The sequence below is a fragment of the Pseudomonas sichuanensis genome (assembly GCF_003231305.1).
In the GTDB taxonomy this organism is placed as follows: domain Bacteria; phylum Pseudomonadota; class Gammaproteobacteria; order Pseudomonadales; family Pseudomonadaceae; genus Aquipseudomonas; species Aquipseudomonas sichuanensis.
In genome coordinates, this window is sequence record NZ_QKVM01000017.1 from 1 (window position 1) to 54,255 (window position 54,255).

Annotated in this window: 58 protein-coding genes (1 of these 58 only partly in view); 27 read left to right on the plus strand and 31 right to left on the minus strand. The window is 65.5% G+C overall.

What is annotated here, in order from left to right:
- Positions 1 to 15 precede the first annotated feature (15 nt).
- From DM373_RS11050 to DM373_RS28940, 6 genes are all read right to left on the minus strand, one after another.
- Entirely contained in the window at positions 16 to 261 is a 246-nt protein-coding gene (locus DM373_RS11050; RefSeq protein WP_110993605.1) for a DUF2934 domain-containing protein, read from the minus strand.
- Positions 262 to 278: 17 nt separating this feature from the next.
- Positions 279 to 3,053, minus strand: coding sequence for a malto-oligosyltrehalose synthase (locus DM373_RS11055; RefSeq protein WP_110993606.1), 2,775 nt, complete (start codon positions 3,051 to 3,053; stop codon positions 279 to 281).
- Positions 3,050 to 5,119, minus strand: a complete 2,070-nt coding sequence (gene malQ, locus DM373_RS11060) for a 4-alpha-glucanotransferase (protein ID WP_110993607.1) — start codon at positions 5,117 to 5,119, stop codon at positions 3,050 to 3,052. Before malQ ends, DM373_RS11055 begins: the two co-directional genes overlap by 4 nt.
- Positions 5,116 to 6,858: a malto-oligosyltrehalose trehalohydrolase gene (gene treZ / locus DM373_RS11065; RefSeq protein ID WP_110993608.1), complete on the minus strand. Its 1,743-nt coding sequence runs from the start codon at positions 6,856 to 6,858 to the stop codon at positions 5,116 to 5,118. The genes malQ and treZ overlap by 4 nt, the downstream gene beginning before the upstream one ends.
- 14 nt (positions 6,859 to 6,872) lie before the next feature.
- Complete coding sequence (glgA, locus tag DM373_RS11070) at positions 6,873 to 8,432, minus strand: glycogen synthase GlgA (RefSeq protein WP_110993609.1); 1,560 nt, start codon at positions 8,430 to 8,432, stop codon at positions 6,873 to 6,875.
- A gap of 479 nt (positions 8,433 to 8,911) precedes the next feature.
- On the minus strand, positions 8,912 to 9,079 hold the full coding sequence (locus tag DM373_RS28940; protein WP_167409825.1) for a DUF6026 family protein: 168 nt from the start codon (positions 9,077 to 9,079) through the stop codon (positions 8,912 to 8,914).
- 201 nt (positions 9,080 to 9,280) lie between these two features.
- On the opposite strand from DM373_RS28940, the gene gnd reads away from it, so the two are divergent.
- The 5 genes from gnd (at position 9,281) to DM373_RS11095 (ending at position 14,932) form a co-directional block, all read left to right on the plus strand.
- Positions 9,281 to 10,264 carry a phosphogluconate dehydrogenase (NAD(+)-dependent, decarboxylating) gene (gene gnd / locus DM373_RS11075; protein WP_110993610.1) on the plus strand — a complete coding sequence of 328 codons (984 nt, stop codon included), beginning with the start codon at positions 9,281 to 9,283 and terminating at the stop codon, positions 10,262 to 10,264.
- A complete protein-coding gene (gene zwf, locus DM373_RS11080; protein ID WP_110993611.1) occupies positions 10,261 to 11,769 on the plus strand; it encodes a glucose-6-phosphate dehydrogenase in 1,509 nt (502 codons plus the stop codon). Before gnd ends, zwf begins: the two co-directional genes overlap by 4 nt.
- Before the next feature lie 231 nt (positions 11,770 to 12,000).
- Positions 12,001 to 13,812 (plus strand): glycoside hydrolase family 15 protein, encoded by a 1,812-nt coding sequence (locus DM373_RS11085; protein WP_110993612.1) that lies wholly within the window; start codon positions 12,001 to 12,003, stop codon positions 13,810 to 13,812.
- A 470-nt stretch (positions 13,813 to 14,282) separates the two neighbouring features.
- Positions 14,283 to 14,480, plus strand: a complete 198-nt coding sequence (locus DM373_RS11090; protein ID WP_110993703.1) for a DUF1737 domain-containing protein — start codon at positions 14,283 to 14,285, stop codon at positions 14,478 to 14,480.
- The gene (locus DM373_RS11095) at positions 14,477 to 14,932 is read left to right on the plus strand and encodes a GNAT family N-acetyltransferase (RefSeq protein WP_110993613.1); all 456 of its coding nucleotides are present in this window, start codon (positions 14,477 to 14,479) and stop codon (positions 14,930 to 14,932) included. Before DM373_RS11090 ends, DM373_RS11095 begins: the two co-directional genes overlap by 4 nt.
- 80 nt (positions 14,933 to 15,012) lie before the next feature.
- On the opposite strand, the gene DM373_RS11100 is transcribed toward DM373_RS11095, so the two are convergent.
- Entirely contained in the window at positions 15,013 to 15,858 is an 846-nt protein-coding gene (locus DM373_RS11100; protein WP_244215058.1) for an EamA family transporter, read from the minus strand.
- 107 nt (positions 15,859 to 15,965) lie between these two features.
- Between DM373_RS11100 and DM373_RS11105 the strand changes: the two genes are divergently transcribed.
- The 12 genes from DM373_RS11105 (at position 15,966) to DM373_RS11160 (ending at position 22,627) form a co-directional block, all read left to right on the plus strand.
- On the plus strand, positions 15,966 to 16,442 hold the full coding sequence (locus DM373_RS11105) for an Lrp/AsnC family transcriptional regulator (protein ID WP_244215059.1): 477 nt from the start codon (positions 15,966 to 15,968) through the stop codon (positions 16,440 to 16,442).
- Between the two features lie 217 nt (positions 16,443 to 16,659).
- The gene (locus DM373_RS11110; protein ID WP_110993615.1) at positions 16,660 to 16,947 is read left to right on the plus strand and encodes a HigA family addiction module antitoxin; all 288 of its coding nucleotides are present in this window, start codon (positions 16,660 to 16,662) and stop codon (positions 16,945 to 16,947) included.
- Between the two features lie 144 nt (positions 16,948 to 17,091).
- Positions 17,092 to 18,162 carry a helix-turn-helix domain-containing protein gene (locus DM373_RS11115; protein WP_244215060.1) on the plus strand — a complete coding sequence of 357 codons (1,071 nt, stop codon included), beginning with the start codon at positions 17,092 to 17,094 and terminating at the stop codon, positions 18,160 to 18,162.
- A gap of 214 nt (positions 18,163 to 18,376) precedes the next feature.
- Positions 18,377 to 18,853: a DUF2589 domain-containing protein gene (locus tag DM373_RS11120; protein WP_110993616.1), complete on the plus strand. Its 477-nt coding sequence runs from the start codon at positions 18,377 to 18,379 to the stop codon at positions 18,851 to 18,853.
- A gap of 20 nt (positions 18,854 to 18,873) precedes the next feature.
- Positions 18,874 to 19,488: a DUF2589 domain-containing protein gene (locus DM373_RS11125; RefSeq protein ID WP_110993617.1), complete on the plus strand. Its 615-nt coding sequence runs from the start codon at positions 18,874 to 18,876 to the stop codon at positions 19,486 to 19,488.
- A gap of 83 nt (positions 19,489 to 19,571) precedes the next feature.
- The gene (locus DM373_RS11130; RefSeq protein ID WP_110993618.1) at positions 19,572 to 19,844 is read left to right on the plus strand and encodes a hypothetical protein; all 273 of its coding nucleotides are present in this window, start codon (positions 19,572 to 19,574) and stop codon (positions 19,842 to 19,844) included.
- A complete protein-coding gene (locus tag DM373_RS11135; protein WP_110993619.1) occupies positions 19,844 to 20,149 on the plus strand; it encodes a hypothetical protein in 306 nt (101 codons plus the stop codon). The genes DM373_RS11130 and DM373_RS11135 overlap by 1 nt, the downstream gene beginning before the upstream one ends.
- Positions 20,133 to 20,381 carry a hypothetical protein gene (locus DM373_RS11140; RefSeq protein ID WP_157966836.1) on the plus strand — a complete coding sequence of 83 codons (249 nt, stop codon included), beginning with the start codon at positions 20,133 to 20,135 and terminating at the stop codon, positions 20,379 to 20,381. Before DM373_RS11135 ends, DM373_RS11140 begins: the two co-directional genes overlap by 17 nt.
- An 18-nt stretch (positions 20,382 to 20,399) precedes the next feature.
- Complete coding sequence (locus DM373_RS11145; RefSeq protein ID WP_110993621.1) at positions 20,400 to 20,789, plus strand: hypothetical protein; 390 nt, start codon at positions 20,400 to 20,402, stop codon at positions 20,787 to 20,789.
- An 85-nt stretch (positions 20,790 to 20,874) separates the two neighbouring features.
- Positions 20,875 to 21,657, plus strand: coding sequence for a glycoside hydrolase family 19 protein (locus tag DM373_RS11150; protein ID WP_110993622.1), 783 nt, complete (start codon positions 20,875 to 20,877; stop codon positions 21,655 to 21,657).
- 83 nt (positions 21,658 to 21,740) lie between these two features.
- On the plus strand, positions 21,741 to 22,283 hold the full coding sequence (locus tag DM373_RS11155) for an EndoU domain-containing protein (protein WP_110993623.1): 543 nt from the start codon (positions 21,741 to 21,743) through the stop codon (positions 22,281 to 22,283).
- A 65-nt stretch (positions 22,284 to 22,348) separates the two neighbouring features.
- The gene (locus tag DM373_RS11160; RefSeq protein ID WP_110993624.1) at positions 22,349 to 22,627 is read left to right on the plus strand and encodes a hypothetical protein; all 279 of its coding nucleotides are present in this window, start codon (positions 22,349 to 22,351) and stop codon (positions 22,625 to 22,627) included.
- A 15-nt stretch (positions 22,628 to 22,642) separates the two neighbouring features.
- Here the strand turns inward: DM373_RS11160 and DM373_RS11165 are convergent, their stop codons facing one another.
- From DM373_RS11165 to DM373_RS11210, 10 genes are all read right to left on the minus strand, one after another.
- A complete protein-coding gene (locus DM373_RS11165; protein ID WP_244215061.1) occupies positions 22,643 to 23,188 on the minus strand; it encodes a hypothetical protein in 546 nt (181 codons plus the stop codon).
- A 102-nt stretch (positions 23,189 to 23,290) separates the two neighbouring features.
- Positions 23,291 to 23,596, minus strand: coding sequence for an NIPSNAP family protein (locus DM373_RS11170; protein WP_110993625.1), 306 nt, complete (start codon positions 23,594 to 23,596; stop codon positions 23,291 to 23,293).
- A 69-nt stretch (positions 23,597 to 23,665) separates the two neighbouring features.
- A complete protein-coding gene (locus DM373_RS11175) occupies positions 23,666 to 24,220 on the minus strand; it encodes a lipocalin family protein (RefSeq protein WP_110993626.1) in 555 nt (184 codons plus the stop codon).
- A 70-nt stretch (positions 24,221 to 24,290) separates the two neighbouring features.
- Positions 24,291 to 24,869: a hypothetical protein gene (locus DM373_RS11180; protein WP_110993627.1), complete on the minus strand. Its 579-nt coding sequence runs from the start codon at positions 24,867 to 24,869 to the stop codon at positions 24,291 to 24,293.
- A gap of 101 nt (positions 24,870 to 24,970) precedes the next feature.
- Entirely contained in the window at positions 24,971 to 25,987 is a 1,017-nt protein-coding gene (locus DM373_RS11185; protein ID WP_110993628.1) for an XdhC family protein, read from the minus strand.
- 80 nt (positions 25,988 to 26,067) lie between these two features.
- Entirely contained in the window at positions 26,068 to 27,408 is a 1,341-nt protein-coding gene (locus tag DM373_RS11190) for a c-type cytochrome (protein WP_110993629.1), read from the minus strand.
- 17 nt (positions 27,409 to 27,425) lie between these two features.
- Positions 27,426 to 29,672, minus strand: a complete 2,247-nt coding sequence (locus tag DM373_RS11195; RefSeq protein ID WP_110993630.1) for a xanthine dehydrogenase family protein molybdopterin-binding subunit — start codon at positions 29,670 to 29,672, stop codon at positions 27,426 to 27,428.
- A complete protein-coding gene (locus DM373_RS11200; RefSeq protein WP_110993707.1) occupies positions 29,672 to 30,127 on the minus strand; it encodes a (2Fe-2S)-binding protein in 456 nt (151 codons plus the stop codon). The genes DM373_RS11195 and DM373_RS11200 overlap by 1 nt, the downstream gene beginning before the upstream one ends.
- Before the next feature lie 318 nt (positions 30,128 to 30,445).
- Positions 30,446 to 32,410 carry a hybrid sensor histidine kinase/response regulator gene (locus DM373_RS11205; protein WP_110993631.1) on the minus strand — a complete coding sequence of 655 codons (1,965 nt, stop codon included), beginning with the start codon at positions 32,408 to 32,410 and terminating at the stop codon, positions 30,446 to 30,448.
- A gap of 203 nt (positions 32,411 to 32,613) precedes the next feature.
- Positions 32,614 to 33,075, minus strand: a complete 462-nt coding sequence (locus tag DM373_RS11210; RefSeq protein WP_110993632.1) for a GNAT family N-acetyltransferase — start codon at positions 33,073 to 33,075, stop codon at positions 32,614 to 32,616.
- A 114-nt stretch (positions 33,076 to 33,189) separates the two neighbouring features.
- Here DM373_RS11210 and DM373_RS11215 point away from each other — a divergent pair, with 114 nt between their 5' ends.
- Positions 33,190 to 33,684: an NUDIX hydrolase gene (locus tag DM373_RS11215; protein WP_110993633.1), complete on the plus strand. Its 495-nt coding sequence runs from the start codon at positions 33,190 to 33,192 to the stop codon at positions 33,682 to 33,684.
- On the opposite strand, the gene glsB is transcribed toward DM373_RS11215, so the two are convergent.
- Complete coding sequence (gene glsB / locus DM373_RS11220; protein WP_110993634.1) at positions 33,653 to 34,573, minus strand: glutaminase B; 921 nt, start codon at positions 34,571 to 34,573, stop codon at positions 33,653 to 33,655. The genes DM373_RS11215 and glsB overlap by 32 nt on opposite strands.
- A gap of 225 nt (positions 34,574 to 34,798) precedes the next feature.
- Here glsB and DM373_RS11225 point away from each other — a divergent pair, with 225 nt between their 5' ends.
- Together DM373_RS11225 and DM373_RS11230 are read left to right on the plus strand one after the other, a co-directional pair.
- Positions 34,799 to 36,028: a DUF1835 domain-containing protein gene (locus DM373_RS11225; protein ID WP_110993635.1), complete on the plus strand. Its 1,230-nt coding sequence runs from the start codon at positions 34,799 to 34,801 to the stop codon at positions 36,026 to 36,028.
- A gap of 221 nt (positions 36,029 to 36,249) precedes the next feature.
- A complete protein-coding gene (locus DM373_RS11230; RefSeq protein ID WP_110993636.1) occupies positions 36,250 to 37,749 on the plus strand; it encodes a sensor domain-containing diguanylate cyclase in 1,500 nt (499 codons plus the stop codon).
- Between the two features lie 24 nt (positions 37,750 to 37,773).
- Here the strand turns inward: DM373_RS11230 and DM373_RS11235 are convergent, their stop codons facing one another.
- On the minus strand, positions 37,774 to 38,862 hold the full coding sequence (locus DM373_RS11235) for a polyamine ABC transporter substrate-binding protein (RefSeq protein ID WP_110993637.1): 1,089 nt from the start codon (positions 38,860 to 38,862) through the stop codon (positions 37,774 to 37,776).
- 43 nt (positions 38,863 to 38,905) lie between these two features.
- Positions 38,906 to 40,204 carry an NAD(P)/FAD-dependent oxidoreductase gene (locus DM373_RS11240; protein ID WP_110993708.1) on the minus strand — a complete coding sequence of 433 codons (1,299 nt, stop codon included), beginning with the start codon at positions 40,202 to 40,204 and terminating at the stop codon, positions 38,906 to 38,908.
- Between the two features lie 133 nt (positions 40,205 to 40,337).
- On the opposite strand from DM373_RS11240, the gene DM373_RS11245 reads away from it, so the two are divergent.
- Positions 40,338 to 41,249, plus strand: coding sequence for a LysR substrate-binding domain-containing protein (locus DM373_RS11245; RefSeq protein ID WP_110993638.1), 912 nt, complete (start codon positions 40,338 to 40,340; stop codon positions 41,247 to 41,249).
- A 69-nt stretch (positions 41,250 to 41,318) separates the two neighbouring features.
- Entirely contained in the window at positions 41,319 to 41,960 is a 642-nt protein-coding gene (locus DM373_RS11250) for a LysE family translocator (RefSeq protein ID WP_110993639.1), read from the plus strand.
- Between the two features lie 15 nt (positions 41,961 to 41,975).
- On the opposite strand, the gene DM373_RS11255 is transcribed toward DM373_RS11250, so the two are convergent.
- From DM373_RS11255 to DM373_RS11270, 4 genes are read right to left on the minus strand one after another with little or no spacing between them, the layout of a single operon-like run.
- On the minus strand, positions 41,976 to 42,905 hold the full coding sequence (locus tag DM373_RS11255; RefSeq protein ID WP_110993640.1) for a LysR family transcriptional regulator: 930 nt from the start codon (positions 42,903 to 42,905) through the stop codon (positions 41,976 to 41,978).
- A 17-nt stretch (positions 42,906 to 42,922) separates the two neighbouring features.
- Positions 42,923 to 43,432: a flavin reductase family protein gene (locus DM373_RS11260; protein ID WP_110993641.1), complete on the minus strand. Its 510-nt coding sequence runs from the start codon at positions 43,430 to 43,432 to the stop codon at positions 42,923 to 42,925.
- 25 nt (positions 43,433 to 43,457) lie between these two features.
- The gene (locus DM373_RS11265) at positions 43,458 to 44,489 is read right to left on the minus strand and encodes a methionine synthase (protein WP_110993642.1); all 1,032 of its coding nucleotides are present in this window, start codon (positions 44,487 to 44,489) and stop codon (positions 43,458 to 43,460) included.
- A 26-nt stretch (positions 44,490 to 44,515) separates the two neighbouring features.
- On the minus strand, positions 44,516 to 45,502 hold the full coding sequence (locus tag DM373_RS11270; RefSeq protein WP_425272576.1) for a DUF1852 domain-containing protein: 987 nt from the start codon (positions 45,500 to 45,502) through the stop codon (positions 44,516 to 44,518).
- A 283-nt stretch (positions 45,503 to 45,785) separates the two neighbouring features.
- Between DM373_RS11270 and DM373_RS11275 the strand changes: the two genes are divergently transcribed.
- On the plus strand, positions 45,786 to 46,715 hold the full coding sequence (locus tag DM373_RS11275) for a malate dehydrogenase (RefSeq protein WP_110993643.1): 930 nt from the start codon (positions 45,786 to 45,788) through the stop codon (positions 46,713 to 46,715).
- Positions 46,716 to 46,793: 78 nt separating this feature from the next.
- Here the strand turns inward: DM373_RS11275 and DM373_RS11280 are convergent, their stop codons facing one another.
- Both DM373_RS11280 and DM373_RS11285 read right to left on the minus strand, forming a co-directional pair.
- A complete protein-coding gene (locus DM373_RS11280; protein ID WP_110993644.1) occupies positions 46,794 to 47,501 on the minus strand; it encodes a tellurite resistance TerB family protein in 708 nt (235 codons plus the stop codon).
- A 186-nt stretch (positions 47,502 to 47,687) separates the two neighbouring features.
- On the minus strand, positions 47,688 to 47,867 hold the full coding sequence (locus DM373_RS11285; RefSeq protein WP_110993645.1) for a hypothetical protein: 180 nt from the start codon (positions 47,865 to 47,867) through the stop codon (positions 47,688 to 47,690).
- Positions 47,868 to 48,032: 165 nt separating this feature from the next.
- Here DM373_RS11285 and DM373_RS11290 point away from each other — a divergent pair, with 165 nt between their 5' ends.
- Positions 48,033 to 48,191, plus strand: coding sequence for a DUF2986 domain-containing protein (locus tag DM373_RS11290; protein ID WP_110993710.1), 159 nt, complete (start codon positions 48,033 to 48,035; stop codon positions 48,189 to 48,191).
- Positions 48,192 to 48,242: 51 nt separating this feature from the next.
- On the opposite strand, the gene DM373_RS11295 is transcribed toward DM373_RS11290, so the two are convergent.
- The 5 genes from DM373_RS11295 to DM373_RS11315 all read right to left on the minus strand — a co-directional run bounded on the left by DM373_RS11295 (position 48,243) and on the right by DM373_RS11315 (position 51,703).
- On the minus strand, positions 48,243 to 48,734 hold the full coding sequence (locus DM373_RS11295) for a GNAT family N-acetyltransferase (RefSeq protein WP_110993646.1): 492 nt from the start codon (positions 48,732 to 48,734) through the stop codon (positions 48,243 to 48,245).
- Positions 48,735 to 48,822: 88 nt separating this feature from the next.
- Complete coding sequence (locus DM373_RS11300; RefSeq protein WP_110993647.1) at positions 48,823 to 49,302, minus strand: surface-adhesin E family protein; 480 nt, start codon at positions 49,300 to 49,302, stop codon at positions 48,823 to 48,825.
- Positions 49,299 to 49,946: a hypothetical protein gene (locus DM373_RS11305; protein ID WP_110993648.1), complete on the minus strand. Its 648-nt coding sequence runs from the start codon at positions 49,944 to 49,946 to the stop codon at positions 49,299 to 49,301. The genes DM373_RS11300 and DM373_RS11305 overlap by 4 nt, the downstream gene beginning before the upstream one ends.
- Before the next feature lie 72 nt (positions 49,947 to 50,018).
- Positions 50,019 to 51,041 (minus strand): LLM class oxidoreductase, encoded by a 1,023-nt coding sequence (locus tag DM373_RS11310; protein ID WP_110993649.1) that lies wholly within the window; start codon positions 51,039 to 51,041, stop codon positions 50,019 to 50,021.
- Between the two features lie 26 nt (positions 51,042 to 51,067).
- Positions 51,068 to 51,703 (minus strand): glutathione S-transferase family protein, encoded by a 636-nt coding sequence (locus tag DM373_RS11315; protein ID WP_110993650.1) that lies wholly within the window; start codon positions 51,701 to 51,703, stop codon positions 51,068 to 51,070.
- 125 nt (positions 51,704 to 51,828) lie between these two features.
- Between DM373_RS11315 and gcvA the strand changes: the two genes are divergently transcribed.
- The 3 genes in view from gcvA to DM373_RS11330 are tightly spaced (at most 20 nt apart) and all read left to right on the plus strand, a layout consistent with a single transcriptional unit that may run on beyond the window.
- On the plus strand, positions 51,829 to 52,794 hold the full coding sequence (gene gcvA / locus DM373_RS11320) for a transcriptional regulator GcvA (RefSeq protein WP_110993651.1): 966 nt from the start codon (positions 51,829 to 51,831) through the stop codon (positions 52,792 to 52,794).
- 20 nt (positions 52,795 to 52,814) lie between these two features.
- Entirely contained in the window at positions 52,815 to 53,351 is a 537-nt protein-coding gene (locus tag DM373_RS11325; protein WP_167409826.1) for a sigma-70 family RNA polymerase sigma factor, read from the plus strand.
- Positions 53,351 to 54,255, plus strand: partial view of a FecR domain-containing protein gene (locus DM373_RS11330; RefSeq protein WP_110993653.1) — the 5' portion only. 40 nt of this gene lie beyond the right edge of the window; the window shows 905 of its 945 coding nt (coding positions 1-905); it begins with the start codon at positions 53,351 to 53,353; the stop codon falls past the right edge of the window. The genes DM373_RS11325 and DM373_RS11330 overlap by 1 nt, the downstream gene beginning before the upstream one ends.

The following is a 54,255-nucleotide window of genomic DNA, read 5'->3' on the forward strand; positions in this document are numbered from 1 at the left end:
CGGCTTACCTGGGGATCAGCCCGCCGCCGGCTTTTTCACTGTCTTTGGCTTCTTCGCCGCCACAGGCTTTTCAGCAGCCACCGCCGCCTTCGGCTTGGCCGCCGCCTTCTTGCGCGGCGCGGCCTTGGGCGCTAACGCTTCAGCCTCGGCCAGCTTGCGGGCCATCTCCCAGTGGCGGATTTCCTGGCCCGTCGGCTTGCCCTCCGATTCCCAGATTTGATAGGCGAATTCGCGAACACGTTTCTCTTCGACACTCATCACGACGCTCCTGAATGCAGTTAGGCATGATCAATCAACACATTGACCGGAAACTGGGCCAGTACGGTGCTCAATTTCAGCTCCTTTGAAGGGCTGACAGCACCGCCACCGAAAAGTCCCGAGCAGTTGGCAGGCGACAAGGCAAACGGCAGGATCAGCCGCGTATCGTCCCAGTTCTGTGCCGGGATCAATGGGGTTGTGGCGTTAACCAGCAAGCTGCCGGCAAGCCGTGGTGCGACAACGATGGCGCGCTGCTCCTCGCCCAGTCGGGCGAAGGCCAGCACCTTGTCGGCGTGGCGCCCCTGCACGTCGAGCGGCAGGTAGGCGCCACGCCGGAACAGTTCGGGGTGGCTCATGCGACAGTCCAGCAGCCGGGCGATCAGTGCCTGCTTGATGCGCCCGTCCTGCCAGTGGTCGAGCAGTTCAGCCAGGGGCGTGCTGGCGTCCAGGCTGGCACGCCTTGCAGCGTAGTCCACCGGGCGCCGATTGTCCGGGTCGACCAGGCTAAAGTCCCAGTACTCGTTGCCCTGGTACAGGTCGGGCACGCCCGGCGTGGTCATGCGCAGCAGGCATTGCACCAGGCTGTTCAGCGCGCCGGGGCAGGCGATCTGCCGCGCGGCCTCATGCAGCGAGTGGCGCAGCTGCTGGTTCTGCGCGTCCAGCAGCAGGCCGTTCACATAGGCGGCGCAGGCCTGTTCATACGCCTCGTTCGGCGCCGCCCAGCTGCTGCGCAGCTTGGCCTCGCGCAGGGCTTTTTGTTGCCAGTGGACTATGCGCTCGGCGTAGTGGCGCAGTGCATTGGCGTCATGCAGGTCGAGCGCCAGTGGCCAGTTGCCGAGCAGGGTCTGCCACAGCAGCAGCTCATCGCCTGGGCCGGGCGCGGCGCCATCCTCCAACGCCTCGCGCAGCGGCGCCGCCAGTTCGCGCCAGTGCTCCACCCGGCTGGCCAGCCAGGGCCCGCGCTCGCTGAGCACCGCCAGACGCGCCCGGCAATCCTCGCCACGCTTGTGATCGTGGGTGGCGGTGGTCAGCAGGTTGTCGGGGAAGTCGCGCAGGCGGCGCTGCGCTTGCGTGTGAAACCATTCAGGGTCGGCGCTGAAACGCTCGGCCTCGAAGCCCACATCGTTGCGCGACAACAGCCGGGCGCTGCGGTAGAACGCGGTGTCTTCCACGGCTTTGGCGGCGGTTGGCGCGGTCAGTTGCTGGAAACGCACGCAGGCGTGGCGCAGGTGCTTGCGTGGTCGGCCCGGGGGCAGGCGTCGCCAGGGCTGGCCGCCGAGCCATTGCGCCAGGTGCTCGAGCAGCGGCCAGTCGGCCTCGCTCAGTGACTGGCGGGCGTCGGCGAGCGCTTGCTGGAAGAACCCCTCATCCTCGGCCGGGCGGCCACAGGCGTTGATGTAGGTGCGGTACACCGGGTAGTGCTCGGCCAGCGCCTGCAGCGCGCGGCGGATGGCACCGAGGGTGAGGTCACGGGTCATCAGGTCGTCGCGGGCCACCTGCAGCAAGGCCAGGGCCACCGACTCGCAGTCGCCGGCCAGGCTGGCGTTGAGCACCAGATGGCGAGCCTGGCGCACTTCCTCAGGGAACGCCGGCCGTTCGCTGACGGTGCTCCACAGCTCGGTCAGCGGTGCCTCGCCCGTCGGATCGTGTTGCAGCAGCGAGACCTGGTTCATGAACTCGTAGCCGGTGGTGCCGTCGGTGCGCCAGTCGCGGTGCAGGTGTTCATCGGCGCCGAGGATTTTCTCGACGTAGATCGGGAAATGCTCCACGCCCGCCAGCAGCGGCCGCTGCGCCAGCAACCCGTCGACCCGCCGGCGCAGGTTGCGGCAGTAGCGGCGCGGGTCGGCCAGGCCGTCGATATGGTCGATGCGCAGGCCATCCACCAGGCCGCGCTCGATCAGCTCGAACAGCTTGGCGTGGGTGGCCTCGAACACCACCGCACGCTCCACCCGCAGGCCGCCCAGCTCGTTGATGTCGAAGAAGCGCCGCCAGTTGATGTCGTCGGCGGCGGTGCGCCAGCTGGCCAGGCGGTATGTCTGGCGCTCCAGCAACAGGTGCAGGCGCTTGAAGCCGGCTTCGGTGCGGCTGTCGAAGGCGGCCAGGGCGCCTTCGAGGCTGGCCCCGGCGTCGACCACCAGGGCCAGGTCGCGGTGCAGCGCCGCGGCGTCGGCCAACGGTTCGGCGGCCTCGTGCAGGGCGCTGAAGTGTTGGGCCAGGGCCTGCAGCCGTGGGTCTTCGGCATGGCCGAGGATGCGCCCGTAGTCCAGCGGGCAGATCGGGAAACGATGCTCGTGATGGGCGACCTCGAACCGGCCGTGCTCGGCGTCGAAGGTCAGGGGCATGTCACCGTTGAGCAACGCCACGCCATAGTCGCTGCCGAGGAACGGCAACAGCAGTTGCCCGGCCAGCAGCGGGTCGCTGGAGTGCCACTGGATATCGAAGAACTCTGCATAGGGGCTGCGCCGGCCCCAGGCCAGCAGGCTCTGCCACCAGGGGTTGTCGGCGCCGCCCACGGCCATGTGGTTGGACACGGTGTCGAGGATCAGGCCCATGCCGTGCTGGCGCAAGGCAGCCACCAGGCGCTCCAGCGCGGCCTCGCCGCCCAGCTCGGGGTTGACCCGGGTCGGGTCGACCACGTCGTAGCCGTGGCGCGAGCCTGCACGGGCAGTCAGGATCGGCGAGGCATACACATGGCTGATGCCGAGCTGGGCGAAGTAGGGCACCAACGGCGTCGCGTCATCCAGGGTGAAGTCGCTGTGCAGCTGCAGGCGCAGGGTGGCGGTCAGCGGCTTCATCGATCACGCTCCCAGGCTTGTTCGCGGGCCTGGGCCAGCAGCTCCAGGCGCCGCGCCGCGTCCTCGTCGTCGAGCAGCTCGAGGGCCGCGGCCTTGAAGCGGCGCCGCCAGTTGGGGTGGCCAGCAGTGGTGCCGGGCAGGTTGGGTTGTTCGTCGCAGCCCAGCAGGTCCTCCAGCGGTACCAGCACCAAGGGGGCGCGGGTGTGGCCGACGTAACGGATCGCCGCGTCGATCAACGCCGTGTCGTCCGCTAGCGGGCCGTAGTTGTGCTCCAGGGTGCGGCGCAGGCCGTCGCGCTCCAGCGCCCGGCTAGCGCGCCAGTGCTCTTCGGTGGCGGCGTCGATCAGTTGCAGGCGGTTGTTCCAGTCGATGTCACGGGCTTGCAGCCAGCCGGCCAGTGGCGCCAGGTCATGGGTGCCGGTGGTGGCCAGGGCGTTGTCCGGCCAGTCGAGGATCGGCTTGAAGCGGCCGGGCGAGTCCTGCTCGAAGGGCAGCACGCGCATGCCCAGCACGGCCTTGGCCGCCAGGCGCTCGCGCAGGCCTTCGGGCACGGTGCCGAGGTCCTCGCCGAGGATGATCGCCTGGTGCCGTGCCGATTCCAGGGCCAGCAGGCGCAGCAGGTCGTCGAGCGGGTAGTTGAGGTAGGCGCCCTCGCGGGCCGTGGCGCCACGGGGGATCAGCCACAGCCGGCGCAGGCCCATCACATGGTCGATGCGCAGGCCGCCGGCATGGGCCAGGTTGGCCCGCAGCATCTCGATGAAGGCGCGGTAGCCGTTGCGCTTGAGGCCTTCAGGGGAGAAGGCGCAGATGCCCCAGTCCTGCCCCGCGCGGTTGAGGATATCGGGCGGTGCGCCGACCTTGAGGTCGGCCAGCAGTTCGTCCTGGCGGCTCCAGGCCTGGCTGCCGGCGCCGTCGGCGCCCACTGCCAGGTCGGCGATCAGGCCGATCGCCATGCCATTGCTGCACGCCGCGTCCTGGGCGCGTTGCAGGCTGCGTTCGCTGAGCCACTGGCAGAACGCGTGGAATTCGACACGGGCCGGGTAGGCGACAGCGAAGGCTTCGACTTCCGGGTGATAGGGGTCGTGCCAGGCCTTTGGCCAGTGGCGCCAGTCGGCCCCCAGGCCCTGGTCCACCGCCTCGCTTTGCAGCACTTCGAAGCGGCAATGGTGCTCGAGCCGTTCGCCGCCGGCCTCGCGGAAACTGGCGAAGTCTGCGCGCAGCGGGTGGTCGCCCTGGCTGAAATCCTGGTACAGCGCTTCCAGCAACCGCTGTTGGGCCTTGGCGGCGCGTGGCCAGTCCACCAGCGGCTGTTGCTGCAGGTCTTCGAGTGTCTGCGCAAGCCCGCAGGCCTCGATGGCCATGCGCACGGCGCGTTCGCCCAGCAGGGCTGCGGGGCTGGCGTACAGCGCGTTGAGCAACAGTCGGCTGGACGGTGAATAGGGGCTGAAGTGCTGTTGGTCGAAGGCCGACAGCGCATGCATCGGGCTGATCGCCAGGGCATCGGCGCCGCGTTCGGCGGCACTGCGCGCCAGCTGTTCCAGCGCCAGGCAGTCGCCATAGCCGCCATCGCCGGGGCGGCGCAGGCTGTACAACTGCACTGCCAGGCCCCAGCAGCGCGGTGGCGGTTCGCCGATGGCATCTTCGAGCGCGTGGCAGCGCGACGGCGCCACGGCGAGGGTGAAGGTGCGGCCGTCGATGGCCAACTGGTGATAGCCGGTCGGCAGCCCACCCGGCAGGCGTGCCTGGGCATCCAGCACCAGCGTGCGCTGGCTGGCGTCCTCCAGGGTGCAGTGCGCCTGGCTGCCGGCGCTGAACCAGCGTTGCAGGGCCAGGGGCTGGTCGATATCGACGGTCAGCAGCGGGGGCAGGTGTTCGCTGTCTTCGGCCTGCTCGACCAGGCGCAGGCTGCTGGCGATGGCCTGGTCGTCGTCAGCGGGGTGGCCAAGGGCTTGCAGCACATGGCGCAGCACTTCGTCGCTGACCTGCTGCGGGCGGTTGTTGGCGTCGATCCAGTCGCGGGCCAGGCCGACGCGGGCGGCCAGGCGGTGCAGGGGCTGTTCGCTCATGGCGTCTCCGGTGCGGGGGGCAGCAGGCTGACCACGCAGCTGTGCGCGGCGAGTGTCGAGTCGGGGTGGGCGGTGTCGCTGCTGTCGTACAGGCGCAGCGCCTGGGCCGGCAGTTGCGCGGCCTGGGGCTGGGCGTCGAGGTTGAGGTCGATGCGCAGTTGCTGGCCGTTGCCCAGGCGCCAGCGTGCGGTGAGTGCCTTGTCGCCCAGCACCTCGGTGCCCAGTGCACGGGTGCCGGGCAGGTGCGGGATGAGGTGGCGTTTGCGCAGGTCGAGCAACTGCTGATAGAGGCCGTGCCAGCCGGCCAGCACGTTCTTTTGTTGCGGCCTGGAGCTTTCGAAGGTGGTTTCGGCGTTGGGGTCGGGGATCTGTTCGCGTCTGGCGGGGTCGGCAAAGGCGTCGAAGTGGGCGAACTCGCCACGCCGGCCCTCGCGCACGGCATCGGCCAGCGTGTCGTGGAAGTCGGTGAAGAACAGGAACGGCTCGCGGCTGCCGTCGTCGTCGCCCATGAACAGCAGCGGGATCATCGGCGCCAGCAGCAACAGCCCGGTGGCCGCGCGCAAGGCCTGCGGCGGGCAGAGGCGGGCAAGGCGCTCGCCCAGGGCGCGGTTGCCGACCTGGTCGTGGTTCTGCAGGAACAGCACGAACGCTGTCGGCGGCAGATGTGCCGATGGCTCACCGCGTGGGGTGCCGTGGCGGTTGGTCTGGCCCTGGAACACGAAGCCCTCGGCCAGGCAGCGTGCCAGCTGGTGGATCGGCCGCTGCTGGTAGTCGGCGTAGTAGCCTTCGGTTTCGCCCGTCAGCAGCACGTGTAAGGCGTTGTGGCCGTCGTCGTTCCACTGGGCGTCGAAGCCCTGCTGCAACAGCGCGGCCTGGTTGTGCTCGTTTTCCAGCACCAGCCAGATCTGCCGGCCCGGCGCGACCGCTGCGCGCACGCGCTGGGCCAGTTCGACGAGGAAGTCCGGTTGGTCGATGGCGTGCACCGCATCCAGGCGCAGGCCGTCGCAGCGGTAGTCGCACAGCCACATCAGCGCGTTCTGGATGAAGTACTCGCGCACCGCTGGCCTGCGAAAGTCGATGGCCGCGCCCCAGGGCGTCTGCCGGTCCTGGCGAAAGAACGGGCTGGCGTACTGGTGCAGGTAGTTGCCGTCCGGGCCGAAGTGGTTGTAGACCACGTCCACCAGCACCATCAGGCGGTGGCCGTGGGCTTGGTCGATCAGTGCGCACAGCTCCTGCGGCGTGCCGTAGCTGTGCTGTGGGGCGAACGGCAGCACGCCGTCATAACCCCAGTTACGCTCACCGGGGAACTGGCCCAGCGGCATCAGCTCGATGGCGCTGATGCCCAGCGCGGCCAGGCGTGGTAGCGCCTCGGCCACGCCGCGGTAACCGCCGAGCAGGCCCACGTGCAGCTCCTGGATCACCGCCTCGTGCCACGGGCGGCCCTGCCAGGGGTGCTGCCACCGGAACCCGGCAAGGTCCACCAGCTCACTCGGCCCCTGCACGCCCTCGGGCTGATAGCGCGAAGCCGGGTCGGCCACCTTGAGCTGCCGGTCGATAAGCAACTGATACCGCTCGCCTGCCTGGCACGGGGCAATGCCGACGTACCAACCGTCATCAACGGGCGACAGCTCAACGGCGGGCTGCCGCTCGACTTCCACGCTCACGCTGCGCGCATCCGGCGCCCAGAGGGCAAAGTGCGCCGACGTGGCGTCCACTACTTGCGCGCCATGCCTTTGCATCGTCCGCTCTCCGCTCAGTAGTGGGCGATCTGGGTCTGCTTGACCAGGTCCTCATACAGCCGCGCGTAGGGTTCCACCGCCTGGCACCAGTTGAAGGGCTGGGTCATCGACAGGCAGCGCATGGCGTTGAGCAGGTGCTTCTTGCCGTACACATAGAAGGCGCGGCTCAGCGCTTCGCGGTAGCTTTCCAAGGTCGAGTCGTTGAACAGGAACCCGGTGACGCCGTTCTCGATGGTGTCGGCCAGCCCGCCGGTATTGCGCGCCACCGGCAGCGAGCCGAAGCGTTGCGCGTACATCTGGCTCAGCCCGCACGGCTCATAGCGCGATGGCATCAGCAGAAAATCGCTGCCGGCGAACATCCGCCGGGCATCGGTTTCGTTGAAGCCGATGCGCACGCCGATGCGGCCCGGGTGACGCAGTGCCAGCTCGCGCATGGCCTGTTCTTCCTCGGGCTCGCCACGGCCGATGATGGCGATCTGGCCGCCTTGTTCGACGATGTAGTCGGCCACGCCCAGGGTCAGGTCCAGGCCTTTCTGGTAGACCAGCCGCGAGACCACGGCGAACAGCGGCCCCTTGGACGCGTCCAGGCCGAACAATTCGCGCACCTGCTGGGTGTTGCGCGCCTTGCCGTCCCAGTCGTTGAGGCTGAAGTTGTGCACCAGGTGCCCGTCGGTGGCCGAATCCCAGCTCTCGTCGATGCCGTTGGGGATACCGCCGAGCAAGCCTTGCTGGGCCTTGCTGGCGAGGAAACCGTCCAGGCCGCAGCCGAACTCGGGGGTGGTGATTTCCCGGGCGTAGGTGGCGCTCACCGTGGTGATGTGGCTGGAGTAGGCCAGGCCCGCCTTGAGGAACGACAGCTTGCCGTAGAACTCCATGCCTTCCTGTTGCATGGCGTGGTCGGGGATCGCCAGCTCCGGGCTGCAGGCGCGGCTGTACACGCCCTGGTAGGCCAGGTTGTGGATGGTGAACAGGGTCGGGGTGCTCAGCCCGCGCCAGTGCATGTAGGCCGGGGCCAGGCCGGCCGGCCAGTCGTGGGCGTGCACCAGGTCGGGGCGCCAGTGGGCCATGCCTTCACCGGCGGCAATTTCTGCGGCGGCCAGGCCCAGGCGGGCGAAGCGGATATGGTTGTCCGGCCAGTCGCGGCCGTTGTTGGCGCCGTAGGGGGTGCCTTCGCGCTGGTACAACTCGGGGCAGATCAGCACATAGATCACCAGGCCGTCGGCCAGGTCCATGCGGCCGATCTTGCACGGTGGCAGTGCCGCATGGCCGCCCAGTTCACCGACGATATGGATGGGGTTGTCGCTCTCCATCACCTGGGGGTAGCCGGGGATCAGCACCCGCACATCGTGCAGGTGGGCCAACGCCCGTGGCAGGGCGGCGGACACGTCGCCCAGGCCGCCGGTCTTGACCAGGTCGGCGATTTCCGAGGTGACGAACAGGACCTTGCGCTTGTTGGGGTTGTGCTGGCGCTGGGCGCCGGGTGCCTTGACTGTCGGGGCGAGGCTGGGTGGCAGCGGCTCGCGGCTATCCGATTTGAATGCATCTACGTGAGGTTCGACAGCGGCACTGATCATACTTCTCTCCGTCCCTTGTTTTTGCGGGTGCGGGCACCCGTTGCGTTATTTCGTGCTGGTTCTCTCTGATCGGTGGTGCATCTTCGTAGTGCGGTCCTTGCCCGATATCGGTGCGCGCAGGCACGGCACGCTCGGCAATCCGGCCGAAAAGCGTGTAGACGGGTGGGGGTGGGTGGGCCTGGCGTGAGGAAGTCCCTTTGCGTTGGCCTACTTAGCTCCTGACCTGCCCGCATTTCGGAAAGTTCGACTTTTTTACGTCACTTTTTCCGAGCAAAACGCGGGCCGAATCTGGAGTGTAGGGGACGAAACGACATTCTTGTGACTTGCTGGTCATTTTTCTGATGACCGTTCGTCCCCGCAAACGTTGGCGGGTGTTACAAAATTTGTACAGGTAGGAAGGTGCTTGGTCGGCGGGTAGGGCGGGAGGTGAAAACGGGCAGGGCGGGGAGCCGCTCGGCTCCCTGCGCAGGGGCGGTGACTCAGAGACTGGCAGGCTTGCCTTGCAGGCGGGCCTGTTCCAGCAGTTGGTTCAAGTGCGCCACTTGCTGGCGCAGCTGGTCACGTTCGTCCTTCAGTTGGCGCAGTTCATCACGGCGTACGGACACGTAGAGGGTCTGGGTGGGAGTGGCAGGCATCAGGGTACCCATGAGCACACCTCGCAGGGCTGGCTGGTGACAAATCAAAGCGTAGTCGCTTCACGCGGCGCGCATTCTGAATTCTTTCCCTGGCCATGGGAACTTTTTTGTTTATCGTGGTCTCGCCGTTCGTCGGTGAACCCTCTGCGGGTACGCTGGACTAATCTGAAATCCTTAACGGCTGTAATCCATTTCTAACGGGAGCGTCACCACATGCAACTGGGAATCGTCGGGCTGGGCCGCATGGGCGGCAATATCGCAAGGCGCCTGATGCGCGCCGGCCACCGCACCGTGGTGCATGACCGCAACCGTGAAGCGATCACCGGGCTTGAAGGCGAGGGCGCGCAAGGGGCTCACGACCTTGGTGCGCTGGTGCAGAAGCTCAAGGCGCCGCGCGCGGTGTGGGTCATGCTGCCGGCGGGCGAGCCCACCGAGCAGACCATCGCCCAGCTGGCCGAACTGCTGGAGCCGGGCGATGCGATCATCGACGGCGGCAACACTTTCTATAAGGACGACATGCGCCGTGCGGCCGAGCTGGCCAAGCGTGGCCTGCATTACCTGGACGTTGGCACCTCCGGTGGCGTGTGGGGCCTGGACCGCGGCTACTGCATGATGATCGGTGGCGAGAAGGAGGTGTTCGAGCGCCTGGAACCGCTGTTCAAGGCCCTGGCCCCCGGCGTCGGCGACATCCCCCGCACGCACGGGCGCAGCGGTGAGCACGAGCGCGCCGAGCATGGCTACATCCACGCCGGCCCACCCGGCGCCGGCCACTACGTGAAGATGGTGCACAACGGCATCGAGTACGGCTTGATGCAGGCCTACGCCGAAGGCTTCGACCTGCTGCGCAGCAAGGGCGGCGACGAACTGCCCGAAGACCAGCGCTTCGACCTCAACCTGACCGAGATCGCTGAGGTGTGGCGTCGTGGCAGCGTGGTCACCTCCTGGCTGCTGGACCTGACCGCCGACGCCCTGGTTGCCGACCCACAGTTGTCCGCGTTCAGCGGTTCGGTGTCTGACAGTGGCGAAGGGCGCTGGACCATCGACGCCGCCGTGGAGCAGGCAGTGCCGGTGCCGGTGCTGTCCAGCGCGCTGTTCGCCCGTTTTCGCTCGCGCCAGCAGCAGGGCACCTACGGTGACAAGATCCTCTCGGCCATGCGCCTGGGCTTCGGTGGCCACGTCGAGAAGAAAGGCGAATGACCAAACCAAACATTCCTGCCGCTCCACCCTGCACCCTGTTCCTGTTCGGCGCCAACGGCGACCTGGTCAAGCGCCTGCTGATGCCGGCGCTGTACAACCTGAGCCGTGATGGCTTGCTGGACCGCAACCTGCGCATCGTCGGGGTCGATCACAATGCGGCCACCGCCGAAGCGTTCGCCGAGCGCCTGCATGCCTTCATGCTGGAGCGTGACCAGGGCCGCGAAGGCAGCGAGCGCTGCCTGGACGACAAGCTCTGGGCGCGCCTGGCCAAGCGCCTGGACTACCAGACCGGCGACTTCCTTGACCCGGCGACTTACCAGGCCCTGGCCAAACGCATCGACAAGACCAGCCACGGCAATGCCATCTTCTACCTGGCCACCTCGCCACGCTTCTTCCCGGAAGTGGCCCAGCGCCTGGGTGATGCCGGCTTGCTCGACGAGTCCGCCGGGGGCTTCCGGCGGGTGGTGGTGGAGAAACCCTTCGGCACCGACCTGGCCAGCGCCGAAGCGCTGAACGCCCGCCTGCTGAAGGTGATGAACGAGCGGCAGATCTACCGCATCGACCATTACCTGGGCAAGGAGACGGTGCAGAATATCCTGGTCAGCCGTTTTTCCAACGGCCTGTTCGAGTCGTTCTGGAACAACCATTACATCGATCACGTGCAGATCACTGCGGCCGAGACCGTCGGCGTCGAGACCCGCGGCGCCTTCTATGACAGTACCGGCGCCCTGCGCGACATGGTGCCCAACCACCTGTTCCAACTGTTGGCGATGGTTGCCATGGAGCCGCCGGCCGCCTTTGGCGCCGATGCGGTGCGTGGCGAGAAGGCCAAGGTGATCGGCGCCATCCGCCCGTGGACGACGAAGATGGCACTGAAAAATTCGGTGCGTGGCCAGTACACCAGCGGCAAACAGGGGCGCAAGCCGCTGGCCGGTTACCGCGACGAGCCCAATGTTGGCAAAGACAGCCAGACCGAAACCTACGTCGCCCTTAAAGTGATGATCGACAACTGGCGCTGGGCCGGCGTGCCGTTCTACCTGCGCACCGGCAAGCGCATGAGTGTGCGCGACACCGAGATCGCCATCTGCTTCAAGCCCGCGCCTTATGCGCAGTTCCGCGAAAGCGAGCTGGAGCGGCCCAAGCCCAACTACCTGAAGATCCAGATCCAGCCCAACGAGGGCATGTGGTTCGACCTGCAGGCCAAGCGGCCCGGGCCGGAGCTGGTCATGGAAAACGTCGAGCTGGGGTTTGCCTACAAGGACTTCTTCCAGATGACCCCGGCGACCGGTTACGAGACCTTGATCTACGACTGCCTGACGGGTGACCAGACCCTGTTCCAGCGCGCCGACAACATCGAGAACGGCTGGCGCGCGGTGCAGCCGTTTCTCGATGCCTGGGCCAGCGAGGCGGGTGAGGTGCATGGGTATGCGGCCGGGGAGGATGGCCCGGAGGCTGGCAACGAGCTGCTGACCCGCGACAAGCGCGAGTGGCATAACTTGGGTTGATGGTTGCCTGCACCGGCCTCATCGCGGGGCAAGTCGCATCGGCGCACCGCCGCTCCCACGACAGTGGGCTGCCCCCAAGAAGTTGGACACCAATCCAAGCCTTGGGAGTAGTCCACTGTCGTGGGAGCGGCGGTGCGCCGATGCGACTTGCCCCGCGATGAGGCCGAATCAGGCGGAACGACCAGCGCCCCCAGGCATCCAACCTCAGGCCCACCCGCCAAAGGAGCCCGGATGCCTGCCCTCATCGAAGACTACGCCCTCATCGGCAACTGCCGCAGCGCCGCCCTGGTCAGCCGCGACGGCGCCATCGACTGGCTGTGCCTGCCACGCTTCGACGCCCCGGCCGTGTTCGCGGCATTACTGGGCAACGAAGAAAACGGACGCTGGCGCATCGCCCCCAGTGACCCGGTGGAACACTGCACACGCCGCTACCTCGACGACACCCTGGTGCTGGAAACCCACTGGACTACCGCCAGCGGCCGGGCCCGGGTGCTCGACTGCATGCCCCTGGGGGACAGCAACGCCATCGTGCGCATCGTCGAGGGCCTGGCGGGCGCTACCGCGTTCGAGATGGACCTGGTGCTGCGCTTCGACTACGGCCGCAGCGTGCCCTGGGTGGAGAAGATCGACCCGCTGACCCTCAGCGCGGTGGCCGGCCCCGACCGGCTGATACTGCGCAGCAGTGTCGAAGCCCATGGCCAGGACCATCACAGCGTTGCGCGTTTTCGCGTGGGCGCTGGCGAGCGTCAGGTATTCAGCCTTTGCCACCAGCCCTCGCACCTGCCCGTGCAGCCCGGCTGCGATGTCGATCATGACCTGGCACAGACCATCGCCCAATGGCAGGCCTTCGCCGCCCGCTGCCCGGACGTCGGCCCCTACACCCATCTGGTGCGCCGCTCGCTGCTGACGCTCAAGGCCATGACCTACGCGCCCACCGGTGGCATGGTCGCCGCCGTCACCACTTCGCTGCCCGAGCGCGTGGGTGGCGAACGCAATTGGGACTACCGCTACTGCTGGCTGCGTGACGCCACCATGACCTTGCTGGCCCTGATGAACCTCGGCTACTTCGACGAAGCCCAGGCCTGGCGCGAATGGTTGCTGCGTTCGGTGGCCGGCAACCCCGAGCAGATGCAGATCATGTACGGCCTGGCGGGGGAGCGTGACCTGCCCGAGTTCAGCTTGCCCTGGCTGGCGGGCTACGAGCACTCCCGGCCGGTGCGCGTCGGCAATGCCGCCTCCGAACAGTTGCAGCTCGATATCTATGGCGAACTCGCCGACGCCATGACCCAGGCCATCAAGGGCGGCCTGCCGCGTCATCCGCGCAGCTCCGCCATCGCCCGGCTGATCTTGCCCTACGTGGAAAGCATCTGGCGCGAGCCTGACGAAGGTCTGTGGGAGGTGCGCGGCGGCCGCCAGCATTTCGTGCACTCCAAGGTCATGGCCTGGGTCGCGTTCGACCGCGCCGCCAGCCTGGCCGAGACCACCGAGGAAGACCGCGAGCGAGGTAGGCACTACCGGCGCGTTGCCGAGCAGATCCGTGCTGAAGTCTGCACGCGTGGCCTGGACCCTTCCGGGCAGCACTTCGTGCAGGCCTATGGCTCGACCGAGCTGGACGCCAGCCTGCTGCAGATTGCCCTGACCGGTTTTTTGCCGGCGGATGATCCGCGCTTTCTGCGCACCCTTGAGCAGGTCGAACGGCGCCTGCTGCGCAACGGCCTGCTGCTGCGCTACGACAGCGACAGCTGCAGCGATGGCCTGACGCCGGGGGAGGGCACGTTCCTGGTGTGTTCGTTCTGGCTGGCGGATGTGTATGTGCTGCTTGGGCGCCAGCAGGATGCGCAAACGCTGTATGAGCGGCTGACCGGGTTGTGCAATGACGTTGGGCTGCTGGCCGAGCAGTACGACCCGGTGGGCAAGCGGATGCTGGGGAATTTTCCGCAGGCGTTCAGCCATATCGGGGTCATCAATACGGCGTTGAATCTGCATCGGGCGCGGTGTCCGGTGCGGGATAGGGCGCAAGGGGCTGGTTGGGATAGAGGGTGAGGGCTGCCAGGGGCATGGCGACAGAGTGGGTGAAGGCCACCAGGTGCCTGCCGATGTTTTTGCGGCGCTTATGAGATCGAGCGCCGCCCGCGCGGCGCTTCGCGGGTAAATCGCAGCGGCGAACCGCCGCTCCCACAGTTTGTTTCGGGCCAATTATTTCTGTGAAAGTACCGGCGCCTGCCTTGGTGCATGCCTTGAGTCCGGTGGGGCGGTGGCAACGCCCACACTGAAACCGCGTCGTACCAACAAGGCAGACTAGGTGATGACATAGGAGAGACTGGCCCGAAACAAACTGTGGGAGCGGGTTTACCCGCGAAGCGCCGCGCGGGCGGCGCTCGATCTCATAGGCGCTGAAGATCTATCGCCAGGCACCTGTTGGCCCAGACTCAATCCGAAGACGAGCACCAGATCGCTATGACATGATGGCCAGCCCCGCGCACATCTACACCCGCATCGAAAAGGACTGCTCAATGACTTCATCGCCCCCCGACGGCCTGCCGGTCTACCGCCTGATCACCGGCAAGGACGACGCCAGCTTCTGCCAGCGCATTTCGCAGCTGCTTGCCTTGGGCTACAAGCTGCATGGTTCGCCCAGCGTCACCTTCGATGCCAACCTGGGCCACGTGATTGCCGCCCAGGCGGTGCTCTGGCCGACGGTGGAAGAATGAACGCAATCACCCTGCGACTGGCCGTCGTCGAGGATGCCGACGCCATCGCGGCGCTGGTCAGCGAAGCCTACAGCCCTTACATCGCCAGGATCGGTCGCAAACCGGCACCGATGCTCGACGATTACCAACAGGTCGTGCGCGAGGATGATGTGTTGGTTGCCACGCTGACCTCGCGCATCGTCGGGCTACTGGTCATGCGCCGGGAGGGGCGCGAGATGCTGTTGGTGAACGTCGCTGTGTCGCCCGCATGCAAAGGGCAGGGCGTCGGGCGGATGCTGATGGACTTCTGCGAGGCACATGCCCGCGCCGCAGGGTGTGAGGCCATCCGGCTCTATACCCATGAGCGGATGACCGAAAACATCGCGATTTATGCCCGGTTGGGCTATCACGAGACGCATCGGGCTGCGCAGGACGGGTTTGAGCGGGTCTTCATGCGTAAGTCACTGCTCTAACCACGGCCTGCGTTTCACTTGTGGGAGCCGGCTTGCCGGCGATGAGGCCAGCACAGGAAGGTCACTGCAAAGCGCCCCCGCTACCTTGGCCTCCCCACCAAAGCGGCCCCCGCACAAGCCGCCGCAATCGCCGCGATCCCCACACATTGCAGCAGGCTCAACGTCTCTCCCAGCACCAGCCAGCCGGCAATCGCCCCGGCGGCCGGCGAGGCGCTGAGCAGCACGCCGAACACACTCGGCGGCAGGTGGCGCATGGCGAACATGTCCAGCAGGAAGGGCAGGGTGCTGGACAGCAAGGCCACCGCCAGCCCCACGGCCAGCACCGTGGGCTGCAGCAGCTGGCTGCCGGCCTGCAGCGTGCCCAGCGGCACCCCGAGCAACGCCGCCACCAGCATGCCGCTGGCCACCGCCTGGCGGCCATGCACCGCCACCCGTGTGCCCAAGGTCACGTACAGGCCCCAGGCCAGCGCAGCGGCCAGGGCAAAGGCCACGCCGCGCAGGTCCAGCCCATCTGCACCGGCCCCCCAGGGCAACAGCACCAGGCCGAACGCCGACAGGGCGATCCACAGCAGATCAATGCGCCGCCGCGAGCTCAACAATGCGACGCCCAGTGGGCCGATCACTTCGATCGACACCGCGATACCCACCGGGATGTACAGGAACGCCCGGTAGATCAGCAGGTTCATCAAACCCATCATCAGGCCGTAGCCGACCAGGTCGCGCAGGTTGGCCTGGCGCCAGATGCGCCACGGGCGCAGCACTACCAGTAGAATCAGCGCCGAGAGGCCCAGGCGCAGCGCAGCCACGCCTTCCGGCCCCACCAGCGGGAAGATGGCCTTGCCGACGGCGGCGCCCGATTGCACTGACACCAGCCCCAGCAGGGCGGCAAGGATGGGGGTGAATGCCCCCGGGTTGGCTTGGCGCACAACGACCTCCACGCAGATTCGTGGCAGGATTCTACTGCGCCGGCCCTGAAGCATTGGCTGTATAACGCGCCGCAGGATGAGTGAATTGCTTTTTTCGGACCCTGAACATGAATGATTTGCCCAAGCGCCCGCTCGACAGCTTCGACCAGGCGATCCTGCGCATGCTGCAACAGGACAACAAGACCTCGCAGCGGGTGATCGCCGAGGCCATCGGCCTGTCGACCCCCGCCGTGCAGCGGCGCATCACCCAGCTCGAAGCCAGCGGGGTGATTCTTGCCAATACTGCCGTCATCGCTCCGGAGGCGTTGGGCCAGGAGCTCACCGCCATCGTCGAGTCGCGCCTGTGCGACGACCGCTCGCTGGTGATGGACCGCGCCAAGCGCTATTTCGCTGGAGTGCCGCAGGTGCAGCAGTGCTACTTCGTCAGCGGCGGGGTGTCGTTCATCATCGTCATGCTGGCGCGCAACGTCGCGCATTTCGAAAAACTGGTCAGGCAACACTTTGCCGACAACGACGATATCCAGACCTACCGCACGCTGATCGTGCTGGACAAGGTGAAAGTGGGGTTGGGGGTGACAGTGTAGGGCTGCTTCTGAGGTGTGCCTGTGGCGCCTGCCCTGTGGGAGCCGGCTTGCCGGCGATGAGTCCAGTGCAAGCAACACAAGCCAGTTGCCCCCACCTGTTGATGAAGGATGATCAGCGTTTTCGAAAAGTGTGACGCATTGCGTCACAAACCTTGTTTTGCGATCTTTACCTCATGGAGTCACAGTGCGCTTCAAGCAAATAACAGGAACGCTCTCCATGGCCATGCACAACCCGCCTCACCCCGGTGAAACCCTGCGCGAGGACGTGTTACCCGCGCTGGGCCTGACGGTGAGGGCCTTCGCTGCGCACCTGGGTTTTTCCCGCGAAGCGCTGTCCCGTGTACTGCATGGCCGGGCGGCCGTCTCTCCCGACCTTGCCGTGCGCCTGGAGATGGCCGGCATCAGCACCGCGCGGCTGTGGCTGACCATCCAGGTCGACTACGACATCTGGCAGGCGCGGCAGCGCCAGCAACCCGTGATCACGCGGCTTCATCAGGCTGCCTGAAAACGCGAAGCCCGGGACGAACGTCTCGGGCTTTCTTCCTACACGATGTAACGAATTGACTGGCTGTCTTGGTGGTCTTTAGCAGCATGTCTTTTCAGAAGTGAACCACTTTTCCGACTCACCTATGGAAGATGAGTCGGCACTATGGAAAGCACCACCTCACAAGAAACACCCCGTAACGACGCCCTGCGCGACACGCGCCTACCTACTGTCCACACCACAACCCACGGCCTGCCGCCGGACCAGCGCTTTGCCAGCTGGCGCCTGACCGCCGATGTGCTGTTCAACACCAGCGCAGCAGGCGAGGGCGCTTTCGACGCGTCGCTGCGGATCTTTCACTTCAATCGCTTTCTGCTGTGCAGCGGCCATCTGGACGGCGCCCGCTATCGGCGCGACCACCTGCGTCTGGGTTGCTGCGACCTCGACCATTACCTGTTGCACATGCCGCTGCAGCGAGGGCTGGTGGCGGGCAACGGGCTGCGGGTATGGCCGGGCGATGTGGCAGTGCTCGACCTGACGCAGCCGGCGGACTTCCGTACCGCGTCGGGTGAGGGCATGAGCCTGTTGGTACCGCGTACGGCGCTGTTGGCGTACGAGGCAAACCAGTTGCATGGCCTGGTCCTGCGCCGAGGCAGCGCGAGCGGCCGCTTGCTGGCTGGAGTACTCAAGGCGTTGGCCGTGGCGGCGCCGGGCCTTGGCCAGGATGAAGGCGTGCGCCTGAGCCTGCCGATACTGGCGGTGGTGGCTGCGTGCCTGGCCAAGGAGGCCAGCCGCCAACCTGCCGCTGCGCAGCCCGGGCCGACCAGCTTGGGCCGCCGGGCACGTCTGTACATCGAGCACAACCTGCACCGCGACGACCTCAGCCCCGCCGTGCTGGCCAAGGCCTTGGCCACTTCGCGCAGCCAGCTTTACCGGGCGTTCGAGCGTTTCGGAGGGGTGCGCCATTACCTGCTGCAACGCCGCTTGCGGCGATGCCTGCTGGCCTTCGGCGAGGCGGGCAATGGCGGCATGCGCATTGGCGACGTGGCCTACGCCAACGGTTTTGCCGATGAGGCGTACTTCAGCCGGGTGTTCCGCAAGGCGTTCGGCCTGTCCCCGAGTTCGGCACGCACGGCGCTGCAGCGCGGCGAGCTGCCAACCCATGCCCGGCTTATGGCGCTGCTTGGTGAAGAACCCGCGCTTGCGCAGTGGATCAACGAGCTGACCTGCCATTGAGGCAATGCGGTGCTGCCTATTTTGGGACGCACAGCCAGGTTTTCGGGACGTACGCCTCAGGACACCCTGCGGGCCCGCTCGTAACCTGAACTCACCCGGTAACCCAACCCTTCCTCCACCCGGTGCCGTCCCTGGTGCGTGAAAGCCCCGGTGTGCAGGCTCAGCGAAGTCGCCAGGACGGCAGCGGCACCCAACGTGACAAGGAGCGTCTGACGTGGCGAACCAATCCCTTCACCATCTCATCCAGAGCATTGCCGGCGCGGTCGCCGAGGCGCAGGACAAGATCCAGCGTTTCCAGGTGTCCACCGTGCGCCAGTACTTCGACGCAGACAATCGGCCGATCAGTATCGATGTGCGCCTGCCCTCGCATTCGCCCGAGGCGAAGGACGGCGAAGAGCGTGTGGTGCGCGTGCCGCTGCTGTCCCTCGTGGGGGCGCGGCTGATGTCGGTGAAAGACATGGAGATCTCGTTCGAAGTTGGCCTGAACGCCGACGACCCAAGCGTCGCTGCCGCCTCGGGCGATGACGGCTCTGGCTGGCCGAGCGAATCCCACACGCCTCTGAACGTCGATCTGGGCGTTCGCCGCAATGGTGAAGGCGGGCCGCTGGCGCGCGTCACCCTCAAAGTCGAAACCCAGCCCCCTTCGGAGGGGATGGCTCGGCTGTTGCAAAACCTCGATAAATTGATCTGATCCAGGAAGGAGAAACACACATGGCTAACTTCTCGATGGGTGACCAGTTCCGCGGCCTGCCCATGGGCGACCTGATTGGCGGCCCGCTGACCGCCGCCTGCGACGCACAGGTACGCCTGGCCAATGCCACCGCCGACTTCATCAAGGTGATCGGCTTCCTGCCACCGCCACCCGACCCTAACAACACCGACCCCAATGCAGTGGGCGACGTACGCACGGTCAGCTTCCGTTTCGACCGCCCCTCCACCAGCAAGCCCGACGACGGCACCATCCCGATGGAGCGGGTAGAGCTTGAAGTACCGCTGCTGGCGGTGGTCAAGGTGCCGAACCTGTCGATCAACAAGGTGGATATCACCTTCGACATGGAAGTGAAGAACTCCGAGCAGTCACGCGAGGCCACCGACGCGCAAGCGGCGATGTCGGCCGAGGCCAGTGTCGGCTGGGGGCCATTCAGCGCCAAGGTGAACATCTCCGGCTCGGTGTCTTCGCACAAGGAGAACACCCGCTCCACTGACCAGTCGGCCAAGTACCACGTCGAGGTCCACGCGGCCGACGACGGCATGCCCGAAGGCCTGGCGCGGGTACTCGACATGATTGCCCAGTCGGTTGCGCCAAAAGCCATCACCCAGCAGTAAGGGGCGGCACACCGCCAACCGCCTGATTGCTTGAGCGTTGCCAGCGGTTGGCCGTCAGTCTTTTCCGGAAAGGGAGCTCCGTGATGTTCGATCTAACGGACGTGGGATATGTGAAACGCATCGTCGTCGGCAGCACCGATCCGGAAAAGCTGACGTCGCACGAGGTGATCCAGGCGCAGACCGCGCTGCTCAATCGTTGCCTGAGCGAGCCGCCCAAAGGGCGCATCGTCGGCATCGAGAAAACCTTCAACCTGCTCAACATCGGTGAGCACCAGGTGGTGCTGCAATCGCTGATCTACCACGTGGGCTTCAGCCGCCGGCCGTTCTGGCTGGCCGATGACCAGGAGGCCTCGTGATGAAACAGTTGCAAGACTTCATTCAGACCCTCGCCGAGTCCATGCGCTGCGCGCAGCGGGCCACCGGCCTGCGTTGGCCGGGTGTGCAGATCGTCTCGATGCAGGTGCAGCTTGCGGCCACCGTCGAAGCCGGCGATGCGCAGGACATGCTGGCACTGCGTATCGGCGCTGAACCACAGCAACCGCAGGCACTGCACGCCCTGAGCATCGAGGTGCCGGGTAACGAGAACGAGGCGATCGTCGTGCAACTCGACGGCCAGTTGGTCGGACGCTACGGGAGCCACGGCGATGCCCAAACGAACTGACCGCTCGATGCGGCTGCTGCTCTCCCGGCAGGAGACCCAGACCCTGCGTTCAATCCTGCGCGACAAACCCGGCCAGACGGCGCCGAAGTCGGTGCCCAGATGGCTGCTCTGCGCCTTGGGTGCGGTGCTGCTGACGGGGCTGGTGTCGCTGGGCCTGATAGAGCCTGAACTGGCGCTTGCCATCGCCAAGAAGGCGGGGCTGGTGCTGGGTTCTGAAGCAGGCAATCACTGATAAACAAGGAGCGTGATCATGAAACATCTGGCTGCAACACTGGCTGGCGCGGTTGCGCTGGCCACCCTGGCCTCGGCCTGGGCCGACGACCAGTACCAGGGTACTTTCAAGGACAACGGCCGGCCGGTGCCGGTATTGCTGAACATTGATGCCACCGCCGGGCTTGGCGACATCGCCGGCAAGGTTCGCTTCAACGGCGAATGGAAGTGTGGCTTTGACCTTGAGTTCAACGGTGTCGACGGGCCGCTCAGCACCTATAGCCTCGAAGGCAGCGGCCCCGGCCGGTGCGTCTCGCTGACGCTCGGCTATCTGCAGGCCCAGCGCGGCACCGACGGCCTGCAGGTCCAGCTGTATACCCAGGCCAACAAGCTGGCCTACACCCTCACGCTGGCGCCACCCGCCAAGTAACCCCACCAACCCTTTGATTCGCTGACAAGGCAGGGCCCTCCCGCGGCCTCACGGGGAGCGGCTTGCCTGCGAAAAGGAGCAGACCATGTGCATCACCCATAGCGTCGGCCCCGGTGGCAACAACGCCAGCGCCGATGTCCGCAGCCTGCAGCTGCTGCTCAACCTCAACAGCGGGCAACGCGGCTTCAGTTGCAAACTCGGTACCGATGGCCAGTGGGGCGCGGCTTCGCGCAGTGCCCTGGCAAGCTTCCAGCAGGCCATTGGCATCCCGCCCGGGCAACCGGTCAAGCCCGATGATGCAACCTTGGCAGCCCTGCGCACTGGCCTGCCGGCCGGGCTGGTCGCGCCCAAGCTGTGGGCGGTGATGATCAACGCCAGCGGTGCGCGCATCGACGCCTTCACGCAACCGATGCTCGACGTGTTCGCCCGTTACGCCATCGACACGCCGCTGCGAATCGTCCACTTCCTCGCGCAGATCGCCCATGAAAGTGGCTGCCTGCGTTACACCGAAGAACTCGCCTCGGGCAGTGCCTACGACGGGCGCAAGGACCTGGGCAACCTGCAGCCCGGCGACGGCCCGCGCTTCAAGGGGCGCGGCTTGATCCAGCTGACCGGTCGCGCCAACTACCGCCAGTACGGCCAGTACTGCAAGCGTGATTTCGAAGCCAAGGACGACCCCGCCCTGGTGAGTACCGACCCGGCCCTGGCGGTGGATGTCGCCGGTTGGTTCTGGATGACCCGCAAGCTCAACGATTGGGCCGACCAGGACAACTTGCGCGAGATCACCCGTCGCATCAACGGCGGCTTCAACGGCGTCGACGATCGCGCCGCCTACCTGGCCCGGGCCAAGTGGCTGCTGCTCGGCTGAACCTTCAGTTCACCCCTTTGCGCCGCCTGTGGCGCAGCCCGAGGACGACAACGTCCTGCAACCGCAAGAAAAGGAGCTTCATCATGAAAAAGACTTTCGTGTTCCCACGCGCGCGCGCCACGCTGGCTGGCCTGGCGGTCATCGGCAGCCTGGCCTTCGCGCAAACCTCGGTGGCCTGCCCGCAGGGCAATTCGGCGGGCAATCCTGCGGTCGACCAGCAGCATGTATTCTGCGGCGAGGTCAGCGGTGGCGCCGCCAAAGGCCTGCATAGCCGCCCCGGCGGCGTGATGCCCAACAGCGCCGCGACCACCCCGGCCACCACCGTCACCGTCTCGCCGACAATGCCCGCCGGGATCTACGCGCTGAACAACTTCACCATCACCCAGGCTGGGCAGACGCGCACCAAGACCATTTCCACGATGTTCCCGGACGCCTGCACCCAGGCCAATGTGGTTGCCGCTATCCAGAACGCCTATAACAACCGCACTTCGTTGAACGGCACCCGCTTCACCGGCCCGTCGGGGGCGACCTGCGGCGCGGGTACGCCTACGGTGTCATTCGACATAGTCGGCTACCTGGAAACCGTCGGTGGCAACGTGGTCAGGACGGCCTATCCTGCGTATTGAAATCAAGGCCAGGGAAAAGGGCCGTGGCGGCCCTTTTTCCGTTTCGAAGACAGAAGGAACTCGCCATGTCCCCAAGTACGCCCCCTGCGACCCATGCCGGCCTGCAACAGTTTCTCGACGAAGAAGTCACTGCCGCGGCCCTTGCGCACTTGCTAGAGAAGGCCCTGGCCGCTCGCAGCAACCGGCTGGTAGAGGCCTACAGCGGCAATGCCTATCAGGTTGCGTTCGAAGATGATGACGTGGTGATCGGCCACCACTATGTCAAAGACTGGCCTGCCGTGCGGGTGCCGCTGGGTACGTTCATCGAGGCACTGCGGGCATGGAAGGAGCAGCCCGGCGCCTGACTGGGCTACCCCCGTTCACACATCGCTGTCACTGACCACGCAGTGCGCGATCCCTTTGACACCACTGGCGTGGGCGCTCACATGGCGCACCTTGAACCCAGGGTTCTGCACCGTGGCCTTGGGCGTCCAGCCATCGCCGTTGTCGACCTGGTAGCTGATCGAACCATCGGCATGCCAGGCCAGGCGCAGGCCGTACTGGTCGTTGCGATTGGGTGCGTTGAGGAAGTGATCGCTGATGACGGCAGTGGCGTTGACGAAGGTGCGCAGGTGGAACGTGCGCTGATCGCTGCCGTTGCTCTGCGGTGAGCTGGACAGGAACAGGGTGTAGTCTTCGCGCTCGTCCTGGGCGGCGGCGAGGATCACCGAGGGTACCCATTTGTCGCCGGTGTGGTTTTGCTCGATGCTCACCTGGCAGGTCAGTTGACCGCGGTCGCCCACGTATTCACGCAGGAAGTTCTCGTAGTGACCGTATGGCACATCGAACGGCAAGCGTTGGCCCGGCGTGCAGCCAAGCAACAGCCCCAGGCCAGCCATACCCACTGTTCTTGCGAGATTCTTCACGTTGCGTTCCTTGCTGTGCGAGAGGCATTTGCCGGGAGCGCAAGGCTAGCGAGGCAGGCTGTTCGGCGCAACCGCGACAGACGCGAACCTGGTTGCCAAGGCTCAGCCGTGCACGGGCCGCAGGAAGCTGCGTTCGTAGCTCTGGATGAAACGCTGCTCGGTGGCCAGGGCGAAGGCGGCGATGCACTCGGGGTCGGTTTCCGACGCCGTGCGGTACTGCTCGTAGGCGGCCAGGCTGGGGAAGCTGAACAGGGCGTAGGCGACGTTGTTGGCGCCTTCGCTGGGCAGGAAGTAGCCGTGGTGAGTGCCGCCCATGCGATTGACCAGGCCGATCCACAGCTTGCCGTATGCCTCGAAGGCAGGGATCTGATACGGGTCGATGATGTACTTGAGGTGGCAGGTGATCATTGCACGCAATCCTTTGGGTGAGCCGGGGAGGCTCACCTTACAGGGGGCGGCGGCGGGCGTCGATGGGTGTTACGGCGTGTCCGCCTGGCGCCAGATCAGTTTCTCGGTGGGGTAGCCCTGCTCGCGCGCCCGTTGCAGCAACTGCTCGCGGGTCTGGCTGCTGACCGTCGGGCTGCGCGACAACAGCCACAGGTATTCGCGGTTGGGGTGGCCGACCAACGCCACGCGGTAGTCCGGGTCGTGGTACAGCACCCAGTACTCGCCCTTGGTCAGGTCGGGCGCCAGGCGGCTGAACCAGTTGTCGAAGCGCACCCACAGCTTGTCGGTGCGGCCGGGCACTTGCGCCTGGGCGGTACCGTGGGCGCTGTTCCACTGGCCGTCCCGTTCCTTGCAGCAGTTGTCGACGTCGATCCGGCCATCCGCGCGCAATCCATAGTGCGCTTCGGACTGCACGCAATTGCGCTGGAAGAACATCGGCAGCCGCGCCAGCTCGTACCAGGTGCCCTGGTAGCGTTGCAGGTCGACTTGCTGGGTGGTGGGGGGCGGCAGCTGCTGCGCCGAGCTGGAGCAACCGGCCACTGCGAGGGTCAGGCAGGACAGCAGCAAGGCCATACGCATCGTCATGGGTACCTCCTGGCAAGCTGAAGGGTCACCTGATGTTCGATGCGCAGGCCGGGCAAAAGGTTTTATCGGGTCAGCGCGAGGTCTCTATGCGCAGCACTTCGGTGTAGATGGCGTCCACCGTCTGGTCGACCTTGAGGTTCTTCATGCGTTTTTGCAGCTCGGGGTCTTCGACCTTGACCACCTGCAGCTTGCCTTCCGGCGGCAGCAGGCTGACTTCGTGGGTCTTGAGGTCGATCTTCTTGATCTGCGAAGTGACCTTCACCTGACGGAAGGCTTCGCCACCGGGGTTGGGGTTGTCCTTGGTGGCGCGGATGGTGCCAGCCTCTTCCGAGGCTTTCGGTGCGCCGCCGACGTTGGTGTTCAGCACGTAGGCCACCGCGCGGGTCACATAGATGTCGACCTTGTCGCCGACCTTGAGGTTGGGCAGGGCCTTGGCTTTTTCCGTGAGCTGGAAGGTCACGTCCTTGTCATGCGGGCCCTTGACGGTGACCTGGCGGTTGGCCTGGTCGATGGCGGTAACCTGCGTGCTGACATGGCTTTCCAGGGCTTCGCTGGCAATGGGCAGTTCGGCGGCGTGGGCGGTGAAGCTGGCGGCGGACACTAACGAGGCGAGCGCAATGGCGCGGGCGAGTGAGCGGGTTGGATTCATTGGCCTGTCTTCCTTGTGATCGATACCGGTGAGTGGCATGCGAGGTTCAAGCATAGTCACAGGTTGGCCAATTTGCGGGGCGACCTGCTGTCGCTGTGGCCTCAGGCCTGCGTGGGAGCAGTGGTTCGCCGCTGCGACTTGCCCTGCGATACCGTTGGGACCGGCACCGCATTCTTCGCCGCCAGCACCTCGGCCATCACGCTGACCGCGATTTCCGCCGGGGTCTTGCTGCCGATGTGGACGCCGATCGGCCCGTGCAGGCGCTCAAGCGATTGCTCGGTCTCGCCAAAATGCTCGATCAGCCGTTCGCGACGCAGCTGGCTGTTGCGCCGCGAGCCGATGGCGCCGACGTAGAACGCCGGGCTGTGCAGGGCTTCGAGCAGGGCCAGGTCGTCGAGCCTGGGGTCGTGGCTGACGGCGATGACGCAGCTGCGCAGGTCGGCCCGGAAGGCGCGCACCGCGTCGTCCGGCATGCCCGCGAGGTGTTCGACGCCGGCCACCGCCCAGCTGGCCAGGTATTCCGGGCGCGGGTCGCACACCGCCACGCGGAAGCCGTTGAACAGGGCCATGGTCGCCAGGTATTCGGCCAGCGCGCCGGCGCCGATCAGCAGCATGCGGTAGCCGGGGCCGAGGGTATTGCGCATGTGCTGGCCGTCGAAGCTGAACTGTGCCGGGGTGGCAGTGGCCTGGAGGGTAACGCTGCCGTCTTGCAGGGCAAGGTCGCGGCGTACCAGTTGGCCGCTGTCGAGCTGATCGAGCAAGCGCTGCAACAGCTGGGGCTCGGGGTTGAATTCGAGGATCAGTTCCAGCGTGCCGCCGCACGGCAGGCCGAAGCGGTGCGCCTCGTCGGCGCTGATGCCATAGCGAAGCACCTCGGGGGCGCCGATGGGCAGCCCGGGGCCACCATGGGCGCTGGTATAGCGCAGGATCAGGTCGTCTTCGATGCAGCCGCCAGAGACGCTGCCAACCACCCGGCCATCACCGCGCAAGGCCATCATCGAGCCCACCGGGCGCGGCGACGAGCCCCAGGTACGGGCGACAGTGGCGAGCAGTACGCGGTGACTGGCCTTGAGCCAGTCGTGGGCGGTGCGCAGGACCAGCAGGTCGATGCTTTCCATGGTGTACGTGGCCTCGGTAACTCATGACAGGCTTTGCTTTCTGTCCTTCGCGGGGCAAGTCGCAGCGGCGCGAGGGGGTATCAGCGCATATGCAAAATGATCGGGCTGCTGCTGGCCGGGTCGGTATGGCCACGCAACTTGCCGACCGCCTTGGCGTCCACGGCGCCGCCCTGGTTGCCCCAGGTCGCGCGGGCAAAACTCAACACCTCGGCAATCTCCCGGTCATTGAGCTGCTCACGAAACGCCGGCATGCGGTAGGCGTCCGGCACCCCGGCGGCGACGATGCGCTGCGAGCCGTTGAGGGTGATGTTGATCGCCGAGGCGTTTTCGCTGGCCAGCATCGAGGTGGCGCCCGCCAGCGGCGGCATCCACTCGGCCTGGCCCTGGCCATCCAGGCCATGGCAGCTGGCGCAGCGGGTCACGTAGGTATGGGCGCCGGGCGCCTCCAGGCGGCTGGCGGCGGACACGGCCTGGTACTGCCAGGGCGCGCCGTCGCGCTGCGAGTCGCCCGGCAACGATTTCAGGTAGCGGGCGATGGCGGCCAGGTCAGCGTCGGCCATGTACTGCGTGGAGTTGTTGAATGCCTCGGTCATCGAGCCGTACACCACGGCATGCTGGTTGCGCCCGGTCTTGAGGAACTGCACGATCTGCGCCTCGCTCCAGCGGCCCAGCCCGGTGTTGGGGTCCTGGCGCAGGCTGGGTGCGTACCAGCCGTCGAGCAGGGCGCCGGCGAGGAAGGGTGCACCGGCCTCATCCAGCGCCTTCTCGTTGAACGCCAGGCCCCGGGGGGTGTGACAACTGCCGCAGTGGCCGGGGCCCTGGACGATATAGGCGCCACGGTTCCACAGCGCATCCTGCCCAGGTTTCTGTGCATAGGGCGTGTTCGGCGCGAACAGGCCGTTCCATAGGGCGATCGGCCAACGCAGGTTCAGCGGCCAGGGGATGCTGCTGGCGATGTTGGCCTGGTTGGCCGGCTGCACGCCCTGCATGAAGAAGGCATACAGCGCGCGCACGTCGTCGTCACTGAGCTTGGCGTAGGACGGGTAGGGCATGGCCGGGTACAGCCGGCGCCCGCCGGGGGCGACGCCGTGGCGCACGGCGCGGTCGAAGTCGGCCAGGCTGTAGCCGCCGATGCCGTGCTCGCGATCGGGGGTGATGTTGGTGGCATGGATCGCCCCCAAGGGCGTTGCCATCTCCAGCCCACCGGCGAACGGCGCCTGGCCGGGCAGGCTGTGGCAGGCCACGCAATCGCTGAGCCGGGCGACGTACTCGCCTCGGCTGACCAGCGCCGCGTCCACGGGCGTGTCGGCGGTGAAGGGCGAGGCAGGCTCGCGGGTGACGTACCAGGCCAGCAGGCCTGCCGCGACCAGGCACGGCAGGGCCAGCCAGCCCGCAGTTGTTGCGAAGCGACGGTTGTTCATGGGGCGTTCCTGTCGGCTCAGCTGAAGCTGTAGCGGCTAAGGGGCAGGCTGCGGATGCGCTGGCCGGTCAAGCGCGCCACCGCGTTGGCCACCGCAGGCGCCACCGCTGGCAGCGGCGGTTCGCCTATGCCGCCCATCTTTGCGCCGCTCTCGACGATGCGCACATGCACCCGGGCCATGCGCGAAGGCGGCAGGATCGGGTACAGGTCGTAGTTGCGCGCCCTCGGCATGCCGTCGAGCCACACCGCTTCCTCCACCAGCGCCTGCGACAGCCCCAGGGCCACCGCGCCATTGACCTGGGCCTCGATGATCGCCGGGTTGACGATGCTGCCCGGGTCGATGGCCTGCCAGATGTCGTGCACCTTCACCTGGCCGCCTTCGATCGACACCTCGGCGATCACCGCCGCCTCCGAGCCGAACGGCGAAGCCATGGCCACGCCCCGGGCGCGCTTGCTGCCGTCTTCGGCGGTGAACGGCCCGCGCTTCCAGCCGCCGGACAGTTCGCCCACCGCCTGCAGCAGTTGGGTCAGGCGCGGGTTGTCGCGCAGCAGGTGCAGGCGCAGCTCGAACGGGTCGTGGCCGCCCTTGTCGGCCAGTTCGTCGAGGAAGGCCTCATAGAAGAAATCGTTCAACGAATTGCCCACCGAGCGCCAGTAACCGAGCATGGCCGGGCCTTTCACATACACCTGCGCAATGCGCTTGTTGGCGATGGCGTAGGCCTTGCCCGACAACCCTTCGAGGGCGGTGGGGTCGAGTTTTTCGCCCTGCTGGCCGGCCAGGGCTTCGGTAGGGCCTTCGGTGGCGCTGACGGCCTCGATGGCCACCGGGAAGCCTTCGGCGTCCAGCCCGGCGCGGAACTTGACCGCCGCCACCGGGCGCAGCACGTCGCGCAGGAATTCCTCCTCACGGGTCCAGATCAGCTTCACCGGGCGCCCGACCGCCTTGGCCAGGGCAATGGCCTGGGGGTAGGGGTTGGCCGAGTCGTAGAGGAAGTGCCGGCCGAAGAAACCGCCCAGCAACGGCGAATGCAGGGTGATCTGTGCAGCGTCGAGGCCGGTACGTTTGGCGATATCGTCGCGGAACATGTCCGGCGCCTGGTTGGGCAGCCACACCTCCAGGGTGCCGTCGGGGTTGAACCGCGCGGTGGCGGACGGTGGCTCGAGCTGGGCGTGGTTGAGGTACTGGTTGTGGTAACTGGCCTCGACCGTGCTCTTGGCGCTGGCCAGGGCGGCGGCCACATCGCCTTCGTGTTCGTCGTCGCGGGGCGTGCCGGGCTGGCTGGCCAGGTGTTCAAGCCAGGCGGCGCTGGAAAAGTCCGCTGGCATCGGCCGCACCTTGCTGTCGGCGCCAGGCGCCTTCCAGTCCACCTGCAAGGCTTCGACCGCCCGTTTGGCGTGCCACCAGCGTTCGGCGACCACTGCCACCGCACCGGGCAACTGATGCACCGAGTGCACGCCCTTCATGGCCTTGACCTGGTCTTCGTTGCGCAGGCTGCCCACCGTCATCCCCAGGCGCGGCGCATGTTGCACGGCGGCGTGGAGCATGCCGTCGAGCTTGACGTCGATGCTGTAGACGGCCTTGCCGGTGGACTTGTCGTAGGCATCCAGGCGCCGCACCGGCTTGCCGATCCAGCGGAACTGGCTGGGGTCGCGCAGGGTGATGCCGGCCGGGTCCGGCACCGGCAGGTCCATGGCGCGGCTGGCCAGTTCGCCGTAGCCCAGCGAGCGGCCAGACGCGGCATGCATCACTTTGCCCGGCTCGGTGCCGAGTTCGCTCACCGGCACGCCCCACTGCTCGGCGGCGGCTTGCAGCAGCATGGCCCGGGCCAGCGCACCGAGGCGGCGCATGGTCGGGTAGCTCATGCGCACCGACATGCTACCACCGGTAATGCGCATGCCGTTTTCCATCACCACGTAGGCTTCGCCGGGCGGGGCGCTGTCGACCACGAAGCTGGCGGGGTCGGCGTCCAGCTCTTCACCGACAATCTGTGCCATGGCCGTGAAGGTGCCCTGGCCGCCTTCCATGAACGGGCTGAGCAGGCGGACGGTGCCGTCCGGGCGAATTTCCAGGAACGCCGGCACCTGGGTGCCGCGCTCGGCAGTCGCTGCCGCAGCCTGCACCCGCGGCGCGCCCAGCGGCAGGCCGAAGCCGAGCACCAGGGCGCCCACGGCGGTGCCGGCGAGGAAGCGTCGGCGCGACAGGTTGACGGTTTCGCCCACGGGCAGCTTGAGCAAGTCCTCTGGGGTGTCGATGCGCGTGCTCATCAGGCGTTCTCCCCTTGGGCCAGCGCATGCACGGCAGCATGAATGGCGTTGTAGGTGCCGCAGCGGCACAGGTTGACCATCGCTGCGTCGATCTGCGCATCGCTGGGTTTGGCGGTGTGCTTGAGCAGCGCGGTGGCTGCCATCACCTGGCCGGACTGGCAATAGCCGCACTGCGCCACCTGATGCTCGACCCAGGCCGCGACCACCCGCTTGCCGATGGCGTCGGCCTCGATCGCCTCGATGGTGGTCACTTCGCGGCCCACCACCCCGGCCACCGGCGTCACGCAGGCGCGCACCACGTTGCCGTCCACCAGCACCGAACAGGCGCCGCACTGGGCCAGGCCACAGCCGTACTTGGTGCCGGTCAGGCCAAGATCGTCACGGATCACCCACAGCAAGGGGGTGTCGGCTTCGGCGTCAACCTGGTAGGTCTTCTGGTTGATTCGTAGTTCCATGATGGTGGGCTCCATGGCTCATCGTGCTGATCATCGGTTGATGTCGGATCGTTATGGGCAGGGTGGCGCAGCGAGGCGCCGCCTCTGTTGGCAACAGTTGTCGAACCTGAGCGAACTTTAGTCCTGGGGTGCCGGGTTTCCCATCCATGGGCCTGCAAGTTCAGAGGATCAGGCAAGCATTCCAGCGGATTGCGCTAGTGCGCCAGGGCAATGGCGCGTGGCGGGCCTCATCGCCGGCAAGCCGGCTCCCACAGAGACTGGCGTGAACCCTGTGGGAGCCGGCTTGCCGGCGATGAGGCCGGTGCAGGCAGCAGCCGTTCAGGACGGCTTGATCGCGGCCTCGAACGCACGCAACAACTGCTCGGCCGAATACGGCTTGTTCAACAGCTCCACGCCAGGCTGCGCATCGTCGGCCAGCACCTGGCTGTAGCCGCTGGTCAGCACCAGCGGGATGTCGGGCCAGCGGCGCTTGATGGTGCGGGCCAGTTCGATGCCGCTGACCCCGGGCATGACCACGTCCGACAGCACCAGGTCGATGCGCGGCTGGCCGGCTTCCAGCAGCGCCAGGGCGCTGACGCTATCGTTGGCCAGGCAGGTGGCATAACCCATGTCGGCCAGCAGGCTGGCGGTGAATTCACGTACCTGCAGGTTGTCCTCGACCACCAGGATGCGGCCCTTGGGCTTGGCCAAGGTGGCCTCGGGCGCCGCTGCCTGGCCGGGGGCGGGGGCGGCCACCGCCGGCAACGACACGGTGAAGGTCGTGCCCTGGCCGGGGCTGCTCTGCACGCTGATCGCACCACCGGATTGATGGACGAAACCGTACACCTGGGACAGCCCCAGTCCGGTGCCCTTGCCGACTTCCTTGGTGGTGTAGAACGGGTCGAAGATCCGCTCCAGGTCGGCGGCGGCGATGCCATGGCCGTCGTCGGTCACGGCGATGGTGACCTGGGCGTCGGTGGTTTCGATGGTGAGGGTGATGGTGCCTTGCCCCTGCATGGCATCGCGGGCATTGACCACCAGATTGACCAGGGCGGTTTCGAACTGGTTGAGGTCCGCCTCGATGTAGCAGGGCTGCGCGGGGCCCCGCACCAGCACCTGCATGTGCGCGCCGACGATGCTGCGCAGCATTTCGGCGATCTGTTCGACCTGATGCAGCACCGGGAACACTTCCGGGCGCAATGCCTGGCGACGGGCGAAGGCCAGCAGTTGGCTGGTGAGCTTGGCGGCGCGGTCGGTGGTGTCGAGGATGGCGTCCAGGTAACGCTGCTGCTGCTCCGTGGGCAGCGGCTTGCGGCGCATCAGCTCAGCGGCGTTGCGGATCACCGTCAGCAGGTTGTTGAAATCATGGGCCACTCCGCCGGTGAGCAGGCCGATGGCTTCGAGCTTCTGCATCTGGCGCATCTGCGCTTCGGCCGCCTGCAGGTCGCGAGAGCCGGTTTGCACCTGTACTTCCAGTGCTTCGTTGAAGGTGCGCAGTTGCTGCTCGGCGTCATGGCGGTCGTGCACGTCCACCGCAGCGCCATACCAGCGCAGCAGGGCGCCGCTCTCTGGGTCGCGGTAGGGTTGGGCGCGCACCATGAACCAGCGGTAGCTGCCATCGTGGTGGCGCAGGCGGTGTTCGCTCTCGAACACCTGGCCGCTGGCGCGGGCCTGGGCAAAACCCTGCTCGACGGTGGTGATGTCGTCGGGGTGCACGCAGGTTTCGGCATACCAGTGGAAGGCCTCTTGCTGGCCGGTTTCGCCGAAATAGTCGTGCCAGCGCTGGTTGAAGAATTCGAAGCGCCCGTTCTGGTCGGTCACCCAGACCAACTGCGGCACGGTGTCGGCGATGGTCTTGAACGCGGCCTCGCTCTCGCGCAGGCGGGCCATCATTTCGTGCTGCTGGGTCACGTCCACCGCAGCGCCGAACCATTCGCTGATCTCGCCGTGGTCGTCGAAGACCGGCACGGCCCGCGACAGGGTCCAGCCGAAGCGGCCGTCTGGCAACCATACGCGGTGTTCCAGTTCGAAGATGGCCCGCTCGGCTATCGCCTTGGCGATGGCCGCGAGCACTTTGGGCCGGTCTTGCGGGGGTATGTAGGTTTCGATCCACTGCGGGTCGGGTTGTGTGGCGTCTTGCAGAAACCCCTCGCCGCTGAGCTGATACATGGCTTGCCAGTCAGGGCTCATGCGATAGATCGCGGTGCTGCTCGCGGTCGCCAGCAAGCGCAAGCGCAGCTCGCTGTCCAGCAGCGCGCTGCCCAATGTGGGGACTGCCGGGGGTTCTGGTCGGCTGTTGGGCATCTGTAGTGGTCCTGAAGTCGAGTGCGTCTGGCGGGTTCCTCAGGTGCGCGCGCCCGGTGATCGAATGTTCAGATTAGCTGCTGCGCCCCGGCCTTGCCGCGATCAGCGCAACACCTACACCTGCAAAAAAGTGTCTGCGACATCCGATCCCCTGATGTGGCAAAAAATTCCCTGTGGGATCACGCGGGCCAGCGCCTGGGTGTTTAACCCAGCACGCGTGACATCAACCCGTGTTCCTCGCCCCAGGCCTCGAAGCGCTCCAGCAGGCGCCAACCGCGCCTCTGGTAATACGCCTGCTGATCGTGGGTATGCAGGTAAAGGGTCGAAATGCCGGTTTTGCGCGCCTGTTCGCAGATGCCGTCGATCAGCCGCTCGGCCAGGCCCTGGCCACGCGCCTGCGGGGTGACGAACACGCAGGCCAGCCAAGGGCCGAGTTCGGGGCGCTCGGGCAGGTCGTCTGTGGCCAGCGCGGCGCTGCCCAGCAACTGGTCGCCGTCGAGGGCGATCAGGCAGCGCCACTGGCCATTGTGCTGGCCTTCGGAGAATGCCTTTTGCCAGTCGGGCAGCGGCAGGTCGGGGAATTCGTAGTGGAACTGCTGGTGCAGCCATAGCGCCAGGGTGTCGCTGTGCTGCATGTGGTTTTCGAGCCAATCCAGGCGGAGCATGGGCATTCCTTTGAGGTGAGGCCACCGGGGCGGGTGCGCTCGCGTATGATGGCGCACTTTTTGGCCTGGGTGCCAATATCAGGCCTGTTACCCCACGTGAGTAAGGATACGTATATGCGCGAGCGCAAATCGGCACGGCTGCTGGTCATCAACCCGCAGCGACGGGTGTTGTTGTTCAGGTTCGTGCACACCCAGGGCGCCTTGGCCGGTGACGACTACTGGGCTACACCGGGCGGCGGGCTGGAGGCGGGCGAGAGCTTCGAGGCAGCGGCCATTCGCGAGTTGCGTGAAGAGACCGGCATCGTCATCGAGGCGGTGGCCGAGTCCATCGCCGAGCGTCGCTTCCCGCTGGTGCTGCCCAGCGGCGAAGAAGTGCTGTCGGTGGAGCGCTATTTCATCGTGCAGGTGGCGCCACGCGCGCTGTCCAACGCCGAGTGGACGGCAAACGAATGCGCGGTGATTGCTGACCATCGCTGGTGGTCGGCCGATGAGCTGCGGGCGACCACCGACACCGTATGGCCGCAATGGCTGGTTGGCAAACTGGAGGAAGAGGGCGTGTTTGCCCCGGCGCCGGGCCTTATGACAGCGCCGAAAACACCGACCCGGTAATCCGCTCGCTCAACAGCTCCAGTGCCCGCAGCCCCGCCAGCGAATTGCCCGCGGCATTGAGCGCCGGTGACCACACGCAGATGCTGTAGCGCCCCGGCACCACCGCGACGATGCCGCCGCCCACGCCGCTCTTGCCGGGCAAACCCACCCGGTAGGCAAAGTTGCCGGCCTCGTCATACAGCCCGCTGGTGGCCATGATCGCGTTCACCTGCTGCGCCTGGCGTGCGCTCAGCACCTGCTCGGCGCTGTTGGGGCAGTAGCCGTTGTTGGCCAGGAAGGCGAAACCACGCGCCACGTCGACGCAGCTCATCGACAGCGCGCAGTGGTGGAAGTAACTGCGCAGCACCGCGTCGACATCGTTGTGGAAGTTGCCGAAGGCCTGCATCAGGTAGGCCATGGCCGCGTTGCGCGCGCGGTGCTGGTATTCCGACTCGGCCACCACGCTGTCGCTGACGATCTTCGGGTTGGCGGCCAGGCGGCGGACGAAGTCGCGCATCGACAGGGTCGGGGTGGCGTAGCGTGACTGGTTGATGTCGCAGATCACCAGGGCGCCGGCGTTGATGAACGGGTTGCGCGGGCGGCCCTTTTCCACCTCCAGCTGCACCAGCGAGTTGAACGCCTGCCCCGACGGCTCGTAACCCAGCCGCGACCAGATGCCTTCGCCGCTGTGGTTGATCGCCTGGACCAGGCTGAACACCTTGGAGATGCTCTGGATCGAGAACGGCGTTTGTGCGTCGCCCGCGCAGTGCAACTGGCCGTCGAGGCCCTGCACGGCGATGCCCAGCTGGCGCGGTTCGACCTGGGCGAGGGCGGGGATGTATTGCGCAACCTGGCCTTGTTCGAGCAGGGGGCGGACGTGGTCGAGGATCTCTTGCAGAAGTGCTTGCATCGGGGGACCTGGGGCGAAAGGGCAGCGCTTGCGGGAAGTCCTGATAGACGCAGGCCAGAGGCGTCGGAGCACATCGATTGCATCAAGCGCTGCCAGCCGCTAGAGTCTCGCCCCAGGCGTTCGCTGCGCCCGCGGTCCGCGCGAAGGGGTTGCCCAGGCACTGCACGCTTTCTTTACATTCCAGCTCCCGGCTTGTCGGCGGACCGAGCCCCACAAGGAGTTGGCATGCCCGCCATTCATGCATCCCGCCATCACGGCCTGCTCGACCTGCCCGCCTTGCGCAAGCGCGCCAAGCGCCTGCTGAAAACCCTGGACGACGAAACCTGCGCCCAACTGCGCGCCCTTGGCTTGCCCGGGCCCGAGTACCGGCTGGCCGACACCCAGTGGCTGGTCGCCCGCGAAGCCGGTTTCTCCAGCTGGCCAAAGCTCAAGGCCCATGCCGATGCAGTCGATTTCGCCGCCCGCCACCCTGGTTTTGCCGCCGATGGCGAAGCGCAGGTGCAGCATTGGCGCTGCGGCAACGATATCGAGCACAGCCTGCGCATCGCCGGGTTTACCGGTGCCTTCCACATGTTCGACGACCCCATGGTCATGGGGCCGGTGCCGGCGTTGCCGGAGGCGGCGTACTGGCAGGTACGTACCGAGTATGTACTGCAGGCGTTCAAGCTCCCGGCGCAGGGCATCGAACAGCGCCAGGCCAGGCAGCGCGCAGCCTTGGCGCAGTTGAACAGCGACAGCGAAATGGTCCTCTGGTGCGAAGCGGACGCCTACGACCAGTTGTTCCTGATTCGCGTACTGGCCAGCCTGCCGTGCCTGCCGCGCCGCCTGGAACTGATCGAAACCCGCCAGGTTCCCGGCGTGCAGCGCTTTATCGGCATCGGCCAACTGGCCCCTGATGTACTGGCCTGGCTGTGGCCGCAACGCCGCGCCCTCGGCGAGCAAGCCTTGGCCCTGGCGCGGCAGGCCTGGGCTGCCTACACCGCAGCGGACCCACGCGCCTGGGCGCAGCTTGCCAGCCGCCCGCATGCGGCCCTGCCGCTGCTGCAGGGTGCGCTGGCGCGCCAGTTGCAGGAACTGCCCGGCGCCGAGGACGGCCTGAGCCTGACCGAGCGATTGACCCTGCGCATCCTCGCGCGGCTGGGCGAGCAGCCGGCGGCGCGGGTGTTCGCCGAACTGATGGCGAATGAGGAGCCACTGCCATACCTGGGCGACATGATGTTCGGCGTGCTGCTGCGCCCGTTGATCGATAGCCCACGGCCGTTGTTGCTCGAAGGCGAGGGCGACAGCTGGCAACAAAGGCCGTTACGTCTGACAGCCTTGGGTGAGCAAGTGCTGGGCCGGCAGGCCAACTGGCTCGACCAACAGCCGGCCGAGCGCTGGGTGGGCGGGGTGCGGATCGTTGCCGGCCAGGCGCCCTGGGTGGTGAGTGAGGCGGGGCAGGTGTGGCAGCGATGAACACCTGAGTTCGCAGCGCTGCGCGTCGTCGCTTTGCAAGCGTCGACGCCGCGGCAAAATGCGTCGCGGGCAGCAAACGTTTTCCCCTTGCATCGGTTGTGGTTACTGCGCCGCCACGCGACTCCTTGTATCCTTGCCCGTGGCCAGGAATGCGCCTTGTGCCGTTGCCTGCAGGTAATGGCAGCCAGCTTGAGAATCCGGAATCTCCATCAGGTACTGACGTGAAGCGTGACATCCACCTCGTTGTGCTCTTGCTACTGGTTATCGGTTGTTCGCTGGCATCGCTGACCCTTTGGAAAATCATGGCTTCCCGGGAGCGTGCGCTGGAGGAGGTGAACGTCCACGGGCTGAACCTGACCCAGGCCCTCTCGACCTATTCCGAAGGCATCGTGCGCCAGAGCTCGTTGCTGCTGCTTGGCCTGGTCGAGCGCCTGGAGACCGAAGGCAGCGGCCCGGCGCAGATCGAGCGGCTCAGAACCCTGGTGAGCCGTCAGCAGCCGCTGATGCCGCAGCTCAGCGGCGTCACCATCTACGACAACCAAGGCCGCTGGCTGATGTCGTCCAACCGGCCGATACCGTCGGGTGCCAACAGCAGTGACCGGGCCTATTTCATCCATCACCGCGACGATCCTTCGCGCGAGCCTTTCATCGGCCTGCCGATCCGCAGCCGCTCCAACCAGGAGTGGGTGATCACCATCAGCCGCCGTTTCAATGACGCCGATGGCGCGTTTGCCGGGGTGGTGGCCGTGACGCTGGGGGTGCAGAACTTCCTGAGCCTGTTCGGCCAGATCGATGTCGGGCAGGAAGGCGCGATCGGCCTGTCCTATACCGACGGCTCGATGCTGGTGCGCTATCCCTTCCGTGAGCAGGACATGGGGCGCAACTTCGCCAAGTCGCCGATCTATGCCAAGTACCTAGTGGAGCAATCCGTGGGGACTGCGTCGTTCACCTCAAGCCTCGATGGCGTCGAGCGGTTGTATGCCTTTCGCAAGAACGACCGGCTGGGGCTGGTGACCACGGTCGCGGTGGGCAAGCACGAAGTGCTGGCGGCATGGAAGCTCGAAGCGTTGGTGTCAATGCTGGTGGTGGCCGGCCTGCTGGGCCTGACGGGCGTCATCGGCTGGATGCTGATCCGCGATATCCGCCGCAGGACTGCCGTGGAGGGTGAGTTGCGGGTCACCCAGCAACAGTTGCTGGACTCCAACCAGCAGCTCGAACGCCTGGCGATGAACGATGCCCTGACGGGCCTGGCCAACCGCCGCTGTTTCGATGAAACCCTGGCGCTGGAAGTGCAGCGCGCCCAGCGCGAGGGCACCAGCCTTGCGTTGCTGATGATCGATATTGATTACTTCAAACTGTACAACGACACCTACGGGCATGTTGCCGGCGACGCCTGCCTGCGCGAAGTCAGTCACGTGCTGCAGGCCTGTGTCCGGCGCGCCGGTGACCTGGTGGCGCGCTATGGCGGTGAGGAAATCGGCGTCATCCTGCCCAACACCGAGCGCGATGGGGCAGAGGCGGTGGCACGGCATGTGCTCGAGCGGCTGAGCCAGCGAAACATCGAGCATCGCACCAGCCCCTTTGGGCAGGTTACCGTGAGCATCGGCATTGCCTCGGTGCCGGGGGCGCAACTGCACAGCGGCCAGGCCTTGCTCGATGCGGCCGACCAGGCGCTGTATGGCGCCAAGGGCACGGGCCGCAATCGTGCGGCCTGTGCCTGATTCGCCGACCTTGGCAGGCATCCCTCACTTGCCGCTGACCATCCGTGTCCACAGCCGTGTGCTCAAGCGCATGCCCGCCGGTGACAGGGTCTGGATCGGGAACAGCGTATCGAGCACCGCCTGCGGTGGGTACACCGCCGGGTTGTCGCGCAGCGCCGGGTCCACGTAGGGCAGCGAGGCCGCGTTGCCGTTGGGGTACTTCACCGCGTTGCTGATATGCGCCATCACCTGCGGGTCGAGCAGGTAGTTCAGGTAGGCGTATGCCGCATCCAGGTGCGGTGCCGCCTTGGGGATCACCACCATGTCGACGGCGACCGTCGAGCCTTCGCGCGGGATGCTGTAGCCCAGGTGCACGCCATTGTTGGCCTGCTGCGCGCTGCTCATGGCCTGCAGCACATCGCCGCTGAAACCGATGGCCACGCAGATATTGCCGTTGGCCAGGTCGCTGACGTACTTGGACTGGTGGAAATAGCTGATCGACGGGCGGATCGCCAGCAGCGCCGCCTCGGCCTTCTTGAAGTCTTCAGGGCTTTGGCTGTGCGGGTCCAGGCCCAGCACCTTGAGGGTGATCGGCAGGATCTGCGTGGGGTTGTCGAGGAAGGCCACGCCGCAGGCGCTGAGCTTCTTGATGTTGTCCGGGTTGAACAGCAGTTGCCAGGAGTCGGTGACGTCGGTGCTGCCGAAGATCGCCTTGATCTTGTCCACGTTGTAGCCGATGCCGGTGGTCACCCACATGTACGGGATCGCGTGACGATTGCCGGGGTCGCTGGCCTCGAGCAGCTTCATCAGCTTGGGGTCGAGGTTGTTCCAGTTGGGCAGCTTGCTGCGGTCCAGCTCCTGAATGGCGCCGGCCTTGATCAGCCGTGGCAGGAAATGGTTGGACGGGCTGACCAGGTCGTAGCCGCTGCCGCCGGTCATCAGCTTGGCTTCGGTGGTTTCGTTGCTGTCGATCAGGTCGTAGGTTGTCTGGATGCCGGTGCGCTGGGTGAACACCGCCAGGGTGTCGTCGGCGATGTAGCTGCTCCAGTTGGCGATATTGACCGACTCGGCTGCCTGGGCGGCGAGGCTCAGCAGCGCGGTGGAAGCGATGGCCATGCAGGTGGGTCTGATCATCTTGCCCTCTCTTGTTGTGATTGTGCGCAAGCGCTTGGGTCTATCAACGTTCCAGGCGAGCCCGACGCACTTCCCAGGCCATGCGCAGGGAAGCACCGATGTCGAACAGTGGCCGGGGTGGCAGGTAGCCGGGGCGGGCCTGGGCCAGTACATCGGTCAGCAGCGGCGAGGTTTCGCCCGTGGCCATCTCGACCAGCAGCCGGCCCCACAGGGTGCCGCGGGCGACCCCCGAGCCGTTGCAGCCGGCGACCGCGTACAGGCCTTCAGCGACCCTGGCGAAGCAGGGTTCGCCGGAGCGGGTGCCGCTCAGATGGCCGGTCCAGGTGTATTCGAGGTCTTCGGCGTGCAGCCCTGGGAAGCGCTTTTGCAGGCCGTTCAGGTGTTCGCGCCGGCGAGCCTGCAACTGTGCCGGGCCGAGGTCGCGGCAGCGGTATTCGACGGTGTTGCGGATCAGCAGGCGCCGGCCCGGCAGCAGACGCAGGGTGGCGCCGCCCGGCAGGCTCGACAGCACCCCCCAGGTACGTTCGCCGAACTGCTGTTGCCAGTGTTCCTCGGTCAGGGGCCGGGTGATGCTGGCGCTCAGTTCCAGGGGGAAGGTGCCGCTGTGGTGCACCCCCACGCGGGGCAGGAAGGCGCCGACACAAGCCAGTACGCGGGTGGCGCTGACCTGGCCGGCCTCGGTGCGGGCCTGCCAGCCGTGCTCGCCCCGGCGCAGGCTGAGCACCGCGCTGTTTTCGTACACCTGCACGGCCTCGGGCAACTGGTCTGCCAGCCCCCGCACATACTTGGCCGGTTGCAGCAGGGCGTTGCCGCCGGCGCAGTGGATGGCGCGGGTGTAGAAGCTGCTACCCAAGCGCTGGCACAGGGCGTCGCCTTCCACGTAGCGGGCGCTGGCACCGACCGCTTCGAGGGTCTTTAGCATGGCGTCGACCTGTTGCAGGTGCGCCGGTTGGCTTACCGCGAAGTGGTAGCCGGCGTCATCGTATTCGCAGGCAATGCCCAGTTCACTGATGCGCTGGCGCACCTCCTGGCCTGCCGCCACACCGATGCGCGAGGCGACGGCGAAATCGGCGAAGCCGGGCTTGCCCAGCAGCTCGCCGTACCCAGGCTTTTCATGGCTGACGGCGAACCCCGAGTTGCGCGCCGAAGCGCCTTGGGCAACCCGCTGTCGGTCGAGCAGCACGACGCGCTGCCCGGGGAATCGGGCGGCCAGGGTATGGGCTGCCGCAAGGCCGGTGATGCCGCCACCGATGATCAGCCAGTCGGCGGTGCGGTTGCCGTTCAGGCGTGGATGCGCGTCGGCTTCGCCGGCCAGCGCGATCCATCCACAGCGGTTGTCGATTGCCATCAGCTCCTCCACAATCAATGCGCACGGTTTATCGGTGTTATGCCTGGGTGCGCCTGTTGGGCCTAATCTACGAGGGCTGTGGGTATGTTTCTAACGCTAATATTTCATTCAGCCATTCTCAAAACGCATGGATAAAATTTTTCGCGCGCCGTCGCTGCAAGCGCTCCAGGCGCTGATCCAGGTGGCGGATTGCAGCAGTTTTACCGAGGCCGCCCGGCAGCTGCACCTGACCCAGAGCGCGATCAGCCGGCAGATCCAGCAGCTGGAGGAGCACTACGGCGTGGCGCTGTTCGACCGCACCAGCCGCAAGGTGGCGCTCACCGACCAGGGGCGCGACGTGTATGCGGTGGCGAGCGAGTCGATGGCCGCGCTGCGCGCCCTGGCGCAACGCCTGTCGCCACCGCCGATGGACCGACCTTTTCGCATTCGCATCTTCGTCTCGCTGGCCGTGCGCTGGCTGCTGCCGCGGTTGAGCAGTTTCTATGCGCTCAACCCGGCGCTGAGCTTGTCCATCGAGACCGTCAGCGGCGAGGTGGTGGACACCAGCGGCGACTGCGATGCCTATGTGCTGTACCTGCGCGAGGGGCTGGACGAGCGTCCGTTGACGCTGTTGTTCGACGAGTACCTGCTGCCGGTCTGCGCACCTGTGCTCGGTGACGGCCAGCCACCGCCGGGTTCCCTGCAAGCGCTGGAAGGCCATGCACTGATCCATGGCTCGACCGCGCGCCATGAATGGAACCTGTGGTTGCAGGCGCACCAGGGCCAGCCCGAGCGGGCCTATCAGCACCTGATGTTCAACCTCGATGACTTGGCGTTGGATGCAGCAGCCCGTGGCCTTGGCGTGGCCATGAGTGACCGGATGCTGGCGCACGATGCCCTGGCCCGGGGCGACTTGATCGTGCCGTTTGGCGAGCCGCTACGCACGGGCGGTGTGTATGCGCTGTGGTTGCGCGACAGCGGGGTGGCGCACCCGGCCTGCAAGGCGGTGCTGCAGTGGTTTCAGACGCAACTCGAACAAACCCGGCCTGGCCCGCTCTAGTACGCGGGCCGAGCCTTTACCCAAAAGCTTCTGTAAGCTGCTGTTTCCAGCCCCGCAGAGTCCTTGAAAATGGATGCCCACTCGATTCTTGCCTTCACCCTGGTTGCCGCAATCGCCATTGCCAGCCCTGGCCCCGCAACGCTGATGGCGATCAATAACAGCCTGGCCCACGGGCAACGCAGCGCGGTGTGGTCGTCGCTGGGCAACGCCAGCGGGCTGTTCTGCCTGTCGGCGGCGGCGATGCTGGGCCTCGGCGCATTGCTGGCCAGCTCCGAATGGCTGTTCAACGCGGTGAAGATCCTCGGTGCCGGCTACCTGTTCTACCTGGGCGCCAAGCAGTTACTGAAGAAAAGCCCGATGCTGGTGGACGGCCTCGAGGAGGGCGCGAAGAAGGCCAGTCCCACGCCCGGGAAGCTGTACAAGTCGGCCTTCCTCACGGCGGTGACCAACCCCAAGGCGACCATGTTCTTCACTGCGCTGTTCCCGCAGTTCATCGACCAGGGCGCCGCGCTGCTGCCGCAGTTCCTGATCCTCACCAGCATCTTCATGGCGTTGTCGTTGGCGTCGCTGAGCCTGTATGCCGCGCTCGCCACCCGGGCCAAGGGCGTGCTGACCCGGCCGGCGCTGTCGCGCTGGGTGAGCCGAGTGGTGGGGACGACCTTCATTGGTTTTGGTGCGGCGATCTTGACCATGCGCCGGCAAGGGGTGTGAGGGGCAGGCGTAACGTCAGGCCACGGGCGTCGACACCGTGTTGACGCCCTCCAGCGTGGCAAAGGAAATGTCCTTTGCCGTGAGCAGGAAATCACTCATGTAGGGCACTTCGAGCATGTCGCTGCGAACCGCTGCGTACAGGGTGGCGTGCAGGCCTTGCTCGCCCAGGCGCTTGGCAATCACATAGCCGCGCAAGGTGTACTCGTGCACCGCCCAGTTCGGCAGGCAGCATACCCCACGGCCGCTGGCCACCAGCTGCATCATCATGATCGTCATTTCTGCGGTGCGCACCTGAGCCGGCTCGATCTCGGCCGGTTCGATGAAGCGGGTGAAGATGTCCAGGCGGTTGCGCTCGATCGGGTAGGTGATCAGGGTCTGGCTGGCGATGTCGGCAGGTTCCACATAGGGTTTTTCACGCAGGGCGTGATGCTTGTCGATGGCCAGCATGGCCTCGTAGCCGAACAGCGGCACGTAGGTGATGCCTGGCAGGGGTATGGGGTCGGAGGTCACCACGAGGTCGAGGTCCCCACGCTCCAGGGCCGGCAGCGGCGCGAACGACAACCCTGATGCCAGGTCCAGTTCGACCTCTGGCCAGGCGCTGCGAAATTCATCCAGCGAGGGCATCAGCCATTGGTAGCAGCTGTGGCACTCGATCGCGATGTGCAGCCGGTCGGCCGTGCCGCCAGCCAGTTTGCCCAGGTTGCGTTCCGTCGTGCGGATCAGCGGCAATACCTGGTCGGCCAGTTGCAGCAGCTTGAGGCCGGCGGTGGTAAAGCGCACCGGCTTGGACTTGCGCACGAACACGGGCATGCCGAGGCGGTTTTCCAGCTCGCGGAACTGGTGCGACAGCGCCGACTGCGTGAGGTGCAGGCGCTCGGCGGCGTCGGGCAGGCTGTCCGTCTCGCGCAGGGCATGGAGTGTACGAAGGTGTCTCAAGTCGATCATGAGCAGAAGGCAAAGCCTCAAGCCGCGCCAAGCGCGGCGAGGTTGCAATAGTTTCCTTTGAAATACAGCAGGGGTTGCGTAGCCGAGGCTTCATGCAGCTTGAGCGCTTTCACTTCACCGATGACGATCAGGTGATCTCCGGCTGCGTGTTCGGCGTGAATCTGGCAATCGAGCCAGTGCAGGCTGCCGGCGATGACCGGGTTACCCAAAGGCGACGCCTGCCATTGAACGCCATGCCACTTGTCCGTGCCTTTGCGGGCGAACTGGTCGGAAATCCCGACCTGCTCACCCGACAGGATATTCACCGCGAAGCGGCCCGCCTGGCGAATGCCGGGATAGCTGGCCGAGCTGGCCATCACGCTGAATGACACCAGCGGCGGGCTCATCGACACGCTATAGAACGACTGGCAGGTGAAGCCGAGCGGCTCGCCATCGATGAGCGAGGTGATGACCGTGATACCGGAGGCGTAGTGCCCGAGCGCCTCGCGAAAGTGCGAGGGCTCGATGGCTGTGGTGAAAAGTGACATGGTAGGACCTGACGTTTACCTGCCCTTAATTGGCCAGGAGTTCTCTGCGAACGATTTCTGCGCCTGCGCTCAAGGCACTCAGCTTGCCGCGGGCGACCTGACGAGGCAGGGGGGCCATGCCGCAGTTGGTGCAAGGGTAGAGCTTGTCGGCATCGACGAACTGCAGTGCCTTGCGCAGGGTATTGGCCACTTCCTCGGGTGTTTCAATGGCGTGGTTGGCCACGTCAATGGCGCCTACCATCACTTTCTTGCCGCGGATGAGCTCGATCAGGTCCATGGGGACGTGGGAGTTGTGGCATTCCAGCGAGACGATATCGATGCTGGATTTTTGCAGCTTGGGGAAGGCCTCTTCATATTGGCGCCACTCTGATCCCAGGGTCTTTTTCCAGTCGGTGTTGGCCTTGATGCCGTAGCCGTAGCAGATGTGCACGGCGGTTTCACATTTGAGACCTTCGATGGCCCGCTCCAGGGTGGCGACGCCCCATTCGTTCACCTCGTCAAAGAAGACATTGAAGGCGGGTTCGTCGAACTGGATGATGTCAACGCCGGCAGCCTCAAGCTCGCGAGCTTCCTCGTTGAGAATCTTGGCAAATTCCCAGGCCAGTTTTTCGCGGCTTTTATAGTGGTTGTCATACAGCGTATCGATCATGGTCATGGGGCCTGGCAGGGCCCATTTGATCGGCTGCCCGGTTTGCTGGCGCAAGAACTTGGCATCTTCGACAAACACTGGCTTTTGCCGCGCTACAGCACCTACCACTGTCGGTACGCTGGCGTCATAGCGATCACGGATGCGCACGGTTTCACGCTTCTCGAAATCTACGCCGCTCAAGTGCTCGATGAAGGTAGTTACAAAGTGCTGGCGGGTCTGCTCGCCGTCACTGACGATATCGATGCCGGCGTGTTGCTGCTCGTGCAATGAAAGGCGCAAGGCATCCTGTTTGCCTTCGATCAATGCCTGGTCCTGCAGTTTCCAAGGTGACCAGAGTGTCTCGGGTTGTGCCAGCCAGGAGGGCTTGGGCAAACTACCTGCCGTCGAGGTGGGTAACAGCTTTTTCATGAAGATGGCCTTGTATTTTCAATGAATCAGGCAGCGTAGTTGGCGGACCACTGCTCAAGTAGCGAGTGATAAGGTTTGATGAAGTGTTCCTCGACAAAGCGCCCCTGTTCGATAGCCAGCCGGCTACGTTCCTCTCGGTCGTAGACAATGCGCGTCAGCGAATAATCTTCATGCTTCAGGCTGGGCTGGTAGGATTTGCCTGCCGCAGAATTGGCATTGTAGATTTCGGGGCGGTAGATCTTCTGGAAGGTATCCATCGTGCTGATGGTGCTGATCAGCTCAAGGTTGCTGTAGTCACCGAGCAAGTCACCGGAAAAATAGAAGGCCAATGGCGCCACACTGTTCGGCGGCATGAAATAACGCACCTTCATGCCCATCTTGGCGAAGTACTCATCGGTCAGGGAGTGTTCATCTTGCTGATATTCAAAACCCAGTACCGGGTGCTGGTTTTCAGTGCGATGGTAGGTTTTGCTGCTGGAAACGCTCAGGCAGATGACAGGCTGCTTGGTAAAGTGCGCTTTATAGGTTGTTGAGCTGACGAAGTGCTTGAATAACTTTCCGTGCAGTTCTCCAAAGTGTTCTGGCGTGCTGAACGCAGGCTGGTCTTTATTGTGCCCCAGGAGCAGCACGCTAAAATCGTAGTCGCGCACGTAGGACGAAAAGTTGTTCCCCACCATGCCGGTCGTGCGCTCGCCGGTTTTCCGATCGACTATCTGTGTTTTCAATAGCTCGATCAAGGGCAGGCCGTTATCTGCGCTGTCGACATCCATATTCATCTCGACGGAAATGATTTCAAGCTCGACGCGGTAACGATCCCCGTTTGGATTGTCCCAGTGCGCCAGGGCATTGAAGCGGTTGTCAATCATTCGCAGGGTGTTGCGCAAGTTTTGCTGACGGCTCGCACCCCTCGCCAAGTTGGCGAAATTGGTCGTGAGACGGGTATTTTCGGAGGGCTGATAATTTTCGTCGAAGCGAATGCGCTTGATGGAAAATTCAAAATCCGTTTTCACCATGATCGGGGTCCCACTCAAATATTCATAAATACGGCTATTGGTATGTATTTTATGTGGCGGTACTGAGTGAGTGGAACTGAATTGATTTCACAAGACCTTTAGTCATGCTCATGACCGCTGCGCTGCTCAATACGACCAGCAAGGCAGCGCAGCATGGGGCGACGCAATGAAAGGCGGCTTTGGGTCGATAACGCAGCTTCGAGTGGCCTTCTGGCGCCAGGGGTCGATACTTCTCTGTACAGGCGTGCGCGCTGCGGGTTTCGCGCACTGCGGGAGGTGGTAGATGAACAAGTTATCGATTGTAGGTGCCGGGATGGTGGGCGAGGCAGCGGCCCAGGTCATTGCCCGGGAAGAGCTGTGCCGCGAGTTGATGTTGATCGATGTGCAGGGCGAGTTGGCGCAGGGCAAGGCGCTGGACGTCTGGCAGGCGGCCATCGAGTCGGGGTCCGATACCCGGGTGCTTGGCGGGTCCGATGCCGAGATGCTGCAAGGTTCCGACCTGGTGGTGATTACCGCGGGCGTGCCGCGCAAGCCAGGCCAATCGCGTCAGGATGTGCTGAGCATCAATCTGCCCATTCTCGACAGCATCCTGCTGGATATCAGGCGCCATGCACCGGCGGCGACGCTGCTGGTGGTGTCGAACCCGGTCGATGTGCTGACCTATCGGGCCTGGTCCCGCAGTGGGCTGGGGCGCGACAAGGTGTTCGGGCAGGCCGGGGTGCTGGATACCGCGCGCATGAAGTGTTTCATTGCTGAGCAAACCGGGTTTTCCGCTCGCGACATCACGGCGCTGGTACTCGGCGGCCATGGCGATAGCATGGTGCCGTTGATGCGCTACTGCGCGGTCGGTTCGGTGCCTTTGTCCCAGTTCCTGTCAACCGAGCAGATCGAGCGGATCGTGCAGCGCACCCGCCAAGGGGGCGGCGAGATTCTGGGCTTGAAGAAGCTGGGAAGCGCCTGCGATGCACCCGGTGTGGCCATCGCGCAGATGGTCGATGCCATCGCCAATGGGCGCAACCGCATTGTGCCGACGGTGGCGATCCTCGACGGCGAGTACGGTCGAAAGGATATCGCCATGGGCGTGCCCTGCGTGCTGGCAGAAGCAGGGATCAAGCGCGTGATCGAGCTGCCGCTGGATGCGCAGGAGCAGGCGATGTTCGATCATTCGGCCGACCAGGTGATGCGTGACATCGCAGAAATGAAAGCGATGTAAGCAGCTGAACGCATCGATGGGCGTCGCGTTGCCTGCGCTGGCTTCAGATCGATGAAGCGCGCAGGCATCGCAGCGCGCTCAGGCGCCTCCCTTGGCCTGCTGTTCCAGGTGCAACTGCAAGGTCGGATCGAGTTGCAGTGCGCTGGCCAGTTCGTCGAGGTAGGCCCGCTCTGCGTCCTGCTGGTCATCCACCAGCATCACGCTGGCCAGGTACATCTCCGCGGCCATGGCCGGGTCCCGAGCGGACTGAGCCACCTGCACGGCATCGAGCGGCCTGCTGACTTCCTCATCCAGCCATTGCTGCAGTTGCGGGTCGCTGGTCTGCCGTTTGATTTCGGCGTAGATCAACTGCTCTTCCTGTTCGTCGATGCGACCGTCAGCCTTGGCCGCCGCAATCAGCGCGCGCAGGATGGCATGGCTGTGATCCTCGGCCTCGGGGCCGGACAATTGATCGACAGTACGCAGCGCCTGTTGCGGGGCTGCCGCCTGGCTGCGCTGCCAGCTTTGATAGGCTTGGAACGCCATCATGCCCAGCGACGCCAGGGCCGCGTAATTGGGGCTACCCGCGGAGCGCCCCTGGCCAGCGCTGCCGCCGCCACCCAACAGGCCGCCCAGCAAGCCACCCAGGCCGCCGCCAGCCGAACTGCCGCCGCCGCCAAGCAGGCCGCCCAGCAAGCCACCCAAACCGCCCAGGCTGTCTTGCGATGAGCTGCCGCCGTTCCCTTGTTGCGCTTGCGAGCTTTGCCCGGCCCGGAGCAACTGCTCGAGCAGATCACTGGTGTTCATGGCGCCGCCCCTCGGTTGGTAGTGGTTGCCCAGACAGCAACGATAGCCCTCTCAAGGCGATCTGCCATGACCGCCTGACCGATGGGGAGCCCGGGGTAATGCTCTGTTGGAATTGCGCTGGATGCTGCCGGATCGGGCAGGGGAGGGCGTGGTGCAGGCCAACGGGCCAGCCGCCTGGCGCGTGGGTCAAGTGTCGGTGTTGCGCTGACGCGAACGTTGATAGCGGCTAAAGCCGATCTGTATCGCTGCTGCCACCAGGCACAGCAGGCCGATTTTCAGCGTCGGGTCCATGGCGTAGTGTTCGCACACTTTGCCCACGGCAATCACGCTCACGAAAATGGCGATCGGTAACAACAGCTTCTGCATCCCATACTCCTGGCATCGGGTCTTCAAGACTTGTGTGAGGTGGGCGAGGGTATCGCGTTGCCGACCAACAAGCAGCAATGCCGTGCAGCGCTTGCCGTCGCCGACGGTGCTGCTGGCCGGTATGATGGCGCCTGCGCATCAAACCCGACCTACCCGGACAACCCAATGAACCGCCAGAAAAAGATCAAGCAGCTCCTTAAAGCCCACGCGAAAAAGGCCAGTGCCAAGTTGGCGCCGCGCAAGCCCAAATACATCTGCAAGGCCGACCGCGCGAAGCTGGCTGGCGAAGCGGCTGCAGAGGCTGAGCCCCGCGTCGAAAGCTGACTCGGCTCAGCGCACCCCATCGCGGGGCAAGCCCGCTCCTACGCTCACGGCTCAGAGCACCATCACCATCTCGTGCCAGGCCATGCCGCCATGGTCGGAAGCCGAAGGCTTGACGTAGCGATAGCCCATGCGCGCATACAGCTCGACGTGGCGCTCCTTGCACATCAGGTGAAGGGTGCGCTTGCCCATCGCCTGCATGCGCTCGACGAAGGTGCGCATCATCAGGCTGGCATAGCCTTTGCCCTGGTGGGCCGGGTCGATCACCACCGACATGATCACGGCGTTGGGCGCCGCGCTGTCATGGCCCACCAGCTTCTTGAACGCCTCGTCGGACATCACCACCTGATGGGCGCAGCCACAGTTGATGAAGCCGATCACTTCCCCCGCCAGTTCCATGATCAGGAAGCCTTGCGGGTACTGGGCAATGCGGGTGGCGATCTTTTCGCGGGTGGCGGCTTCGTCGCCTTCATAGGCGCTGATTTCGATTTCGAAGCAACGGTCGACGTCGGCAGGGGTGGCGGTGCGGAAGGCGGGGAGGGGCATGGCGGTCTCGGGTAAAGAATCAGAGGCCGCCATGATAGAAAATGCAGAGGGAGGGTGCTGCAAAGATTTTTCAGCCATCACGGGCCAGCTACCCCGGATTACCCGCCCGAAGTTGTGCCGCATCGATCTTGCACACCATATCGCGCAACTTCCCGATCAGCGACTGGCGTTCCAACGGCCCCCATTGCGCAATATCGTTCTTGCGTGCCACTTCATCCCCCAGAGCAAAGGGCTGGGAGAAATACACCCGGCCGAACTGTGCCATTTCGTCACGCTCGCAGTTGATCACCCGGGTCGCCCGGGAACTGCGGATCGCTGGAGGTTTATCGTCGGTGGCAGCGGGCCTGAGGTAATTGTTGATCAGGTAGAACTGGCGCAAATACCGATTGCCCTGGTACAGGGCGACGGAATCGGCGTCGAAGTAGGTTGCCAGTTCGGCGTCCTCCAGCAGTTTGAACATGCCTTTAGGGACCGTGGCCGGTGCTTCGGCCACGGCTTTGTGCGGCACAGTGCCGTGGGCGCATCCGCCCAGCAGCACTACCGCGGCCAGGCATGGCAGGCGCTTCATCGTGTGGTTCCTTGCGCCACATCCGGGCGTTCCTGCTGCAACAGACGCTCATCGACGCTGCCCTGCAACGAACAGAGCAAGCGCGTCTTGCCGTCCTCGACGCTGAGCATCAGGAGCTTTTCCGCAGAGCCCGCCGCCGGAGCGATGCCCTCGGCAGCGGAGGTATTGTCCTGCCAGGCGGAATTGGCGTTCAGCTTGATCCGTGGTCTGGAAATGAAGTACTCACCGGCTTGCTGCCAGTTGGCCTGCGGCAACTTGGCCATGACTTGCTCGCGGCTGGCATCGATTTCGAAACCCCAGAAGTAGTAAGTGCCTTGCTCGCCCAGGTCCATGACCCGGTCGTAGTAGCTGGTCAGGCGCAGGCCCTGGTCGTCGACAGCGGGGGTGAAGTGCTGGAACGCTGTGTCGAAGTTGCGGCGGTCCGACACCGGCAGCCAGGCCAGGCCGCGCTGATCGTCGCGGGCCAGCTTGACGGTCTTGCTCAGGTCGGCGCGCTGAGCGTACAGGTGTTTGAAGAATGACGGCTCACACGAAACCAGGTTTTCGCTGAGGCCGCTGGCCAGTGCATTACCGGAACACATTGCGAGGAAAAGGGGCAGGACCGCTTTGCTGCAGGAGAAGGATAAAAGGCGACGCATGTCCATTGCTTGGAGATTCCTGGTGGAGTGAAAGGACGCGATATTAATAGCGTCAGGACGCTGTTACAAACTCAGAAGCTACCAGCCTTGCGCATGTGGCCCAGCCCCCGCCAATGCCGGAAACAGCGGCAGCACCTCTTCGGCCAGCTCCTGAATCACCTCTTGCGCCGGGCGCCGGGCCATCTGCACGCCCAGTGCCGCATGGTTGACCCCGGCCTCGCGCCATTCCCTCAGCAAATCGACCAACCCGTGGCGCCCGGTGCGCAGCACATAGCCGCCTTGCTGCGGCGTACGCGGGTAGTGCGGGTTGTCGTCCAGGTCGATCCATTCGTTGGTCATGTGCGGACGGAACCCGCCGCCGGGGATCGCCGCGCGCCAGGCGCGGATCTTTTCGGCCAGGCGGCGTGGGCCGAGGCTGTTGTGGGTGGCGTCGGGGTAGGTGAGCCAGCCGTTGGCATGCTCGCCCAGCCATTGCAGGCTCTGGCGCGACGAGCCGGTCACTACCAGTGGGATGCGCCCGCTGACGGGCCTGGGCAGCAGCCGGGCAGTGCTGAGTTGCCCCAGCGGTGAGTCGACCGGCCCGGGGTGTTCGGCCAGCAGCCGGCGGAAGTAGTCCACGCTCTGAGCGAAGCGCTCGCCACGGCTGTGGTGGTCAATCCCGTAGGCGGGGAACTCTACCGGTCGGTCACCCGATGCGATGCCCAGCACCAGGCGCCCGCCTGAAAGGCAGTCGAGGGTGGCGGCGGCCTTGGCCAAGTCGATGGGGTGGCGCAAGGCGAAGATCGCGCTGCCGGTCACCAGGGCGATGTGTCGGGTGTGGGCGGCCAGGTAGGCCAGGTAAGCGAAGGGGTCGAACACCTGCCCGGCATCGCCGAAAGCTGGGTCGAACAACGGCACGTCGCGCACCCAGGCTGCCGCGAAGCCCAGCCGGTCAATCTCGCTGACCAGTTGCGCCTGCCCTTGGAGCACCGCCATGTCGCCGTCATAGAAGCGCAGCGGCAGGAATATGCCCAGGCTCAACTGGTCGGGGGCGAACATGCGCCGGTAGCCGGGGTGATGGGCGAAGGCGGCGGCATTGGCGCCGCAGGGTGTGGTGTGCATGACCGTTCCTTGGTTGATGAGGGGTTTCATGGGCCGGTGGCCGGGGCGGGCAGGCGCAGGCCACGCTGCACGGCGGGGCGCTGGTCGACTTGCCGGTACCAGCGGTTGAGGTGCGAGTGGCTGCTGAAATCGAAGCCCACCAACGCTGCGATATGTAGCCAGGCGAAGGTGGCGATGTCGGCGATCGAATAGGCTTCGCCAGCTAGCCACGGTCGGGTGGCCAGGTGCTGGTCGAGCGTGGCGAAGGTGCTCTCGGTAAGGTGGCGATAGCGTTGGATAGCCGCAGGGAAGGGCGTGGCCTCGAAGCATTCGAAGTGCACGCGCTGGCCAAGCAAAGGCCCCATGCTGGCGCTGTGGTACATCAGCCAGGTGATCGCCGCCCAGCGTGGCTGCGGTTGCGGGGGGAGCAACTGGCCACTGAGCTGCGCCAGGTACAAAAGGATGGCGGCAGACTCGAACAGCACGATATCGGCGTTGCGGTCGACCAGCACCGGGATACGCCCCGCCGGGTTGAGTGCGAGAAAGGCCGGTTGCAGGTGCTCGCCGTGCTCGATGTTGACGTGCTCCAGGCGGTAGGGCAGGCCCATTTCTTCGAGGGCGATGGTGATCTTGAAGCCGTTGGGCGAGCTGTCGGTGTAGAGAACGAGGATGGGGTCGTGCATGCTGGCTAACCTCAGGGAAACTAACGTAAGTTGTTTGGCCTGAGCGCTATCCTATGCATGTTGTAAGAGATGGAAAAACGATAGCTTCAGCAGTCAGCATTAGCTTTTCTAATTCAAGGAATCCCATGGGTGCTGTTCTGCCATTACTCGCCTTGCGTGCCTTCACCGAAACCACCCGCCTGGGCAGCCTCAAAGCTGCCGCCGAGCACATGGGCGTCACCCCGGGGGCCATCAGCCAGCAGATCCGCCAGTTGGAGGATCGCCTCGGCGTCACCCTGCTGACCCGCAGCCGCCATGGCCTGCAGCTCACCGAGGCCGGGGCGAGCCTGTACCCCGGCCTCTCACGCGGTTTCGGCCAGATCGAGCGCGCGCTGCTCGACCTGGAGATCCAGACCAACGCCAACACCCTGACCATCAGCACCCAGCCCTCGTTCGCCGCGAGTTGGCTGGTGCCACGTCTGGCCAGTTTCAGGGCGCAGCACCCCGGCATCGAGGTGCGCGTGGAGGCGACGGCGCGGCTGGTCGACCTGCAGCGCGAACGCATCGACATCGCCTTGCGCCATGGCCTGGGCGACTACCCCGGGCTGGAGTCGAAAGCGCTGCTGGCGCCCGTGCTGCTGCCGGTGGCCAGCCCCGCGCTGCTCGCCAGCGGGCCGGCGCTGCACGCCCCTGAGGATTGCCTGCACTACCCGCTGCTGCAGGATGCCGAGCGTACCGACTGGGCGCTGTGGTTGCAGGCTCACGGTGTCGAGGCCGACAGCCGCAGCCGCCGCGGGCCGAGCTATGACGAGGACCTGCTGTTGCTGCGTGCCGCCGCCAGCGGTCAGGGCATCGCTCTGGTGCAGGCGCAGCTCGCCGAAGACGACCTGCGCAGCGGCAGGCTGGTGGTGGCCGTTGACCGACCCTGGCCATCACGCTTTGCGTACTATTTGGTCGCCCGCAAGGAGAATTTGAAGCGGCCGCAGGTGCGGGCCTTCGTCGACTGGATCGAGGCGCAGCTTGGCACCCCTGACCCGGCCAGCAACCTTGAGCTGCAGGCCGGGGATTTGCTTCGACGAAAAAACGCGACCCCACGAACACAACAGAATTGATCTGATAATAGTTATCATTTATGGTGCCGTCCTCGCCCCGGAGGACACCCGTGATTAACGACGATCTGAGCCAGGTCTATGCCGAGCACAACGGATGGCTCAAGCAATGGCTGTACCGCCGGCTGGGCTGCTCGGCCCAGGCTGCCGACCTGGCACAGGACACCTTCCTGCGGTTGCTCCAGGCCCAACAGAAAACCGGCGCCAGCCTCAGCCTGCAAAAGCCCCGTGCCTACCTGGCAACGGTGAGCCGCCGCCTGGTTTACGACCATTTCCGCCGCCAGTCCCTGGAGCGCGCCTACCTGGACATGCTCGCGCAAATGCCCGAACTTCTGGCGCTGTCCGCCGAAGAGCTGTGGGCCATGCGCGAAACCCTGCAGCAACTCGATGCGCTGCTCGACACCTTCAAGCCGATGGTGCGTTCGGTGTTTCTGCTGGTGCAGCTGGAGGGCCTGACCTACGTCGAGGTGGCGCGCCGCCTGGGTATCGGAGAGCGGACCGTGAAACGGCACATGGCCTGCGCACTGGAAGCCTGCATCCTGTTCGATGAAGACGACTGATGGCCGGCAACCCGACCCGCATCAGCCCTGAGGTGGCCCGGCAAGCGGCCCACTGGCACATGCTGATGCTCGACGACGGTGTCAGCCCGGCACAACGTGACGCCTGCACCCGCTGGCGCGCGGCCGCGCCCGAGCATGAGCGGGCCTGGCAGAAAGCACAGCGGGTGCAGGCGCAACTGGGCCTGCTGCCGCACCGGCTGGCCATGGGCACGCTGGACCGTGAGCGCCGGCAGGTACTCCGGCAACTGCTGGCGCTGGCGATCGTCGCGCCGCTTGGCTACCTGGGCTATCGCCAGCTGGCGCCGCAAGCGGCCTATGCCACCCAGGTTGGCCAACACCAACAGTTGACGCTGGCCGATGGCACCGTGCTGGACCTGAACACCGACACCCGCGTCGATGTCGACTTCGACGATGATCAGCGCCTCATCACCCTGCGTGCGGGCGAGATCCTGGTCGACAGCGGGCCCGACGCCAACAGCCTGGGCCACCGGCCATTGCGCGTTGTCAGCGCGCAAGGCCTGATGGAGGCCCTGGGCACTCGCTTCGTGGTCCGCCAACGCGAAGGCTGCACGCAATTGAGCGTACTCCAGGGCCAGGTGCTGGTGATGCCGGCTGATGGCGCGCGGCAAACCCTCGAAGCCGGCCAGCGGATCACCTTCGACGGCCAAGGCCGAGGTGCGCTGGACGTCGCGCGCGAACAGGACAGCCAGTGGGTCCGCGGCCAGCTGGTTGTCGAGGGCATGCCGCTGCGGGTGTTCCTGGAAGAGCTGGGGCGCTATCGACCGGGCTGGTTGAGGTGCCAGGCCGACGTGGCGCACCTGCTGATCAGCGGCGTTTTCCAGCTGGAGAACACCGACGCGATTCTGGCCGCGCTGCCCGCAACCTTGCCGGTGCAAGTCGATTT

What these genes read in the sequence shown, in the direction of transcription:
- DM373_RS11160 (WP_110993624.1), top strand. Translation starts at nt 22,349, where the DNA reads ATGTCCCCAAGTACGCCCCCTGCGACCCATGCCGGCCTGCAACAGTTT.
- gnd (WP_110993610.1), top strand. Translation starts at nt 9,281, where the DNA reads ATGCAACTGGGAATCGTCGGGCTGGGCCGCATGGGCGGCAATATCGCA.
- DM373_RS11170 (WP_110993625.1), bottom strand. Translation starts at nt 23,596, where the DNA reads ATGATCACCTGCCACCTCAAGTACATCATCGACCCGTATCAGATCCCT.
- DM373_RS11195 (WP_110993630.1), bottom strand. Translation starts at nt 29,672, where the DNA reads ATGAGCACGCGCATCGACACCCCAGAGGACTTGCTCAAGCTGCCCGTG.
- DM373_RS11300 (WP_110993647.1), bottom strand. Translation starts at nt 49,302, where the DNA reads ATGAAGCGCCTGCCATGCCTGGCCGCGGTAGTGCTGCTGGGCGGATGC.
- DM373_RS11235 (WP_110993637.1), bottom strand. Translation starts at nt 38,862, where the DNA reads ATGATCAGACCCACCTGCATGGCCATCGCTTCCACCGCGCTGCTGAGC.
- DM373_RS11270 (WP_425272576.1), bottom strand. Translation starts at nt 45,502, where the DNA reads ATGGTGAAAACGGATTTTGAATTTTCCATCAAGCGCATTCGCTTCGAC.
- DM373_RS11125 (WP_110993617.1), top strand. Translation starts at nt 18,874, where the DNA reads ATGGCTAACTTCTCGATGGGTGACCAGTTCCGCGGCCTGCCCATGGGC.
- DM373_RS11155 (WP_110993623.1), top strand. Translation starts at nt 21,741, where the DNA reads ATGAAAAAGACTTTCGTGTTCCCACGCGCGCGCGCCACGCTGGCTGGC.
- DM373_RS11105 (WP_244215059.1), top strand. Translation starts at nt 15,966, where the DNA reads ATGAATGATTTGCCCAAGCGCCCGCTCGACAGCTTCGACCAGGCGATC.
- DM373_RS11210 (WP_110993632.1), bottom strand. Translation starts at nt 33,075, where the DNA reads ATGCTCCGCCTGGATTGGCTCGAAAACCACATGCAGCACAGCGACACC.
- DM373_RS11185 (WP_110993628.1), bottom strand. Translation starts at nt 25,987, where the DNA reads ATGGAAAGCATCGACCTGCTGGTCCTGCGCACCGCCCACGACTGGCTC.
- DM373_RS11290 (WP_110993710.1), top strand. Translation starts at nt 48,033, where the DNA reads ATGAACCGCCAGAAAAAGATCAAGCAGCTCCTTAAAGCCCACGCGAAA.
- DM373_RS11285 (WP_110993645.1), bottom strand. Translation starts at nt 47,867, where the DNA reads ATGCAGAAGCTGTTGTTACCGATCGCCATTTTCGTGAGCGTGATTGCC.
- DM373_RS11145 (WP_110993621.1), top strand. Translation starts at nt 20,400, where the DNA reads ATGAAACATCTGGCTGCAACACTGGCTGGCGCGGTTGCGCTGGCCACC.
- DM373_RS11130 (WP_110993618.1), top strand. Translation starts at nt 19,572, where the DNA reads ATGTTCGATCTAACGGACGTGGGATATGTGAAACGCATCGTCGTCGGC.
- DM373_RS11310 (WP_110993649.1), bottom strand. Translation starts at nt 51,041, where the DNA reads ATGCACACCACACCCTGCGGCGCCAATGCCGCCGCCTTCGCCCATCAC.
- DM373_RS11190 (WP_110993629.1), bottom strand. Translation starts at nt 27,408, where the DNA reads ATGAACAACCGTCGCTTCGCAACAACTGCGGGCTGGCTGGCCCTGCCG.
- DM373_RS11055 (WP_110993606.1), bottom strand. Translation starts at nt 3,053, where the DNA reads ATGAAGCCGCTGACCGCCACCCTGCGCCTGCAGCTGCACAGCGACTTC.
- treZ (WP_110993608.1), bottom strand. Translation starts at nt 6,858, where the DNA reads ATGCAAAGGCATGGCGCGCAAGTAGTGGACGCCACGTCGGCGCACTTT.
- malQ (WP_110993607.1), bottom strand. Translation starts at nt 5,119, where the DNA reads ATGAGCGAACAGCCCCTGCACCGCCTGGCCGCCCGCGTCGGCCTGGCC.
- DM373_RS11260 (WP_110993641.1), bottom strand. Translation starts at nt 43,432, where the DNA reads ATGTCACTTTTCACCACAGCCATCGAGCCCTCGCACTTTCGCGAGGCG.
- glsB (WP_110993634.1), bottom strand. Translation starts at nt 34,573, where the DNA reads ATGCAAGCACTTCTGCAAGAGATCCTCGACCACGTCCGCCCCCTGCTC.
- DM373_RS11280 (WP_110993644.1), bottom strand. Translation starts at nt 47,501, where the DNA reads ATGAACACCAGTGATCTGCTCGAGCAGTTGCTCCGGGCCGGGCAAAGC.
- DM373_RS11265 (WP_110993642.1), bottom strand. Translation starts at nt 44,489, where the DNA reads ATGAAAAAGCTGTTACCCACCTCGACGGCAGGTAGTTTGCCCAAGCCC.
- DM373_RS11110 (WP_110993615.1), top strand. Translation starts at nt 16,660, where the DNA reads ATGGCCATGCACAACCCGCCTCACCCCGGTGAAACCCTGCGCGAGGAC.
- zwf (WP_110993611.1), top strand. Translation starts at nt 10,261, where the DNA reads ATGACCAAACCAAACATTCCTGCCGCTCCACCCTGCACCCTGTTCCTG.
- DM373_RS28940 (WP_167409825.1), bottom strand. Translation starts at nt 9,079, where the DNA reads ATGGGTACCCTGATGCCTGCCACTCCCACCCAGACCCTCTACGTGTCC.
- DM373_RS11215 (WP_110993633.1), top strand. Translation starts at nt 33,190, where the DNA reads ATGCGCGAGCGCAAATCGGCACGGCTGCTGGTCATCAACCCGCAGCGA.
- DM373_RS11095 (WP_110993613.1), top strand. Translation starts at nt 14,477, where the DNA reads ATGAACGCAATCACCCTGCGACTGGCCGTCGTCGAGGATGCCGACGCC.
- glgA (WP_110993609.1), bottom strand. Translation starts at nt 8,432, where the DNA reads ATGATCAGTGCCGCTGTCGAACCTCACGTAGATGCATTCAAATCGGAT.
- DM373_RS11205 (WP_110993631.1), bottom strand. Translation starts at nt 32,410, where the DNA reads ATGCCCAACAGCCGACCAGAACCCCCGGCAGTCCCCACATTGGGCAGC.
- DM373_RS11200 (WP_110993707.1), bottom strand. Translation starts at nt 30,127, where the DNA reads ATGGAACTACGAATCAACCAGAAGACCTACCAGGTTGACGCCGAAGCC.
- gcvA (WP_110993651.1), top strand. Translation starts at nt 51,829, where the DNA reads ATGGGTGCTGTTCTGCCATTACTCGCCTTGCGTGCCTTCACCGAAACC.
- DM373_RS11180 (WP_110993627.1), bottom strand. Translation starts at nt 24,869, where the DNA reads ATGAATCCAACCCGCTCACTCGCCCGCGCCATTGCGCTCGCCTCGTTA.
- DM373_RS11315 (WP_110993650.1), bottom strand. Translation starts at nt 51,703, where the DNA reads ATGCACGACCCCATCCTCGTTCTCTACACCGACAGCTCGCCCAACGGC.
- DM373_RS11085 (WP_110993612.1), top strand. Translation starts at nt 12,001, where the DNA reads ATGCCTGCCCTCATCGAAGACTACGCCCTCATCGGCAACTGCCGCAGC.
- DM373_RS11090 (WP_110993703.1), top strand. Translation starts at nt 14,283, where the DNA reads ATGACTTCATCGCCCCCCGACGGCCTGCCGGTCTACCGCCTGATCACC.
- DM373_RS11135 (WP_110993619.1), top strand. Translation starts at nt 19,844, where the DNA reads ATGAAACAGTTGCAAGACTTCATTCAGACCCTCGCCGAGTCCATGCGC.
- DM373_RS11325 (WP_167409826.1), top strand. Translation starts at nt 52,815, where the DNA reads ATGGTGCCGTCCTCGCCCCGGAGGACACCCGTGATTAACGACGATCTG.
- DM373_RS11175 (WP_110993626.1), bottom strand. Translation starts at nt 24,220, where the DNA reads ATGACGATGCGTATGGCCTTGCTGCTGTCCTGCCTGACCCTCGCAGTG.
- DM373_RS11225 (WP_110993635.1), top strand. Translation starts at nt 34,799, where the DNA reads ATGCCCGCCATTCATGCATCCCGCCATCACGGCCTGCTCGACCTGCCC.
- DM373_RS11140 (WP_157966836.1), top strand. Translation starts at nt 20,133, where the DNA reads ATGCCCAAACGAACTGACCGCTCGATGCGGCTGCTGCTCTCCCGGCAG.
- DM373_RS11250 (WP_110993639.1), top strand. Translation starts at nt 41,319, where the DNA reads ATGGATGCCCACTCGATTCTTGCCTTCACCCTGGTTGCCGCAATCGCC.
- DM373_RS11305 (WP_110993648.1), bottom strand. Translation starts at nt 49,946, where the DNA reads ATGGACATGCGTCGCCTTTTATCCTTCTCCTGCAGCAAAGCGGTCCTG.
- DM373_RS11150 (WP_110993622.1), top strand. Translation starts at nt 20,875, where the DNA reads ATGTGCATCACCCATAGCGTCGGCCCCGGTGGCAACAACGCCAGCGCC.
- DM373_RS11295 (WP_110993646.1), bottom strand. Translation starts at nt 48,734, where the DNA reads ATGCCCCTCCCCGCCTTCCGCACCGCCACCCCTGCCGACGTCGACCGT.
- DM373_RS11115 (WP_244215060.1), top strand. Translation starts at nt 17,092, where the DNA reads ATGGAAAGCACCACCTCACAAGAAACACCCCGTAACGACGCCCTGCGC.
- DM373_RS11275 (WP_110993643.1), top strand. Translation starts at nt 45,786, where the DNA reads ATGAACAAGTTATCGATTGTAGGTGCCGGGATGGTGGGCGAGGCAGCG.
- DM373_RS11255 (WP_110993640.1), bottom strand. Translation starts at nt 42,905, where the DNA reads ATGATCGACTTGAGACACCTTCGTACACTCCATGCCCTGCGCGAGACG.
- DM373_RS11245 (WP_110993638.1), top strand. Translation starts at nt 40,338, where the DNA reads ATGGATAAAATTTTTCGCGCGCCGTCGCTGCAAGCGCTCCAGGCGCTG.